The sequence below is a fragment of the Roseateles sp. genome (assembly GCF_019237615.1).
In the GTDB taxonomy this organism is placed as follows: Bacteria; Pseudomonadota; Gammaproteobacteria; order Burkholderiales; family Burkholderiaceae_C; genus Pelomonas.
The window spans coordinates 1-56797 of the sequence record NZ_JAFAGT010000033.1 but is presented as its reverse complement, the minus strand read 5'-3'; the positions used below and the strand labels follow the sequence as shown (position 1 = coordinate 56797).

Annotated in this window: 48 protein-coding genes and 2 tRNA genes (1 of these 50 cut by a window edge); 31 read left to right on the top strand and 19 right to left on the bottom strand. The window is 68.4% G+C overall.

Going from position 1 to position 56797, the window contains the following annotated elements; translation table 11 throughout:
* The 7 genes in view from JOY88_RS06065 to JOY88_RS06035 are tightly spaced (at most 23 nt apart) and all read left to right on the top strand, a layout consistent with a single transcriptional unit that may run on beyond the window.
* On the top strand, positions 1-1254 hold the 3' portion of the coding sequence (locus tag JOY88_RS06065; RefSeq protein WP_293501203.1) for a beta-galactosidase. It extends 2667 nt beyond the left edge of the window; the window shows 1254 of its 3921 coding nt (coding positions 2668-3921); its start codon lies beyond the left edge, outside the window; its stop codon occupies positions 1252-1254.
* A gap of 2 nt (positions 1255-1256) precedes the next feature.
* The gene (locus JOY88_RS06060; protein WP_293501248.1) at positions 1257-3659 is read left to right on the top strand and encodes a glycoside hydrolase family 2 TIM barrel-domain containing protein; all 2403 of its coding nucleotides are present in this window, start codon (positions 1257-1259) and stop codon (positions 3657-3659) included.
* 23 nt (positions 3660-3682) lie between these two features.
* A complete protein-coding gene (gene bglB, locus JOY88_RS06055) occupies positions 3683-4846 on the top strand; it encodes a beta-galactosidase BglB (protein WP_293501201.1) in 1164 nt (387 codons plus the stop codon).
* 7 nt (positions 4847-4853) lie between these two features.
* Positions 4854-6512 (top strand): MFS transporter, encoded by a 1659-nt coding sequence (locus JOY88_RS06050; protein ID WP_293501199.1) that lies wholly within the window; start codon positions 4854-4856, stop codon positions 6510-6512.
* Positions 6509-9247, top strand: a complete 2739-nt coding sequence (locus JOY88_RS06045) for an exo-rhamnogalacturonan lyase family protein (protein WP_293501198.1) — start codon at positions 6509-6511, stop codon at positions 9245-9247. Before JOY88_RS06050 ends, JOY88_RS06045 begins: the two co-directional genes overlap by 4 nt.
* A gap of 1 nt (position 9248) precedes the next feature.
* Positions 9249-10499, top strand: coding sequence for a rhamnogalacturonan acetylesterase (locus tag JOY88_RS06040; RefSeq protein WP_293501197.1), 1251 nt, complete (start codon positions 9249-9251; stop codon positions 10497-10499).
* A gap of 4 nt (positions 10500-10503) precedes the next feature.
* The gene (locus JOY88_RS06035) at positions 10504-11751 is read left to right on the top strand and encodes a serine hydrolase domain-containing protein (RefSeq protein ID WP_293501196.1); all 1248 of its coding nucleotides are present in this window, start codon (positions 10504-10506) and stop codon (positions 11749-11751) included.
* Between the two features lie 59 nt (positions 11752-11810).
* Here the strand turns inward: JOY88_RS06035 and JOY88_RS06030 are convergent, their stop codons facing one another.
* Positions 11811-13190 carry an FGGY-family carbohydrate kinase gene (locus JOY88_RS06030; protein WP_293501195.1) on the bottom strand — a complete coding sequence of 460 codons (1380 nt, stop codon included), beginning with the start codon at positions 13188-13190 and terminating at the stop codon, positions 11811-11813.
* Positions 13187-14068, bottom strand: coding sequence for a DeoR/GlpR family DNA-binding transcription regulator (locus JOY88_RS06025; RefSeq protein WP_293501246.1), 882 nt, complete (start codon positions 14066-14068; stop codon positions 13187-13189). Before JOY88_RS06025 ends, JOY88_RS06030 begins: the two co-directional genes overlap by 4 nt.
* A 452-nt stretch (positions 14069-14520) precedes the next feature.
* Here JOY88_RS06025 and JOY88_RS06020 point away from each other — a divergent pair, with 452 nt between their 5' ends.
* From JOY88_RS06020 to JOY88_RS05985, 8 genes are read left to right on the top strand one after another with little or no spacing between them, the layout of a single operon-like run.
* Positions 14521-16629: a bifunctional rhamnulose-1-phosphate aldolase/short-chain dehydrogenase gene (locus JOY88_RS06020; protein WP_293501194.1), complete on the top strand. Its 2109-nt coding sequence runs from the start codon at positions 14521-14523 to the stop codon at positions 16627-16629.
* Between the two features lie 21 nt (positions 16630-16650).
* Positions 16651-17949 (top strand): L-rhamnose catabolism isomerase, encoded by a 1299-nt coding sequence (gene rhaI / locus JOY88_RS06015; protein ID WP_293501193.1) that lies wholly within the window; start codon positions 16651-16653, stop codon positions 17947-17949.
* Complete coding sequence (locus JOY88_RS06010) at positions 17949-19331, top strand: glycoside hydrolase family 28 protein (protein WP_293501192.1); 1383 nt, start codon at positions 17949-17951, stop codon at positions 19329-19331. The genes rhaI and JOY88_RS06010 overlap by 1 nt, the downstream gene beginning before the upstream one ends.
* Positions 19332-19354: 23 nt before the next feature.
* On the top strand, positions 19355-19678 hold the full coding sequence (locus JOY88_RS06005) for an L-rhamnose mutarotase (RefSeq protein ID WP_293501191.1): 324 nt from the start codon (positions 19355-19357) through the stop codon (positions 19676-19678).
* Between the two features lie 17 nt (positions 19679-19695).
* Entirely contained in the window at positions 19696-20412 is a 717-nt protein-coding gene (locus tag JOY88_RS06000) for a DUF6250 domain-containing protein (protein ID WP_293501190.1), read from the top strand.
* Positions 20409-21950 carry an alpha-N-arabinofuranosidase gene (locus tag JOY88_RS05995; protein WP_293501189.1) on the top strand — a complete coding sequence of 514 codons (1542 nt, stop codon included), beginning with the start codon at positions 20409-20411 and terminating at the stop codon, positions 21948-21950. Before JOY88_RS06000 ends, JOY88_RS05995 begins: the two co-directional genes overlap by 4 nt.
* On the top strand, positions 21947-23791 hold the full coding sequence (locus tag JOY88_RS05990) for a glycoside hydrolase family 2 protein (RefSeq protein WP_293501188.1): 1845 nt from the start codon (positions 21947-21949) through the stop codon (positions 23789-23791). The genes JOY88_RS05995 and JOY88_RS05990 overlap by 4 nt, the downstream gene beginning before the upstream one ends.
* Complete coding sequence (locus JOY88_RS05985; protein ID WP_293501187.1) at positions 23788-24588, top strand: alpha/beta hydrolase; 801 nt, start codon at positions 23788-23790, stop codon at positions 24586-24588. Before JOY88_RS05990 ends, JOY88_RS05985 begins: the two co-directional genes overlap by 4 nt.
* 175 nt (positions 24589-24763) lie before the next feature.
* Here the strand turns inward: JOY88_RS05985 and JOY88_RS05980 are convergent, their stop codons facing one another.
* The 5 genes from JOY88_RS05980 to JOY88_RS05960 all read right to left on the bottom strand — a co-directional run bounded on the left by JOY88_RS05980 (position 24764) and on the right by JOY88_RS05960 (position 32948).
* Complete coding sequence (locus JOY88_RS05980) at positions 24764-25111, bottom strand: hypothetical protein (protein ID WP_293501186.1); 348 nt, start codon at positions 25109-25111, stop codon at positions 24764-24766.
* On the bottom strand, positions 25111-26100 hold the full coding sequence (locus tag JOY88_RS05975; RefSeq protein ID WP_293501185.1) for a glycoside hydrolase family protein: 990 nt from the start codon (positions 26098-26100) through the stop codon (positions 25111-25113). The genes JOY88_RS05980 and JOY88_RS05975 overlap by 1 nt, the downstream gene beginning before the upstream one ends.
* On the bottom strand, positions 26097-27935 hold the full coding sequence (locus JOY88_RS05970; protein WP_293501184.1) for a rhamnogalacturonan lyase: 1839 nt from the start codon (positions 27933-27935) through the stop codon (positions 26097-26099). Before JOY88_RS05970 ends, JOY88_RS05975 begins: the two co-directional genes overlap by 4 nt.
* 104 nt (positions 27936-28039) lie before the next feature.
* A complete protein-coding gene (locus tag JOY88_RS05965) occupies positions 28040-31207 on the bottom strand; it encodes a TonB-dependent receptor (protein ID WP_293501183.1) in 3168 nt (1055 codons plus the stop codon).
* A gap of 388 nt (positions 31208-31595) precedes the next feature.
* Positions 31596-32948, bottom strand: a complete 1353-nt coding sequence (locus JOY88_RS05960; RefSeq protein ID WP_293501182.1) for a TolB-like translocation protein — start codon at positions 32946-32948, stop codon at positions 31596-31598.
* A gap of 135 nt (positions 32949-33083) precedes the next feature.
* Here JOY88_RS05960 and JOY88_RS05955 point away from each other — a divergent pair, with 135 nt between their 5' ends.
* Positions 33084-34748: a rhamnogalacturonan acetylesterase gene (locus JOY88_RS05955; RefSeq protein WP_293501181.1), complete on the top strand. Its 1665-nt coding sequence runs from the start codon at positions 33084-33086 to the stop codon at positions 34746-34748.
* A 53-nt stretch (positions 34749-34801) separates the two neighbouring features.
* A tRNA-Met gene (locus JOY88_RS05950) sits at positions 34802-34878 on the top strand.
* 170 nt (positions 34879-35048) lie between these two features.
* Here the strand turns inward: JOY88_RS05950 and JOY88_RS05945 are convergent.
* From JOY88_RS05945 to JOY88_RS05935, 3 genes are all read right to left on the bottom strand, one after another.
* Positions 35049-35219 (bottom strand): hypothetical protein, encoded by a 171-nt coding sequence (locus tag JOY88_RS05945; RefSeq protein ID WP_293501180.1) that lies wholly within the window; start codon positions 35217-35219, stop codon positions 35049-35051.
* 208 nt (positions 35220-35427) lie between these two features.
* Positions 35428-36282, bottom strand: a complete 855-nt coding sequence (locus JOY88_RS05940; RefSeq protein WP_293501179.1) for a hypothetical protein — start codon at positions 36280-36282, stop codon at positions 35428-35430.
* Positions 36279-36953, bottom strand: a complete 675-nt coding sequence (locus JOY88_RS05935; RefSeq protein WP_293501178.1) for a nucleotidyl transferase AbiEii/AbiGii toxin family protein — start codon at positions 36951-36953, stop codon at positions 36279-36281. Before JOY88_RS05935 ends, JOY88_RS05940 begins: the two co-directional genes overlap by 4 nt.
* A gap of 19 nt (positions 36954-36972) precedes the next feature.
* On the opposite strand from JOY88_RS05935, the gene JOY88_RS05930 reads away from it, so the two are divergent.
* Positions 36973-37215, top strand: a complete 243-nt coding sequence (locus JOY88_RS05930; RefSeq protein WP_293501177.1) for a hypothetical protein — start codon at positions 36973-36975, stop codon at positions 37213-37215.
* A gap of 400 nt (positions 37216-37615) precedes the next feature.
* Here the strand turns inward: JOY88_RS05930 and JOY88_RS05925 are convergent, their stop codons facing one another.
* Positions 37616-38365, bottom strand: coding sequence for a substrate-binding periplasmic protein (locus JOY88_RS05925; protein ID WP_293501176.1), 750 nt, complete (start codon positions 38363-38365; stop codon positions 37616-37618).
* A 417-nt stretch (positions 38366-38782) separates the two neighbouring features.
* On the opposite strand from JOY88_RS05925, the gene JOY88_RS05920 reads away from it, so the two are divergent.
* Together JOY88_RS05920 and miaB are read left to right on the top strand one after the other, a co-directional pair.
* The gene (locus tag JOY88_RS05920) at positions 38783-39160 is read left to right on the top strand and encodes a hypothetical protein (RefSeq protein ID WP_293501175.1); all 378 of its coding nucleotides are present in this window, start codon (positions 38783-38785) and stop codon (positions 39158-39160) included.
* Positions 39157-40515, top strand: a complete 1359-nt coding sequence (miaB, locus tag JOY88_RS05915; RefSeq protein ID WP_293501174.1) for a tRNA (N6-isopentenyl adenosine(37)-C2)-methylthiotransferase MiaB — start codon at positions 39157-39159, stop codon at positions 40513-40515. The genes JOY88_RS05920 and miaB overlap by 4 nt, the downstream gene beginning before the upstream one ends.
* Here miaB and JOY88_RS05910 read toward each other — a convergent pair.
* A complete protein-coding gene (locus tag JOY88_RS05910) occupies positions 40505-40780 on the bottom strand; it encodes a hypothetical protein (protein ID WP_293501173.1) in 276 nt (91 codons plus the stop codon). The genes miaB and JOY88_RS05910 overlap by 11 nt on opposite strands.
* A gap of 55 nt (positions 40781-40835) precedes the next feature.
* Between JOY88_RS05910 and hemA the strand changes: the two genes are divergently transcribed.
* From hemA to JOY88_RS05870, 8 genes are all read left to right on the top strand, one after another.
* Positions 40836-42098, top strand: coding sequence for a glutamyl-tRNA reductase (gene hemA / locus JOY88_RS05905; protein ID WP_293501172.1), 1263 nt, complete (start codon positions 40836-40838; stop codon positions 42096-42098).
* Positions 42099-42163: 65 nt separating this feature from the next.
* Entirely contained in the window at positions 42164-43249 is a 1086-nt protein-coding gene (prfA, locus tag JOY88_RS05900; protein ID WP_293501171.1) for a peptide chain release factor 1, read from the top strand.
* Positions 43246-44049, top strand: coding sequence for a peptide chain release factor N(5)-glutamine methyltransferase (prmC, locus tag JOY88_RS05895; RefSeq protein WP_293501170.1), 804 nt, complete (start codon positions 43246-43248; stop codon positions 44047-44049). The genes prfA and prmC overlap by 4 nt, the downstream gene beginning before the upstream one ends.
* A 133-nt stretch (positions 44050-44182) precedes the next feature.
* A complete protein-coding gene (locus JOY88_RS05890; protein ID WP_293501169.1) occupies positions 44183-44758 on the top strand; it encodes a hypothetical protein in 576 nt (191 codons plus the stop codon).
* A 122-nt stretch (positions 44759-44880) separates the two neighbouring features.
* A complete protein-coding gene (gene grxD, locus JOY88_RS05885) occupies positions 44881-45195 on the top strand; it encodes a Grx4 family monothiol glutaredoxin (RefSeq protein ID WP_293501167.1) in 315 nt (104 codons plus the stop codon).
* On the top strand, positions 45192-45752 hold the full coding sequence (locus JOY88_RS05880; RefSeq protein WP_293501166.1) for a UbiX family flavin prenyltransferase: 561 nt from the start codon (positions 45192-45194) through the stop codon (positions 45750-45752). Before grxD ends, JOY88_RS05880 begins: the two co-directional genes overlap by 4 nt.
* A gap of 54 nt (positions 45753-45806) precedes the next feature.
* Positions 45807-46253: a GNAT family N-acetyltransferase gene (locus JOY88_RS05875; RefSeq protein ID WP_293501165.1), complete on the top strand. Its 447-nt coding sequence runs from the start codon at positions 45807-45809 to the stop codon at positions 46251-46253.
* Positions 46254-46261: 8 nt separating this feature from the next.
* A complete protein-coding gene (locus JOY88_RS05870) occupies positions 46262-46675 on the top strand; it encodes a GNAT family N-acetyltransferase (RefSeq protein WP_293501163.1) in 414 nt (137 codons plus the stop codon).
* Positions 46676-46823: 148 nt separating this feature from the next.
* Here JOY88_RS05870 and JOY88_RS05865 read toward each other — a convergent pair whose 3' ends face one another.
* From JOY88_RS05865 to JOY88_RS05855, 3 genes are all read right to left on the bottom strand, one after another.
* Positions 46824-48959: a M3 family metallopeptidase gene (locus JOY88_RS05865; protein ID WP_293501162.1), complete on the bottom strand. Its 2136-nt coding sequence runs from the start codon at positions 48957-48959 to the stop codon at positions 46824-46826.
* A 74-nt stretch (positions 48960-49033) separates the two neighbouring features.
* Positions 49034-49642, bottom strand: coding sequence for a lytic transglycosylase domain-containing protein (locus tag JOY88_RS05860; RefSeq protein WP_293501161.1), 609 nt, complete (start codon positions 49640-49642; stop codon positions 49034-49036).
* Positions 49639-51381: a proline--tRNA ligase gene (locus JOY88_RS05855; RefSeq protein WP_293501160.1), complete on the bottom strand. Its 1743-nt coding sequence runs from the start codon at positions 51379-51381 to the stop codon at positions 49639-49641. Before JOY88_RS05855 ends, JOY88_RS05860 begins: the two co-directional genes overlap by 4 nt.
* Positions 51382-51521: 140 nt before the next feature.
* Here JOY88_RS05855 and JOY88_RS05850 point away from each other — a divergent pair, with 140 nt between their 5' ends.
* A complete protein-coding gene (locus JOY88_RS05850) occupies positions 51522-52100 on the top strand; it encodes an RNA pyrophosphohydrolase (RefSeq protein WP_293501159.1) in 579 nt (192 codons plus the stop codon).
* Between the two features lie 22 nt (positions 52101-52122).
* On the opposite strand, the gene proB is transcribed toward JOY88_RS05850, so the two are convergent.
* The 4 genes from proB to rplU form a co-directional block, all read right to left on the bottom strand.
* Positions 52123-53238 carry a glutamate 5-kinase gene (gene proB, locus JOY88_RS05845; RefSeq protein ID WP_293501158.1) on the bottom strand — a complete coding sequence of 372 codons (1116 nt, stop codon included), beginning with the start codon at positions 53236-53238 and terminating at the stop codon, positions 52123-52125.
* Positions 53235-54293, bottom strand: a complete 1059-nt coding sequence (gene obgE, locus JOY88_RS05840; protein ID WP_293501157.1) for an Obg family GTPase CgtA — start codon at positions 54291-54293, stop codon at positions 53235-53237. The genes proB and obgE overlap by 4 nt, the downstream gene beginning before the upstream one ends.
* Before the next feature lie 134 nt (positions 54294-54427).
* Positions 54428-54691 (bottom strand): 50S ribosomal protein L27, encoded by a 264-nt coding sequence (gene rpmA, locus JOY88_RS05835; RefSeq protein WP_119043685.1) that lies wholly within the window; start codon positions 54689-54691, stop codon positions 54428-54430.
* 34 nt (positions 54692-54725) lie between these two features.
* Positions 54726-55037 (bottom strand): 50S ribosomal protein L21, encoded by a 312-nt coding sequence (rplU, locus tag JOY88_RS05830; RefSeq protein ID WP_025564359.1) that lies wholly within the window; start codon positions 55035-55037, stop codon positions 54726-54728.
* Between the two features lie 365 nt (positions 55038-55402).
* On the opposite strand from rplU, the gene ispB reads away from it, so the two are divergent.
* Positions 55403-56332 (top strand): octaprenyl diphosphate synthase, encoded by a 930-nt coding sequence (gene ispB / locus JOY88_RS05825; protein WP_524539189.1) that lies wholly within the window; start codon positions 55403-55405, stop codon positions 56330-56332.
* Between the two features lie 21 nt (positions 56333-56353).
* Positions 56354-56430: transfer RNA gene (locus tag JOY88_RS05820), tRNA-Pro, on the top strand.
* Positions 56431-56797 lie beyond the last annotated feature (367 nt).

Sequence of the window (56797 nt, the reverse complement as noted above, 5' to 3'; positions counted from 1 at the left end):
CGCAGCCCCGCCCTGGTGCGCACGGCGACCATCGAAGGCAGGACGCTGAAGCTGACCGGCGACACGACAGCGCCGAGCATGCTGCGCGCCTGGGTGCCCGAAGGCATCACCGGACTGAGCTTCAACGGCCAGGCCGTCGCCAGCAGCGCGCAGGATTTCAGCCTCACCGCCCGCGCCGCCCTGCCGGGCCCTGACGCCGTCCAGCTACCCGACCTGGCGCAGTTGGCCTGGACGCGCCGCTTCGACTCGCTGGAGGCCGCCCCCGACTTCGACGACAGCACCTGGCGCAATGCCGACGCGAGCGCCTCGGCCGCCAACGTCTACACGGCGCCGGACAAGGGCCAGCCCGTGCTGGCGATGAGCGACTACGGCTTCCACCACGGCGACGTCTGGTACCGCGGCCGATTCACGACGAGCACGTCCAAGCCCCTGCAACTGGAACTGTTCTTCGGTGGCGGCGGCGCCGGCCTGATCCAGGTCTGGGTGGATGGCAAGTTCATCGGCCAGCAGGACCACGACACCGGCCGGCCCTTCCCCGAGACCACCGACACCTTCAGGCATCTGCTGAAGGATCTGCCGCCGGGCGAGCACGTCATCGCCGTCGTCGTGCGCAACAACTCGCACAACTGGGACTTGTTCGCCGACGACGTGCACAAGGAGGCCCGCGGCCTGATCTCCGCGTCGCTCACCCCCAAAGGCGGCCAGCGCTTTGGTACGCCCATCGCGTGGAAGATCCAAGGCAACAAGGGCGGCGAGGACATCGCCGACCTCGTGCGCGGTCCGCTGAACAACGGCGGCCTGCAGGGCGAGCGCATGGGCTGGCACCTGCCCATCGACCCGGCCAAGCCGCAGGCTGGCTGGGTGGCAACCACGCCCGGCGCCGCGCCCCCGGCCGCCGGCACGTACTGGTTGCGCACGAGCTTCAAGCTGGACCTGCCGCAAGGCCACGACGTGCAGTTGGGCCTGGCCTTCGGCGACACGACGAAGCCTCGCTCCGAGGTGGATAACCGCGCGCTGATCTTCGTCAACGGCTGGAACCTGGGCCAGTTCATCGCCCACATCGGCCCGCAGCGCGTCTTCGTGCTGCCGCCCGGCATCCTCAACCCCAACGGCGACAACACGCTGACGCTGGCCGTCACGACCGACGGCGACGCAGCCAATGCGCTGGAGGCCGTGCGCCTGCTGCCGCTGGCCGTGGCTCGCGGTGGCGTGCCGCTGGAAGCCGTGGCGCAGCCACGCAGCCTGCAGCGGTGAGCATGCACCGTACCGGCCTTGCCATCACCCTGTTGGCGCTTGCCGGCTCTGCCCTGGCCCAGCGCCAGGAGCAGACGCTGGACAGCGGCTGGCGTTTCCACAAAAGCGATCCCGGCGCCGCCATGCAGCCGGCCTTCGACGACAGCGGCTGGCGGGCCGTGCGCGTGCCTCACGATTGGAGCCAGCACGAGCCCTTGCGCGCCGAGCACGGGAGCGGCAACGGCTATGCGGCCGGCGGCATCGCCTGGTACCGCCGCAGCTTCGCCGTGGGCGCCGAGCAGAAGGGCCGCCTCGCGCGCGTCACCTTCGATGGCGTCTACGACCATGCGCAGGTCTGGATCAACGGCAGCTACGTCGGCGGCCGACCGTACGGCTACAGCAGCTTCCAGTTCGAGCTGACGCCCTACCTGAAGTTCGACGGCAGCCCCAACGTGCTGGCCGTGCGCGTGGACCACTCGCGGCAGATGGATTCGCGCTACTTCACCGGCTCCGGCATCTACCGCGACGTGCGGCTGAGCTTCACGGATGCGCTGCACATCGCGCCGTGGGGCAGCCAAGTGATGACGGCCAAGGTCGGCGCTGCCAGAGCCGACGTGAAGGCAGAAACGGAACTCGTCAACGCCGCGGCCGACGCCCGCCGGTTCACGCTGCGCAGCGAGGTCGTCGCGCCGGACGGCCGCATCGTCGCCGCGCGCGAAACGCAGGCCCGACTCGCCGCTGGCGAGCGTCGCGCACTCTCGCAGTCGCTGTCGGTCGACCGCCCACATCGCTGGTCGCCCGCGACACCCACCCTCTACACCTTGCGCCAAAGCGTGCTGGTGCAGGGAAAGCAGGTGGATCAGACCGACACGCCCTTCGGCATCCGCAGCTTCCGCTTCGACCCCGACACCGGCTTCACGCTGAACGGCCAGCCACTCAAGCTCAAGGGCGTTTGCCTGCACCATGATGCCGGCAGCCTGGGCGCGGCCGTGCCGGTGGCTGTGCTGGAGCGCCGGCTGCAGCAGTTGAAGGACATCGGCGTCAACGCCGTCCGCACCAGCCACAACCCACCGGCGCCCGAACTGCTGGACCTGGCGGACCGAATGGGATTTCTGGTGCAGGTCGAGGCCTTCGACGAGTTCTCGCCCACCAAGAACAAGTGGATAGAGGGCTGGAACGTCGGCGTGCCGGGCCGCCAGGGCTATGGCGAGGAGTTCGCCGCCTGGGGCGTGCGCGATGTCGAGGACATGGTAAGGCGCGACCGCAACCATCCCAGCATCGTCATGTGGAGCGTCGGCAACGAAGTCGACTACCCCAACGACCCGTTTTCCCACCCGGTGCTGGGCGCCAGGTACCGCGCCTCCGCGCCGCCGGCCAGCGACCTGGTTCGCTGGGGCCGGCCGCTGGTGGATGCCGTGCGCCGCATGGACCCGACCCGCCCCGTCACCGCGGCACTGGCCTCGGTGGAGATGAGCGACGCGGTGGGGTTCGCCGCACTGTTCGACATGGCCGGCTACAACTACCAGGAAGCCCGCTACGCGGCCGACCATGCGAAGCACCCGCGGCGCATCATCTACGGCAGCGAGAACCGCCACGACTACCGTGCCTGGGCCGTCGTGCGCGACACGCCCTACATCAGCGCCCAGTTTCTCTGGACCGGCTTCGACTACCTCGGCGAGGCCGGCCGCTGGCCGCTGCGTGCGGCGGACTTCGGCCTCTTCGATCTGGCCGGCTTCATGAAGCCACGCGGCGCCTTCCGCGCCAGCCTGTGGGCGACCGGGCCGGTCGTCTACCTGGCCGCCGCCACCGCCTCGGCAACGCAAATCGCGTCTGCCTCCGGCCAGGGCACGCCGCTGCTGGACCAGCAAAAGCGTGCCAAGGTCGCCGAGCATTGGAACTGGCCCGAGGGAGAGTCCATGGTCGTTTCGGCCTATGCCAACACGCCCGAGGTGCAGCTGTGGCTGAACGGCCTGTTGGTCGGCACGCAGCGGGCCGCCGATGCCGTCGAAGGCATCCTGAGCTGGACGCTGCCCTTCGAAGCCGGCGAGCTGAAGGCCGTGGGCCTGCAGGACGGCAAGCCCGCCGCCGAGTTCAAGCTCCAGACGGCAGGCACCGCCGCACGCATCGAGCTGCAGCGCGTGGGCAGCGGCCGGGACGGCGTCGAGCAGATCCAGTTCTTCGTCGTCGATGCCCTGGGCCGGCGCGTACCCGACGCGACGCACAAGCTGCGCTTCGACACCATGGGCCCGCTCGAGATCCTCGGCATCGGCAATGGCAGCCTCGCGGATGTGGATGATCCGCGTGATGCCGAGCATGCAGCCTACGAAGGGCGCGGCCTCGCCGTCCTGCGCCGCACCGGCAACACATCACCCGCGCACCTGCGCGTCTCGGCCCCCGGCCTCGTGCCGGCCGAGCTGAACCTCTAAGCAGTACACAGAGAGACAAGACCATGTCCAAGCAAGTCCTCAAGCCCGTCGACTCCTCCAGGATCCACCCGCTGCTGGCCCATCACGCGGCCCACCTCGGCGCGGACCGCGACGACATCCGCGGCGCCATAGCCCGCCTCATCGACAACCTGATCCACATCGAGGACCAGGACGGCAAGTTCCTGCTGCGCCTGGACGATGGCCGCGTGCTGGACACCAAGGGCTGGAACGGCTTCGAGTGGACCCACGGCGTGGGCCTTTACGGCGTCTACAAGGTCTGGGAGCTGACCGGCGACCCCAAGGCCTGGGACATCATGACCGACTGGTTCGAGGCACGGTTCAAGGAGGGCATGCCCAGCCGCAACATCAACACGGTGGCGCCCTTCCTGACCCTGGCCTATCTGTTCGAGCGCAGTGGCGAGCGCCGCTTCCTGCCTTACATCGACCGCTGGGCGGAATGGGTCTACCACGAACTGCCGCGCACCGAGGAAGGCGGCTTCCAGCACATCGTCTACAACAGTGTCAACCACCAGCAGCTGTGGGACGACACGCTGATGATGTCGGTGCTGCCGCTGGCCAAGTTCGGCCTGCTGCTGAACCGCCCGCACTATGTCGAGGAGGCCAAGCGCCAGTTCCTCGTCCACATCAAGTACCTGGCCGACCGCAAGACCGGTCTTTGGTTCCATGGCTGGACCTTCGACGGCCGTCACAACTTCGCCAACGCGCTGTGGGCACGTGGCAACTCCTGGGTCACCATCGTCATCCCGGAGTTCATCGAGCTGCTGAACCTGCCCGAAGGTGATGCCTTCCGTCAGTTCCTCGTCTCCACGCTGGAGGCCCAGGTCAAGGCGCTGGCGGGCTGCCAGTCAGCGTCCGGCCTGTGGCCCACGCTGCTGGACGACCCGACGTCGTACGACGAAGCCGCCGCGTCGGCCGGCTTCGCCTACGGCATCCTGAAGGCTGTCCGCAAGGGCTACATCTCCAAGGACTACGAGGCCTTCGGCGTGAAGGCCGCGCTGGCCGTGCGCAGCAAGATCAGCGACGCGGGCGAGCTGACCCAGGTCAGCTTCGGCACGCCGGTCTTCAACACGCTGCAGGAATACAAGGACATCCCGCTGACCTCAATGCCCTTCGGCCAAGCGATGGCGCTGCTGGCCATGGGCGAACTGCTCGTCCGCTTCATCTGAGGCCGACATGCAGCAGAAGAACCTTCACCCCGCGGCCCGCGAGCCTAACTGGATCAACTACTGGGGCTGGGGCTCGGGCGACATGCTGGGCGCCGGCGCCCAGGCCGTCATCACCGGCTGGCTGTTCTATTTCTTCACGACCTTCTGCGGCCTCAGCGCCGTGGAGGCCGGGCTGATCCTCGGCCTGCCGCGACTGCTGGAAGCCATCACCTGCCCGCTGATCGGCTATGTGTCCGACAACCTGCGCCACACCTGGGTGGGCCGCAAGATAGGCCGGCGCAAGGTCTTCCTGCTCATCACCATCCCGCTGCTGCCCAGCTTTGCGCTGATCTTCCGCACCGGCCACAGCTTCACCTACTACCTGCTGGCCTTCATCTTCTTCGAGCTGCTCTACACGATGTTTCTCATCCCCTGGGAAACGTTGGCGGCCGAGATGACCAAGGACTACAAGGCCAAGGCCAGGTTCGCCGGCGCACGCATGATCGTCGCGCAGAGTTCGGCCATCCTGGCCTCCTATCTGCCCACGCTGCTGATCAGCAGCTTCGGCGGCAAGGACTCGCCCGACACATTCTTCTGGATGGCGGCCATCTTCGGCGTCATCTTCTCGGTGGTCGTGCTCATCGTCGTGCTGACGAGCTGGGAGCGGCCCTATGGCCCGCGCGAGCAGGCCGTGTTGTCGCAGACCTATGGTGGCTTCAGCCTCAAGGCCGCGCTCAACCTGCCGGTCAAAATGTTCGGCGACCTGTTCTCCACGCTGAAGATCCGCGCCTTCCGCCAGCACCTGTCCATCTACCTGGGCGGCTACCTGTCGCAGGACATCTTCAATACCGCCTTCCCCATCTTCGTGGCGACGGTGCTGATGGGCGCAACCCTGGTCATCTCGCAGCTGATGACGGTCATGTACGTGGCGCAGCTGATCTCCGTCATGGTGGCCATCCAGATCGTGATCCGCACCGGCCCGGTGCTTGCCTACCGCATCGCCATCGGCCTGTTCGGCGCCGCGCTGCTGCTCTACCTGGGCTTCTACCTGACGCAGCCCGAAGGCTTCACCGCGGGCTTCCAGGCCCTGGGCGCCAACCTGTTCGGCGCGCTGGATCCCACGCGCACCGGGTTCTCGCCCGCCCTGGTGTTCTGGCTATTCGTGCCCATCGTGCTCGCCGGCCTGGGCCGCGGCACGCTGAACTTCGTTCCCTGGTCGGTCTACAACTACCTGCCCGACATCGACGAGGCTGTCACCGGTCAGCGTCGTGAGGGCATCTTTGCCGGCGTGATGACCTTGGTGCGCAAGGTGGCACAAAGTGCCGCCATCATCGCCAGCGGCTGGATCATCGAGCTGGGCGGCTATGTGTCGCCCAAGACCCGCCCGGGCGAGCTCATCGCGCAAACGCCCGAGGCCGTACAGACCATCACCGCGCTGATGGTGGGCGGGCCGCTGCTGCTGATGCTGCTGGGCCTGCTGGCCTCGTGGCGATTCCGCCTGAACGCCGACACGCATGCCGTGCTGGTGCACGAGGTGGAGCGCCTGCGCCAGGGTGCCACCGCGGCCGAGAGCGCCACCAACCGCCAGATCGTCGAAGGCCTGACCGGCTGGCCCTATGACCGCCTCTGGGGTCGCGGTGCCGCCCCCCAGTCCCAGGCCTCCCCAGTCCAACACGCCCGCACATGACCGACTTCAGCCGCCGCCACTTCTTCAAGACCGCCACGCTGCCCGTCGGTGGCCTGGCCAGCCTCGCCACCACGGCCACCATGGCTTCCACCGCGGCACCTGCGCAGGCTGCGGCACCGGCCGCGGTCGATCCGTCGGCGCTGCGCTGGCTGGACGGTGCCGCGCCCGAGCTGATGCTGGGCGCCACGCTGGGCCTGCCCTGGCCGCGTGGCGAGCAGCCCAGGGGCCAGGACTTCCACGCCTTGGACGCCGACGGCAGACCGCTGCCGCTGCAGACCTGGCCGTTGGCCTACTGGCCCGACGGCTCGCTGAAGTGGACGGCCCACGCGCTGCCCGCCGGCGTCGCCACCGGCGCCGCGCCGCGCATCCGCCCCGGCAAGGGCACGGCCGCGGCTGGTGCCAGGCTCAGCGTCAAGGACCTGCCGGACGCCGTCGAGGTCGACACCGGCGTCATTCGCTGCCGGTTGCCACGCCAGGGAGCCCAGCTCATCCAGGGCATAGAACGCGATGGCCGGGCGGTGATGGGCGGCTGCACGCTGGTCGCGCAGACCGACGACAAGCCCGATGCCGGGCAGGGTCCCGTCACGCAGACCGCTTTCCAGAGCCGCATTGCCAAGCTTACCGTCGAGCAGGCCGGCCCGGTGCGCGCGGTCGTCAAGGTGGACGGCCAGCACCGCAGCGCCGCCGGTCGCGAGTGGCTGCCGTTCTCGGTGCGTTTCTATTTCTACGCCGGCGCCGAATCGCTGCGCGTCATGCACAGCTTCGTCTTCGACGGCGACGAGCACCGCGACTACCTCCGCGGCATAGGCCTGCGCTTCGACGTGCCGCTGCGCGACGCGCTGCACGACCGCCATGTGCGCTTCGCCGGCGAAGCCGGTGGGTTGTGGGCCGAGGGCGTGCGTAACCTCACCGGCCTGCGCCGCGACCCCGGCGCCGCCGTGCGCGAGGCCCAGCTGGCCGGCCGCGCTACGCCGCCGCTGGCGCAATGGGGCGCGCAGGTGCGCCAGCTGCACCACCGCATCCCCGCCTGGGGCGACTACACGCTGAGCCAGCTCAGCGCCGATGGCTTCCAGATCAAGAAGCGCACCCAGCCCGGCCATGGCTGGATTCCGGCGGCCTTTGGCAAGCGCGCGCCGGGCACGGGCTATGTCGGCGGCGCAACGGGAGGCGTGGCCTTCGGCCTGCGCGACTTCTGGCAACGCCACCCGACACAGCTGGACATCCGCAACGCCCACACCGATGCCGCGCAGGTGACTCTGTGGATGCACTCCCCCGAGGCGCCGGCCATGGACCTGCGCTTCTATCACGACGGCCTGGGCATGGAGACCCACGAGCAGGAGCTCGAAGGCCTGGAGATGACCTACGAAGACTACGAGAAGGGCTTCGGCACGCCCATGGGCATCGCGCGCAGCAGCGAGCTCACGCTGTGGGCACTGGCCGCCACGCCCAGCCGCGAGCGCCTGGTGCAGATGGCCGCCGCCGTGCAGACGCCGCCGCAACTGGCCGCCGCGCCGCAGCGCTATCTGCAGGCGGGCGTGTTCGGCCGGCTGTGGAGCCTGCCCGACCGCTCCACGCCCATGCGCCAGAAAATCGAGGACAGGCTGGACTTCCTCTTCGGCTTCTACGCCAAGGAGGTCGAGCAGCGCCACTGGTACGGCTTCTGGGACTATGGCGACATCCGCCACACCTACGACGCCGACCGCCATGAGTGGCGCTACGACGTGGGCGGCTTCGCCTGGGACAACTCGGAGCTGTCGCCCGACCTCTGGCTCTGGTACGCCTACCTGCGCAGCGGCCGCGCCGACATCTTCCGCTTCGCCGAGGCCATGGTGCGCCACACCAGCGACGTGGACATCTATCACGCCGGCCGCTTCCAGGGCCTGGGCACGCGCCACAACGTGCAGCACTGGGGCTGCAGCGCCAAGCAGGCGCGCATCTCCACGTCCGCCTACCGGCGCTTCTACTACTACCTGACGGCCGACGAACGCGTGGGCGACGTCATGCGCGAGGTGCTGAACGCCGACGCCAAGATGGACGAGGTGGACCCGGTACGCAAGATCGCCGGCCGCGTGGACAAGGGCCCCTGGCCCGCGCGCATCGGCTTCGGCACCGACTGGGGCTCCGTCGTCGCGAACGTGCTGACCGAATGGGAACGCAGCGGCGACGTCCGCTGGCGCAACAAGCTGCTGCGCGGCATGAAGGGCATCGCGGCCATGCCGCATGGCTTCTTCACCGGCAGCGGCGGCTACGAGCCGGGCGGGCCCAACGAAGGCGCCTTCCACAACGTCAGCGGCGACAAGGTCAGCGCCAGCCACCTGAGTGCGGTCTTCGGCGCCGTCGAGATGCTGGCCGAGCTGGTGGACTTGATCGACATGCCCGAGTTCAGGCAGGCCTGGCTGCAGTACTGCGCGCTCTACAACGCGCCGCGCGAGCAGCAGGTCAAGGCCCTGGGCATGCCGCACGGCGGCAGCCCGGTGCTCAGCGTGGGCCACTCACGCCTGACCGCCTACGCCGCCGCGCAGCTCAGGGACCCGGCGCTGGCGCAGCGGGCCTGGAAGGAATTCCTCGGCGACGGCCGCTTCGGCGCCAAGCCGCTGAAGACCACGCGCATCGCCGGCCCGCTGGCGCTGAACCCGGTGGACGAGGCGCCCTGGATCAGCACCAACGACACCGCGCAGTGGGGACTGGCCGCCATCCAGAACCTGGCACTGGTCGGCGAGCACCTGAAGGATTGACGTGAAGCGCCTGCTGCTCGTCGCCGGCCTGCTCGCCGCGCCCGCCTGGGCGCAGGTGCCGCTGCGCTTCGCCTTCGATGGCCAGCCCGCCGCCGGCGAGGTCGCGGTGCGGGCCGACACCTTGTACAGCCGCGAGCGCGGCTACGGCTTCGAGCCCGGCGCGCCGCGCAACGCGGCCGGCCTGCCCTTCTTCTTCTCGGTGGACCTGCCCGACGGCAACTATCGCGTGACCGCCACGCTGGGCGACCAGGACGCCAGCGACACGACGATCAAGGCCGAGCTGCGGCGCCTGATGCTGGACAGCGTCCAGTTGCCCGCCGGCAAGACCGAGACGCGCAGCTTCATCGTCAACGTGCGCACGGCCAGCATCGCCGCCGCGCCTGGCGTGGAGGCCGGCCGCGTGAAGCTCAAGGAGCGCGAGATCGTCGGCGAGGCCTGGGCCTGGGACCGCCGCCTGACGCTGGAGATCAACGGCAGCCGGCCGGCGCTGACGCGCCTGCGGCTCGAGCCGGTGAACATGCCCACCGTCTACCTGCTGGGCGATTCCACGGTGGCCGACCAGTCCGGCGAGCCCTATGCCAGCTGGGGCCAGATGCTCACGCTGCTGTTCAAGCCCACGGTGGCGGTGTCCAACCATGCCGAGTCCGGCGAGACCCTGCGCGACTCGCTGGCGCGCCGGCGCCTGGACAAGATCCTGTCCACGCTGCAGCCCGGCGACACGGTGCTGCTGCAGTTCGGCCACAACGACCAGAAGCAGCAGAAGGATGGCAGCGGCAGCGCCCGGAGCTACCAGGCCGAGCTGCGCGCCCATGCCGAGCGCATCCTCGCGCGCGGCGGCGTGCCGGTCGTCGTGTCGTCCATGGAGCGACGCAACTTCGACGAACAGGGGCGGCTGCGGCCCAGCCTGACCGAGTACGCCGACGCGGCGCGCGCCGTAGCCCGGGACATGAAGCTGGCCTTCATCGACCTCAACGCGATGAGCCAGCGGCTCTACGCGGCCCTGGGCGCCGAGCGCTCGCAGGCCATGCACCCGGTCAACAACGGCAAGCTGGACAACACCCACCACAACAGCTACGGCGCCATGCAGCTGGCGCGTTTGGTGGCGCTGGGCCTGAGGCAAGCCGGCGTGCCGGCGGCAGCTGAGCTGCGCGATGATCTCGGCCCCATCGACCCGGGCCGACCGCAGCCGCCGGAGCAGTTCCACGCCGCGGTGAGCCCCGGGTTCACACAACAACGACCGCTGGGCGACTGAACCCATGAGACTCCATGTCCTCGCCGTGGCGCTGGCCTGCGCCGCGCTGACCCATGCCCCCGCCGCGACGGCAGCGCCGCCCACGGCCGCGGAAGCGGTCACCGCGCAAGGCTTCTCGCCCGAACGGCTCAAGCGCCTGGACGCGGCGATTGACGAGCAGATCGCCAGCAAGCAGCTGGCCGGCGGCGTCATGGTCGTCATGCGCGACGGCAAGCCGGTCGTCTTCAAGGCCTATGGCCAGCGTGACGTCGAGAACGCCAGGCCCATGCGCACGGACACACTCTTCCGCATCGCGTCCATGAGCAAGGCACTCACGACCGTGGCGGCCATGATCCTCTACGAGGAAGGCCGTTTCCTGTTGAAGGACCCGGTGGCGCGCTACCTGCCCGCCTTCGCCAACCTGCAGGTGGCCCTGCCCGGCGGCGGCACCGAGAAGCCACGCCGCGCGCTGACTATCCACGACCTGCTGACCCACACGGCCGGCATGAGCTACGGCTCCGGCCCGGCCAAGGCCGCCTACGACGCGGCCGGCATGAAGGACTGGTACCTCGTCGGCAACGACGAGACGCTGGCCCAATGGACCGACCGCTTCGCCGCGCTGCCGCTGCAGGGCCAGCCGGGCGAGCAGTTCATCTACGGCTATGCGACCGACGTGCTGGGGCGCCTCGTCGAGGTGGTGTCCGGCCAGCCGCTGGACCAGTTCATCAAGACCCGCATCACCGACCCGCTGCGCATGCCCGACACCGGTTTCGCCGTGGCGCCCGCGAACGTGGAACGGCTGGCCCATGTCTACGGCCTTGAGGGCGGCCAGCTCAAGCTGATGGAGACAGCCGCGAAGAGCGACTTCGTCAACGGCCCGCACAAGCTGATGTCCGGCGGCGCCGGCATGCTGAGCACCGCCGGCGACTACGCGCGCTTCCTTCAGATGCTGCTGAACAAGGGCGAGCTGGACGGCGTGCGCATCCTCGCGCCCAAGACCGTGGAGCTGATGACGGCCGACCACCTCGGCGGCCGCTACCGCGGCGACGCCGACGGCTTCGGCCTGGGCTTCTGGGTCAACGTGCGACGCGGCGGCTTCACCGAGCTGGGCACCGAAGGCGCCTTCGGCTGGGGAAGCGCCTATTTCCCGCAGTACACGGTGGACCCAAAGGAGCGCCTCGTCATCCTGCTGATGACGCAGCTGCGGCCCGCCGGCAACTCAACGCTGCACCTGCGCGTGCGCACGCTGACCTACCAGGCCCTCATCCACTGAGCGCCGCCACGGCCGGGCCCAGGTGCTCGAACGCAACTGCCGGCGCGAGCCGGCTGTCTTCATCTGGACTGCAGAGCAGCCTGCCAGCCGTCGCGGTAGGCCCGCCAGCCCGGCGGGCTCCATGCGCGCACCGGCGCCGCGCCGCCCTCGGGCTCTCGCCCCCAGGCGTCCAGCATCCAGGCACCGCAGGTGGTGCCGCTGCTGTCGTCCGACACGGTCACGTCGCGCCCCGGCGCCAGCCCGGCCAGCAAGGGCCCGAACCAGGGATTGGCCGTGAACGCGCCCTCGACGACGACGCGGCCGCTGGCGCCCAACGCGTCCAGGCAATGGTCCGTCATCAGCACGACGTAGAGCGTCGCCAGCGCCGCGCGCTCGGCATCGGTCTGCGGCATGGCGCCGGTCACGCGGCCCACCCGGCCCGCGAACGGCCCGCCCGCCTCCGCGAAGCAGGGCAGCGCCATCGTGCCGCGCGCGATCAGCCGCTCGACGTCCTCGGCCGCGAACGCGGCGGGCTGTTCGCCAGCGATGGCACCGAACTCGCGGCCGCCCATGAAGCGCATGCAGGGCACGGCCTCGCCGAAGACGTTGCAATTGGCCAGCATGTCCAGGGCCTCGACCAGGGGCCGGGTCGCCGAGCCCAGCGCCGCCGCGATGACCCAGGTGCCGGTGGACAGCACCGTGCAGGGGCCACCCTGTTGCAGCGTCAGCAGATGGCGCAGCAGCGAGGCATTGCTGTCATGAATGCCACAGACGATCTCACAGTCGGCCGGCAGCCCGGTGTCGGCGGCGAGCTCGGGCCGCAGCCTGCCCAGCCGCGCCCAAGCCTCGCGTCGCGCCGGGAAGAGCGGCTCCCAGCCGTGGCGCTCGACCAAGCTGGACCAGCGACCCTGCGCCGGCCGCCACAGGTCGGTATGGCAGCCCAGCGACGTGACCTCGCTGGCCGCGACGCCGCACAGCCGCCAGGCCCAGTACTGCGGGTACAGCAGCACATGGCGGGCACGGGCGAACTCGGCGGGGAAGCGCCCCTGCAGCCAGTCGAGCTGGCGGCCCAGGTTGAGGCCGGCCGGCAGCAGCGGCGAGCCGCTCTCGCCGAAGGCCGGCCGCAGCGACTCATAACGCGCCTCATCGGCGGCATCTCCCGGCACATGCTCATAGTCCAGCACAGGCAGCACCAGGCCCGCCTCGTCGACCAACGCAGCCGTGGCGCCATGCGTGACCGGCACGATGGCGCGTATGCGCGCCAGCGCCGACAGCTCGCGCAGCTGACCCAGCATCCAGACCCACAGCCGCTCGGTGTCGTGATGCGGATAGGGCCCGACGCGGCGCACCGTGTTGGGCGTGCGCGCCTCGGCAAGGGTCTTGCCGGCCGCGTCGATCAGCGTGAGCTTGGCGTTGGTCTTGCCGATGTCGAGGACAACTGTGCCGGGGACGACGCTCAAGAGTTCAGCCCCGCATGGCGTCCATAGGCGCCGGCTTCCAGCACGGCCGCGTAGTCGTGCGAGCTCATGGCCGAAGCCTCCACGACCCTGGGGTCCACCGCTTCGGGCTCCACGGTGATGACGCGCACGCCGTAATGCTCCAGCAGTTGCACGGCGCTGTCGGACGCACCGGTGTCGGTGATGACGGTGGAGACGCGGTTCAGCCCGCACAGCACCAGGCCGGCCTTGCGCTGGAACTTGGAGCTGTCCACCAGCACGACCAGTTCCTCGGCCTGGCCGATGAGGCGCTTCTCGGCCTGGATCAGCAGCGGGTCGGCTTCCATCAGGCCCAGGATGGACAGGCCGTAGACGCCCATGAACATCTTGGCCGCGTAATGGTGCTGGGCGACGTCGTTCTCGAACGGGCTGAGGATGACGTTCTGCTCGCGGTAGACCCGCCCGCCCGGCAGGATGATTTCGTTGTCGCTGGTGACGAGCAGGCGCTCGGCCATCAGGAAGGAATTCGTGAGAATCTTCAGCTGTTTCTCGACGAGAAACTCCGCCATCATGAACGTGGTGGTTCCACCGTTGATGATGATGGTTTCTCCGTTATTGCACATCGAGGTGGCATAACGGGCGATGGCGCGCTTGGCCGCAGTATTCTGCTGGGCGTTGTTTTGAAATGTCTCGCTGGACAGCGTATAAGACTTTTTCTTCTGCTCCAGTCTTTGCGCGCCACCACGGGTACGCGTCAACTGGTTTTTCGCGGCCAGCCATGAAATATCCCGGCGTACGGTGGCGGCGGATGCCGACAACCACTCCATCAATTGCTGGACGCTGGCGTGCTCGCGCTCGTCCAGTAGTTTTAGCAGGCGTTTGTGGCGCTTGTGATTGATCATGAGGATCACCTTCTCGGGCGTCCCGGAGAACCGGCGGCGACCGTTGTCTCGTATTTATGGAACCCAGCCTCTGGAGGGCGGGCATCGTTTGGCTTGGCGGCCCGGCTGAGGCCGGGTCGGGGCGTGCGGCTGGAGGGCGTAGGCGACGGCCGCCGGAGGTACGTCCACTCACGCTGGGAATCAATCAAAGCCTGGGTGAAACGCCGTTCCAAGTGCAGATTACGTCAGGTGCGTGACAGCGTCAATCAGGAAACGCTCACGGCCGTGAGCGTTTCGTGAGCGGCGGCATGGCCGGCGGCGCTTTCGCTCATCCTTTTGATTTACTGCGCAGGCTCCGCGCATCGCGCAGTGTTTCGCTCCACACTGCGGCCCGCTAACCCGCCAGACGCGGGCCCCGGGGACCGCAGGCCGCGGCCATGGGGACAAGTGACGGACCTTATACAGGCAAGCTGATGACTGCAATTTCCCAAACCCCGACACAAACCCCGATCGTCTCGAAGTGGGACGACGACGTCGCGGCCAAACTGAGCGAACCCGAACTGCTGCTTTATCGCTCCAATCTGCTGGGGTCGGATCTGCGCGTCACGAATTTCGGTGGCGGCAATACCTCGGCCAAGGTCAGGATGAAGGATTACCTGACCGGCGCGGACGTCGAGGTGCTGTGGGTCAAGGGCTCGGGCGGGGACTTGGGATCCATCAAGCTCGATGGCTTCTCCACGCTCTACATGGACAAGCTGCTGGCGCTCAAGACGCGTTATCGCGGCCTGGAACATGAAGACGAGATGGTGGATTACCTGCCGCACTGCACGTACAACCTGAATCCGCGCGCCGCGAGTATCGACACACCGCTGCACGCCTATATCCCGAAGGCGCATGTGGACCACATGCACCCGGACGCCATCATCGCCATCGCCGCCTGCGCCGACAGCCGCCGCCTGACCGAGGTGATCTTCGGCGGCGAGTTGGGCTGGCTGCCCTGGCAGCGCCCCGGCTACGACCTGGGCCTGAAGCTCGAAGCCCTGGCCACGTCGCAGCCTCAGCTGAAAGGCATCATCCTGGAAGGCCACGGCCTCTTCACCTGGGGTGACACGGCCAAGAGCTGCTACGAGATCACGCTGCAGATGATCCGCCTGGCCGAGGAGTGGCTGGGCGAGAACGTCAAGCAGCCGGTGTTCGGCGGCGTCAAGACAAACACCCTGCCCGCCGAGCAGCGTGCCGCTCTGGCCGCCAAGCTGATGCCTGCGCTGCGCGGCCGCATCAGCGCTGGTGAGCGCAAGCTGGGCGACTTCAACGACAGCGCCGCGGTGCTGGAGTTCGTCGCCAGCCACGACTTGGTGCAACTGGCCGCCCTGGGCACCTCCTGCCCCGACCACTTCCTGCGCACCAAGATCCGCCCGCTGGTGCTGGACTTCGACCCGGCCAAGCCCGACATCGACGCGCTGCTGGCCGGCCTGGACAAGGCGCTGGAAGACTACCGCGCCGACTACACGGCCTACTACGAGCGCTGCAGGCGCCCGACCAGCCCGGCCGTGCGTGACGCCAACCCCGTCATCTACCTGATCCCCGGCGTGGGCATGCTGTCCTTCGCCAAGGACAAGGCCACCGCCCGCATCGCCGGCGAGTTCTACATCAACGCCATCAACGTGATGCGCGGCGCCAACGGCGTGGACACTTACGTCGGCCTGCCGGAGCAGGAAGCCTTCGACATCGAGTACTGGCTGCTCGAGGAGGCCAAGCTGCAGCGCATGCCCAAGCCCAAGAGCTTGGCCGGCCGCGTGGCCCTGGTCACCGGCGGCGCCGGTGGCATCGGCCAGGCCGTGGCCCGACAGCTGCTGCAGGAGGGCGCCTGCGTGATGCTGACCGACATCGACGGCGCCGCGCTGGCCGAAGCCCGGGCCAACCTGCTGAAGGTGGCCGGCAAGGACAACATCGCCACCGTGCAGGGCAACATCACCTCCGAAGCCGAGGTGGAGGCCGTGCTGTCCGCCACCGCGCTGCGCTTCGGCGGCCTGGACATCCTCGTCTCCAACGCCGGCATCGCCTCCGCCGCGCCGCTGGAGGACACGACGCTGGAGATCTGGCAGCGCAACCAGGACATCCTGGTCACCGGCTACTTCCTGGTCGGCCGCGGCGCCTTCCGCCTGATGAAGCAGCAGAAGATCGGTGGCTCCATGGTGTTCGTGGCCAGCAAGAACGGCCTGGTCGCCTCCGCCGGCGCGTCGGCCTACTGCACGGCCAAGGCTGCAGAGATCCACCTGGCCCGCTGCATCGCGCTGGAAGGCGCGGCCGTCGGCGTGCGCGTCAACGTCGTCAATCCCGACGCCGTCATCCGCGGCTCCCGCATCTGGGATGGCAAGTGGAAGGAAGAGCGCGCCGCATCGAACAAGATCGACTCGGACAACATCGAAGAGTTCTACCGCCAGCGCAGCATGCTCAAGCTCAGCGTGCTGCCCGAGGACATCGCGGAGGCGGTGTACTTCCTGGCCAGCGACAAGTCCGGCAAGAGCACCGGCAATGTGCTGAACGTGGACGCCGGCAACGCCGCCGCGTTCACCCGCTGAGAATCGGCGCAGGAGACAAGCATGAGCAAGACCATCATCGACGCGGCCCAGGTCGAGCAGCACAACGCCACGCAGCGCGCCGCGCTGCAGGCCGACTACGACGCGCTGGGCGGCATGCTGTCGCGCCGCGGCGTGGACATCGACGCGCTGACCGCCAAGGCCCAGGGCTTCGCCGTGGCCGTGCCCAGCTGGGGCGTGGGCACCGGTGGCACGCGCTTCGCGCGTTTCCCGGGCATGGGCGAGCCGCGCGACGTGACCGAGAAGCTGGAGGACTGCGCCGTCATCCACCAGCTCACCCGCGCCACGCCCACTGTGTCCCTGCACTTCCCGTGGGACAAGCCGGCCGACCCCAAGGCGCTGCGCCAGCAGGCCGACTCGCTGGGCCTGGGCTTTGACGCCGTCAACTCCAACACCTTCCAGGACCAGGCCGGCCAGGCCCACAGCTACAAGTACGGCAGCCTGACCGCGCAGAGCCAGGCCGCCCGCGAGCAGGCCGTGGCTCACAACATCGAGTGCATCGAGCTGGGCAAGACCTTGGGCTCCAAGGGCCTGACGGTGTGGGTGGGCGACGGCGCCAACTTCCCCGGCCAACACAACCTGCGCGGCGCGCTGGAGCGCTACCTGGACAGCGCCAAGGGCATCTACGCCGCGCTGCCGGCCGACTGGCTGATGTACATCGAGCACAAGCTCTTCGAGCCGGCCTTCTACTGCACCGTCATCGCCGACTGGGGCACCAGCTTCGCCGTCGCCCAGCAACTGGGCGAGAAGGCCAAGTGCCTGGTGGACCTGGGCCACCACGCGCCCAACACCAACATCGAGATGATCGTGGCGCGCCTGGCGCAGTTCGGCAAGCTGGGCGGCTTCCACTTCAACGACAGCAAGTACGGCGACGACGACCTGGACTCGGGCTCCATCGACCCCTTCCAGCTCTTCCTGGTCTTCAACGAGCTGGCCGATGCGGCCCAGCGCGACGGTGCGGCGTTCAACCCCGCCTACATGCTGGACCAGTCGCACAACGTGACCGATCCCATCGAGAGCCTGATGAGCAGCGCCGTCGAAGTTCAGCGCGCCTTCGTGCAGGCCGCGCTGGTGGACCGCGCCGCACTGGCCGGCTTCCAGGCCGACAACGACGCGCTGCAGTCCGCGCAGACGCTGAAGAAGGCCTTCCGCACCGACGTCAGTCCCATCCTCGCGATGGCCCGCCTGCGCGCCGGCGGCGCCATCGACCCGGTTGCGGCCTACCGCGCCAGCGGCTACCGCAATCAAGTGGCCGTCAAGCGTCCCCCGAAGGCTGGCGCCTCTGGCAGCGGCATCGTCTGATGACGCGGGCTTGCGTGGATGCGCAGGCCTTCGGCGCCCGCGGTGACGGGTGTGCGCTCGACACCCGCGCCCTGCAGGCTGCCATCGACTCGGCCGCCCTGCAGGGTTCGGAGTTGCGTCTGGGCCCCGGCGTCTACCTGACGGGCGCCCTCTTCCTGAAGAGCGGCATGACGCTGCGACTGGACCGCGGCGCCATGCTGCTGGGCTCGCACGACCTGGCCGACTACCCGCTGTTGCCCACGCGCGTGGCAGGCATCGAGATGCGCTGGCCGGCGGCCCTCGTCAACATCTACGGCGAGCACGACGTCAGCCTCGTCGGCGAGGGCTGCATTGACGGCGACGGCCAAGTGTTCTGGGACAGCTACTGGGCCTTGCGCGCGCTCTACGAGCCGCGCGGCCTGCGATGGGCGTCGGACTACGACGCACAACGCCCCCGCCTCGTGCAGGTCTTCGAGTCGGCCCGCGTCCGCATCGGCGAAGGCCTGCTGCTGCGCCGTTCGGGCTTCTGGACGCTGCACCTCTGCTACTCCGAGGACGTCGTCGTCGACGGCGTCACCATCCGCAACAACGAGGAAGCGCGCGGTCCGTCCACCGACGGCATCGACGTCGACTCCTCGCGCCGCGTGCAGATCCGCCGCGCCGACATAGCCGTCAACGACGACGCCCTGTGCCTGAAGGCCGGCCGCGACGCCGACGGCCTGCGTGTTGCGCGGCCCAGCGAGGACATCACGATCAGCGACTGCATCATCCGCGAAGGCGCCGCCGGCCTCACTTTTGGCAGCGAGACCTCCGGCGGCCTGCGCCGCATCCATGCCCAGCGCATCGAAGTGCTGGGCGGCGTGCCGGTAGGTGTGCTGTTCAAGTCCGCACCCACACGCGGCGGGCGCATCGAGGACCTGCAGCTCAGCCAGATCACGCTGCGCGACGTGCCCACGGCGCTGCGCGTGACGATGAACTGGAACCCCGGCTACAGCCGCGCCCACATCCCCGATGCCGAACTGCCCCACGCGCCGCGCCACTGGCGGGCCCTTACCGCGCCCGTGCCCCCTGGACTCGGCCGCACCGAGGTCGGCGGCGTGCGAATTGCCCAGCTGCACGCCCGCGGCGCCCAGGTCGCCTTCGAGGTGGACGCCTATGCCGAGGCGCCGCTGCGCGACTTCCATTTCAGCGGGCTGGACCTCCAGGCCAGGTGCGGCGGCCATGTGCAGGACGTGCGCGGCTGGCGCTTCGGCGCCGACTGCCGGCTGCAGACCGGCACGCCCATCGCGGTGGGCGCCGGCGTCGAGCTGGCCGGCCTGGACACCCGGCACTGGCACGAGGACCCGGCACTGCGCCGCCGCGACGTGTCGGCGCTGAGCATGGCCGAGCAGGACGTGCTTTGAAGAACCCACAAGGAGACAAGACGATGAGCGACGAGATCCTCGCCTTCAGGATGCAGCTCAAGCCCGGCGTGGTGCCGGAGTACAAGAAGCGCCACGACGAGCTGTGGCCAGAGCTGGCCCAGGCGCTGCGCGCCGCCGGCATCCACGACTACTCCATCTTCCTGGACGAGGGCACGCTGAGCTTGTTCGCCGTGCTCAAGCGCAAGCCGGGCAAGGCCTTCGACGAGCTACCGCTGCAGCCCGTCATGCGCCGCTGGTGGGACTACATGGCCCCGCTGATGGAAGTCGAAGCAGACAACAAGCCACGTCAATGGTCTCTGCCTTCCGTCTTCCACTTTGCGGGCTAGTCGGGCTGACGCTCGCGTTGCCGCTGACGACATCCGCTGCCGAATGGTGCGAAGCGCCGCGCCGGCTGGAGCAAGTCGCCGCTGACGACTTCCGCGCCGGCCTGACGCGCTGGCGGCTGGAAGCCGAGGACGCGCGCGCCGTCGTCACCGCCGACAGGGGCACGCTGGACATTGCCACGCCCGCCGGCCTGAGCCTGTGGTGGCGCGAGCCGCTGTCGGGCGACTACGCCATCCGCTTCAGCGCCACGGCCCTGCCGGCCCCGGTCAGCGCCGGGCCGCATGCCGGCCGCATCTCGGACCTGAACATGTTCTGGAATGCGCTCGAAGCGGATGGCGCCGAGCCCCATCCACGCAGCGGCAGGTTCGCCGGCTACGACGATCTGCCCACCTACTACGCCGGCTTCGGCGCCAATGCCAACACGACGACGCGGCTGCGCCTGTACGACGGCAGCCGGCGCCGCCTGCTGGCCGGCTTCGCCGACGCGTCAATCGCCGAGCCCGGCGAGCAGCCCATGACGCCTCAGACCCGGCTGCACCTGGCCAAGCCGCTGGCCATCGAGATCGTCTCGCGCCGGCCCACGGCCACCGACCCCGTCCACCTGCTCTGGTCGGCCGACGGCCGGGCTGTCTTCACCCGCACCGATCCCCAACCTCGCCTGCAAGGCTATTTCGCGCTGCGCACCACGGCCAGCCGCCTGCAGATCCGCGACTTCCAGATCCTCCAATGCCGATGAAACAGCTGCTGCTCTCCATCTGCCTCGCCGCGTCCCTTGCCGCCCGCGCGGCCGAGCCGGTCCGCATCGACATCCAAGCCGACCAGCCCGGCCCCGTCATCGCGCGCCAGATCTACGGCCAGTTCGCCGAGCACCTGGGCGCCGGCATCTACGGCGGCCTCTGGGTGGGGGCGGACTCCAGGATCCCCAATGTGCGCGGCTGGCGCAGCGACGTCGTCAACGCGCTCAAGGCCATCAAGGTGCCCGTGCTGCGCTGGCCCGGCGGCTGCTTCGCCGACGAATACCACTGGCGGGACGGCATCGGCCCGCAGGCCCGGCGTCCGCCACGCGTCAACACCAGCTGGGGAGGCGTCATCGAGCCCAACGCGGTGGGCACGCATGAGTTCATGGACCTCGCCGAGCAGCTCGGCAGCGAGGTGTACATCAACGCCAACCTCGGCTCCGGCACCGTGCAGGAGATGGCCGAATGGCTGGAATACCTGACGGCCGAAGGCGACACGGCGCTGGCCAGAGAGCGCCGCGCCAACGGCCGCGACAAGCCCTGGAAGATCCAGCACTGGGGAATAGGCAACGAAAGCTGGGGCTGCGGCGGCCACATGAAGCCCGGCTACTACGCCGACCTCTACAGGCACTGGTCCACCTTCGCCAAGGCGCCGCGAGGCAACCGGCCCAAGCTGGTCGCCAGTGGCGGCCAGGGCTTGGAGCTGAACTGGGTCGAGACGCTGAGCGCCGAGATCAAGCAGCGCATGGATGCCGTCACCCACCACCAGTACTCGCTGCCCACGCGAGACTGGGAGAAGAAGGGCTCGGCCATCGCCTTCCCCGAGGCCGAGTGGATCTCTACGCTGGCCGTGCCGCAGACCATTGACGGCTACCTCGCCAAGCACCGCGAAATCCTGGACCGCAACGATCCCGCGAGGAAGCTCGCCATCTACTTCGACGAATGGGGCAGCTGGTACGACCCCGAGCCCGGCACCGACGCCGGCTTCCTCGTCCAGCGCAATACGCTGCGCGATGCGGTGCTGGCCGCGCTGCACTTCCACGTCTTCCACCGCCATGCCGAGCGCGTGAAGATGGCCAACATCGCGCAGATGGTCAACGTGCTGCAGGCCATGGTCGTCACAGACCAGGAGCGCATGGTGCTGACGCCCAGCTACCACGCGTTCGCGATGCACCTGCCCTTCCAGGACGCGACTTCGCTGCCGGTGAAGCTGGCCGGCGTGCCGGCCTACACGCTGGGCCAGCACAGCATCCCGGCCTTGTCCGCCAGCGCCGCCAAGGGCGCCGACGGCCGGCTGCTGCTCAGCCTTGCCAACACCCATCCCGGCAACCCACTGCCGCTGCAGATCGCCGTGGGCGGCAAGAGCGTGCGCGCCGTGACCGGCCAACTGCTGACGGCCGCCACCATGGACGCCGAGAACCGCTTCGAGGCGCCAGACCGTGTCAGGCCGCAGTCGTTCAAGGCGCAGGCCACGGGCGGCCAGCTGGCCGTGACCCTGCCGGCCAAGTCGGTGCTCGTGCTGGAAGTGCAGCCGTGATCCGTCGCGCGCTTGCCCTGCTGGCGCTCATTGCCGCGCCCGCCTTCGCCGCTGACGCGCTGCGCCCGCCCCTGCTGCTGACTGGCCAGCGCGCCGAGGTGCAGGACCTCTCAGGCCGCTGGACCTATTCCAAGGACTACTACCGCACCGGCCTGAGCGACATCAACGGCTGGGTCGCCAAGTCACGCATGCAGCGCCACCGCGACGTGGACGTCGCCGCCGAGGAGGCCAAGCCCGGCACGGGCTTCTTCGAGTTCGACCTCGACCGTGGCCCGGCCATGGAGATCCCCGGCGCCTGGAACGCCGCCACACCCGAGCTGCGCTGGTACGACGGCTTGGTCTGGTTCCAGCGCCGCTTCGATGCTGCGCCGCCCAAGCCAGGCCAGCGCAGCTTCCTGCGCTTCGAGGCCGTCAACTACCGCGCCCATGTCTACCTGAACGGCAAGGAGGTCGGCCGACACGAAGGCGGCTTCACGCCCTTCGTGCTGGAGGTGGGCGATGTACTGCGCGCCAGCGGCAACCGACTCGTCGTGGGCGTGGACTCACGCCACGACGCGCAGAGCATCCCTGCCGAGATCACCGACTGGGACCTGTACGGCGGCATCACGCGGCCCGTGAAGCTCATCCAGACGCCCGCCACATTCATCGACGACGCCACGCTGCGCCTGACCGACGCCGGCCGCCTGGTGGGCAGCCTGCAGCTCAACGGCGCGCAGGCCGCCCACCAGCCCGTCAGCGTGCAGATCGAGGCCCTGGGGCTGAAGACGCAGGCGACGACCGACGCCCATGGCGAGGCCCGCTTCGACGTCGCCGCACCCGGCGCGCTGAAGCGTTGGTCGCCCGAGTCACCCCAGCTCTACGCGGTGCGCTTCGCCAGCGACGACGACGCCGTGACCGATCGCATGGGCTTCCGCACGCTTGCCGTGAGAGGCAGCGAGATCCTGCTGAACGGCAAGCCCATCACGCTGCGCGGCGTGTCGCTGCACGAGGAAGAACTGGGCGCCAACCCGGCCCGCCGTCTCAGCGACTCGGCGGCCCGCGCGCTGCTGGGCGAGGTCAAGGCAGGCCTCAATGGCAACTATGTGCGTCTGTCGCACTACCCGCATGCTGAGGCCATGCTGCGCGCAGCCGACGAGCTGGGACTGCTGGTGTGGAGCGAGATCCCCGTCTACTGGACAGTGGACTGGGACCATCCCGCCGTACTGTTGAAGGCCCGGCGCCAGCAGGCCGAGACCATTTACCGCGACCGCAACCGCGCGGCGCTGGCGCTGTGGAGCGTGGGCAACGAGACGCCAGTGGCCGAGAACCGCACCCGCTTCCACGCCGCGCTGGCCGCCACCGTGCGCGCGCTGGACTCCAGCCGCCTCATCAGCGCCGCACTGCTGGTGGAGCGCCGGGGCGACACGGTCAGGATCGCCGACCCGCTGCTGCCGCACTTGGACGTGATGGCCGTCAACACCTACGCGGGCTGGTACGGCGATGACATGCTGGAAGACCTCGACCGGCTCCAGTGGGCGCTGCCCACCGACAAGCCGCTGCTGGTGTCGGAATTCGGCGCCGACGCGCTGGCTGACCACCACGACCTGGGCGACCAACCCAAGAAATGGAGCGAGGAGTTCCAAGCCGCCTACTACCGCGCCACGCTGGGCATGCTGGCCCGCATCCCCAACCTGCGCGGCCTCTCGCCCTGGGTGCTGAAGGACTTCCGCTCGCCGCGCCGCGAGCACCCTGTCTTCCAGAACGGCTGGAACCGCAAGGGCCTGCTGTCCGAGACCGGCCAGCGCAAGCAGGCCTTCGACGTGCTGGCCCGGCATTACCGAGCACAAGCCGCCAAGCCATGAACCCCGTGATCCCGCTGTCCGAGGGCGCGCCCAACCTCTTCGACGGCGACGCGCCTGATCGCGTCTGCCGCCGTCCCACGCGAGCCGAACTGCACGCCTACCCCTCCCCCACAGCCGCGCGCGGCCGCGCCCTCGTCTACGCGGGCGGCGGCTACCTGCAGCTGATGCACGACAAGGAGGGCGTCGAGGTCGCGCAATGGCTGAACACGCTGGGGCTGGACGCCTACGTGCTGGTGCACCGCCTGCCTGGCCAGGACGACCATCCCTTCGACATCGCGCTGCAGGACGGCCGGCTCGCGCTGGCTCACCTGGCCACGCTACCGCCGCTGCCGCTGCTGCATGTGGGCATGTCCTCGGGTGGCCACCTGGCCGGCGTGATGGCCTGCCAGCGCACCGACATGGATGTGGCGGGCGCCGTCATCGGCTACGCGCCCCTCAACGCCAACCACCGCGACCACAAAGTCCCCGTCGGCAAGCCCGACTTCCCGCCACCCGAGAAGCAGGCCTTCTACGACGCCTGGCCCATAGGCATCGCGGGCCAGCCCCACGGCCTGCCGCCCTGCCCGGTCTTCCTGGCTTACGCGCTGCACGACCCCGTCGTGCCGGTGCAGCATGCGCTCAACCTCATCGTGGCAGCACAGCAGCGCCAGCTGGACGTCGAAGCGCATGTCTTTGCGCAGGCGGAACACGGCTTCGCGCTGCGCGGCCTGGCGGGCACGCACGACCAGTGGCCGGCGCTCGCGGCGCGCTGGATGGCGACCCAGTTGGACGACACACGCGCCAGGCAGCTTCCTTGACGACCCTCTCGCCGTGCTGAACAAAGCCAGACTCAGGCGAGTCGTCGACCGTCACGCCTGAGCGGCGCGACGTCGGACCACCAGTGCCAGGGTGACACGCCCAGCGCCTGGCTGAGCGTGTAGCCGCCTTAGGTCATGCGGCGGCCGGCGGCGCCGACGATGACCAGGGCCTGCTTCACGCCCGGCGCCGGGTTGCGCAGCAGTGCGATCTCGAAGCATTCCCAGCAGCCCTTGAGCTTGCCCAGGTCGAGACCCGAGGCGTCGATGGCGGGGTGATGGCCGGTGTGCCAACGCAGATCTGGACGGTACCCTTGCCACCGACGCTGGCGCGCAGGCCGAAGCGCCTCAGGTCATCGGCCAGGTCCCGGGCGACGAAGGCCTCAAGCGGATCGGCTTCGGCCGCAGCAACGATGACGGCGCCGTCCAACGGCACGCCGCCCGGCGTGGGCTTGGTATCGACGAGAAGGCCCGCGTGCGCTGCGCTGGCACGCGCGCAAAGCCAAGCCAGCAGCAGCGCGTGCATCAGCGGGCCCCGAACGCGGACCGCAGATCCGGCGGCGGCGCGTTGCGGTCCACGGTCAGCCAGCCGTCCTTCAGGGTCATCTCCGCCACCTGGATGACGGTGCGCTGGTGCCAGCGATCGTCCGTCCTGGCCTCGGGCTCGCCGCCCTGATGCGTGAAGTAGAAGAGGTAGGCCCGGCCGTCGACGACGGTCACGCCGGGATGCTGGCCCTTGGCGCGGTCGGTGGGGTGCTGGCCGATATCGGACAGCAGACGCGCGGGTTGCTCCTCCCAGGTCCGGGCGTCGTCGGAGCGCAGCACCAGCAAGCCCTTCCACAGGTCGGCCACCAGCCACCACTTGCCGGCGAACTGGAAGACGGTGGGGCCTTCGCCGGGCAGCGGGCTCACCGGGCCGCGCAAGGTCCAGGTCTTCAGGTCGGGGCTGTCGGCCGCCTTGAGCCTGCTGCCCCCCTGCTCGTCCTTGAACCACATGCGCCATCCGCCCTGCGGCGCGCGGATGACGGCCGCGTCGATGACCTTGGGCGAGCCCAGGTCCACGCGGCCGGCACAGGTCCAGTGGCGCAGGTCGGTGCTGGTCAGGTGCTCGATGCGGCGCTCGCCGGTCCAGCTCTTGTGCACGCCGGGCACGATGGTCAGCCACAGGTGGTAGACGCCGTCGAAGTCCTGGATCTCGGGCGCCCACAGCGTGGCGCCGGTGCACTCCGCCGGGAACGTTGCCTCGCCCGCCGCTCGCCAGTGGTTGCCGTCGTCCGTCGTCGCGATGCCTATGGGCGTGGCGTGCACCCAGCTCACGTCCTTGGGGTCGGGGAGCCGCAGCGTCGCGCGACGGTTCGTGTAGAACATCTCCCAGCGCTTGAGGCCGCGGTTGAAGACCAGGGACACGTCGGCCGCGCCGTCCAGCACCGGATCGCGGTACAGCGGCCGCGGCGCGGGTTCCACGCCGGCGCAGCCGGCCAGGGCCGCAAGCAGCAGCAGCGCAGCGATCTTCATGGCGTCGTGATCGGCAGGTAGCGCGGCGGCTTCATGCCATGGCCGAGGTGGAAGCTCGTGTGCGGCGGCTGGTTGTAGCCGGCGTTCTGGTTCGCGACCTGCACGCGGTACTGCGGGTCGTGCATCAGCGTGACGAGGCGGTGCTCGGTCGGCAGCGGCGTCGAGAAGATCAGCAGCGCCGTGCTGTCCTCGTTGCGCCAGACGACCTCCTCGCGCCAGTCACCGAACAGGTCGGCCGACAGCACCGGGTTGCCCTTGGTGCCGTTGTTGGACGCGGCGCCGAAGGTCTTGCCGTTCAGCAGGTTCTCGAACCTGAAGCGGGCGGGGTTCCACTTGTCGATGGAGACATGGTCGAGCGACTCGCGCAGCAGGTCGCCGTCCCACCAGAGGGCGAAGTTGTAGCGGTTGGGATGCTGCTCGCTGATGAGCTGGCCGCCCGCACTCATCAGGCCGCCGACGGAGCCCCAGCATTCGGCGCCGGGCCAGGCGGGGTCGATGTCGAAGCAGACGCCGCGGCCCACGTCGCTGTTCCTGCCGGACATGCTCCACAGGATCTTGCCCGTGGCGGCATCGTGCATCTCCAGGCCGTGCTCACCGTAGCAGCGCGGGCTCTCGTGCACCATGAAGACCTGCTGGCCCTCGCGCGCCGGGTCGAAGGCGCCGACATGCAGCGCGTCGCCGTGGCACAGGCCGGTGCTGTAGAGCAGCTTGCCGTTGCTCGCGATGGTGGCGGCGCCGTAGATGATGTCGTCGCGGCCGTCACCGTCCACGTCGGCCACCGAGAACCAGTGCGCGCCCTGGCCCGCGGCGGGCTTGCTCGCGGCGTCGGCGTCGCTGTCGAACACCCAGCGCTGCGTGAGCTTGCCGTCGCGCCAGTCCCAGGCCGCCAGCACGGCGCGGGTGTAGTAGCCGCGCGAGAACACGGCGCTCGGCCGCTGGCCATCCAGATAGGCCACGCCGGCCAGGAAACGGTCCACGCGGTTGCCGTAGGCATCGCCCCAGGCCGCCACGTCGCCGCGCGGCGGCGTGTAGTCCACGGTGGCCATCGCGGTGCCGGTCAGGCCGTTGAAGACGGTCAGGAACTCCGGGCCGGCGAGCACATAGCCGGCAGGGTTGCGGTGGTCGGCCCTGGCGTCGCCGATGACCTTGCCGGTACCGTCCACCGTGCCGTCGGCCGTCTTCATCATGAGCTCGGCTCGGCCGTCGCCGTCGAAGTCATAGGCGAGGAAGCTCGTGTAGTGGGCGCCGGCACGGATGTTGGGCCCCAGGTCGATGCGCCACAGCCGCGTGCCGTCCAGCTTGTAGGCGTCGATCAGCGTGTGGCCCGTGTAGCCCTTGTGCGCGTTGTCATGGGCATTGGTGGGCTGCCATTTCACGATCAGCTCGTACTGGCCGTCGCCATCGAGGTCGGCGGCGGTACCGTCGTTGACCTCGTAGCGGTAGGTCACGCCGTCGGGCGACACGCCGCCCTCGGGCCGCTGCAGCGGCACGCGCAGATAGGGCTGACCCCACGGCGCCGCGGCGCTGGACGCGGCCAGCTCCTTGCCGCCGACGACGGCGCGCACGCTGTAGAGGCTGTCGCTGCGCCCCTGCGCATCGACGAGGTTGGTCAGCGCCTGCGGTTCGCGGGTGATGCGCCGGCCGTCACGGTAGACGTTGAAGCGCACGCCGGTCGGCTCCGTGCCCAGCAGCCGCCAGCTGACGAAGACGCCCGACGACGTGGCCAGCGCGACGACGCCGCGATCCAGCCTCTCCATCTGCTTGGGTGGCTGTGCCTTGGCGAGGCCCGGCCCGGCCAGCAGCAGGCAGACGACGAAACGGTGCAGAAGACTCATGGTGATGAACCAAAAAAAACGGCCCCAGCGTGAGCGGGGGCCGGCGCGCTGTCAGCGCAACAGGGAGGCCATGCCGGCCCGATGAACCTGCCCGCAGGGCAGGATCAGAGCTTGTAGCCCAGCGTCAGGTAGTAGCGGCGGCCGGACCAGGCCAGCTCGTTCGGGCGGCTCAGGTCGCCGGCGTAGCTCAGCTCGGCCTGGTTGGTCAGGTTCTTCGCCTCGATCGCCAGCGTGAAGTTCTTCGTCGCCTTCCACTGGACCTTGGCGTCCAGGTAGCCGGTCTTGTCGCGGAAGTTCGGGTTGCCCGACACGTCATTGCCGCCCGTGTAGTACTTGTCGCGGTAGGCGTAGGCCAGGCGGGCGTTGAAGTTGCCGTCGTCGTACCACAGGCCCAGGTTGTAGGAGTTCTTCGACAGGCCCGGGTAGGGCAGCACGGAATTGTCCAGCGGGCTGATCAGCTCGTTGCCCTTGGCGTAGCTGAACGTCATGCGGGTGTAGTTGGCATCCACGCCGAAGCCGCTCAGCCAGCCCGGCAGGAAGGACAGCGCCGTGCGGCCCGCCAGTTCGATGCCCTGGGTCTTGGCGCCTTCGCCGTTGACCGCCTGCGTCACGTCGAAGATACGGCCGTCGCCGAAGAAGTTGACGCCGTAGTTCACGACATTGCTGCGGACATAGGTGCCGATGTCGGTACGGAAGGTGGCCAGGCTGACCTGCGTGTCGCGGCTCGGGTAGTACTCCACGCTCAGGTCGTACTTGTTGGCGCGATAGGGCTTGAGGTCGGGATTGCCGGCCGAGCAGGTGTCGGTACCGTTGCCACCGCGTGCCGGGTCACCGCTACCCGTCGTGCAAGTGACGTTGGGCGCCAGCAGGTTCAGTGCCGGACGCGCCATCACCTTGGCCAGGCCGCCACGAACCAGAAGCTTGCCGTTGATCAGCTGCAGCGTGCCGTTCAGGCTTGGCAGCACATCGTTGTAGCTGTTGCTGATGGCCACGATCTGGTTGCTGTTCACGATGACGGAGCAGCTCGACACGGTGGCCGGGTTGCAGGTGCGGTCCGTGCGCACGCCGGCCGAGGTCACGTCGGTGCGGGTGTAGCGCACGCCGACGTTGCCATCCAGCGGCATGCCCAGGATCTCGGTACCCCAGTCCAGTCGCACATAGCCCGACTTGATCTTCTCGGTGATGTCGAAGGCCGGGATCTGTGGGTAGGTCTTGCCGTCGTTGCCGGGCGTCGTGTACAGGTACTTGTGGCTGAAGTCGCTGGTGTCGAAGATGCCTGAGGCCGCGGCGGCCGCATAGCTGGGCGCCGTCCAGTTGCCCGGCATGCCGGAGGCGTTGCCGTAGCCACCCATGAAGGTGCCGGGCGACTTGGTGCGGATCGCGTTGACGATCTCCTGCATGCGCGCGCCGGTCACGTAGGAGGTCTTGTAGCCGCTGTTGATGTAGGTCTGCGAATCGTTGGGGCGTTGCGCCGTGCCGGTGTACAGCGGGTCGAAGATGATGGTCTGGTTGACGTTGGCTGTGCGGGCATTGATGTCCACCGCCTCGTCGGTGAGGTCCAGCCTGCCGTTGTTCTGCACCAGGTAGCCGCCGCCGTTGTACTGGCGCGAGCTGGACTCACGCGCCTGGCCGCCGAACCACACGCTGTGGAGGAAGTCGTGGTCCAGGTTGTACTGGAAGTCCAGCTTGCCCTGGCGCTCCTTGTTGTGCGTGGCCGAGGGACGGTACTGCAGCTGGGCCTGCACGTAGGAGCTGGCGTCGTCGGGGCTGTAGCCCTTCGGGAAGATGAACTGCGGCAGGCGGCTGCCGTCGAGCTTGACGACCAGGCCGGGCGCGTTCTGCGTCAGCACGATGTTGTTGCTCTCGCTCCTGTAGTCCGACTTCGAATCGCCCAGCAGGCCTTCGACGCGCCAGTCGTTGTTCTTGAACTTGAAGCCCGCCGTCGTGTACTTGGACTCGATGTTCAGCGCGAAGTCGCGCGCCGACGTGCTGAACGCTCCCTGGCCGCCCTGGCCGGCCACGTTCAGGCAGTTGCCCACCGTGTACTGCGTGACATGGTGGTTCTCCACCACCATGCCGGACGGTGTCGTATTGGCATTGATGCCCGTGCAGGTGCCGGCGGTCTGCACCGTGCCGTCGGCGCGGTAGACCGGCGCGTTGCCGGCGTTCGACAGACGCGACACCGAAGTGAAGTCGGTGCCGAAGTTCATGTCGTTGAGCTTCTGCGCCTGCTTGTTGACCTGATGGCTCACGTAGGCGTCCAGCTCGTTGCTGAACTTGTACTGCGCTGTCAGCTCAGCGGAGCTGCGCTTGTGGTCCCGTTCCCAGATGCCGTAGCGCGAGATGCGCGGCGAGTAGTCGAACCACTGGGCCAGGCAGGCATTCTTGTCGGTGGTGTTGGTCAGCGCATTGCAACCAGCCGAGGTCGTCACGGCGGCGGCGACGGGGTTCAGGCTGGTGACCGTCTTCTCGGGCGAGAAGTCCCAGTCGCGCAGGAAGCTCCACGACGTGTTGCGGGCGAAGTCGCCGCGCGTGTGGATCTTGTCGTAGACCAGGTTGGCCATCAGACCAAGCTTGCCGTCCAGGAACTTGTCGGCCAGCAGCAGCGTGCCGCGCGGCTGCGTGCCGCCGCGCAGGCTGCCCTGCTCGGCCGCCAGCGTGCCGGCGATGGTGCGCTTGCTGAAGTCCAGCGGCTTGCGCGTGTTGATGCGGACGGTGCCGCCCACGCCACCTTCGGTCAGGTCGGCCGTGGAGCCCTTGACGACGTCGATGGAGGCGATCAGCTCGGAGGCCAGCTCGCGCAGCTCGGCGCCGCGGCCGGCGCCGCCGTTGGTGCCCAGCACCGACATGCCATTGATCTCGACGCGGTTCAGGTCGGGCTCGACACCGCGGATGGACACCTGGGAGCCTTCGCCGAACTCGCGCGACAACTGTACGCCGGTGATGCGCGACAGCGCCTCGCCGACGTTCTTGTCCGGAAACTGGTCGATGTCCTCGGCGACGATGCTGTCGCTCACCGTGGACGCATGGCGCTTGCGGTCGATGGCGCTCTGGATGGAGCGGCGAATGCCGGTGACGGTGACGGTGTCAAGCTGCTGCGCGCCCTTGTCGGCAGCCTTGTCGGCGGCCTTGGCCTCGGCCTTCTCGGCGGGCTTCTCGGCCGGCGCCTGGGCTTGCTGGGCATGCGCCTGGCCGGCCAGTGCGGCCGAAATGGCCAGGGCCAACGGCGTCCAACGTGAAACTGGCATGCCGCCGTGAATCTTCTTCAGCATTTTGTTTGTCTCCAGAATATCAACCAGGATGGGCTCGATACGAACCCTCTTTACTGCCCCGAGGACAGTCTAGGCCGCGGGTTTTACGTCGTGTTCACATGCCAGCAAAGAATCACGACCGTGATTGCTTCACCCCCGAGAAAACCCTTGAGCCACCTGGATTTCGATCACGCTCGTGATTATCCGCGACCCACTGCACTCCCCTCGGCCGAGACGGGTCGGCACACTGGGCGCGGCGCCCGCGGCGGGCGCGGATCCGGGCCATCACCAGAGCCCGAACGAATATGGGCCGAACCCCTCTTGCAAGGGATTCAGCCCATGATCAGATGAATATCAAATATTCACGAACAAAATCCGCATACAAATATTCAGGACCGAAGCATGAATCTCAGTGATTACGTTCCAGCCAAGCATTGGGCACTGGCACGATGCAGATATTCATCTCGCGGCCGTCGGCGGCCAGCATGGCCGACTGGATCTGGATCTTGCGGCCGTCGGGGCTGAAGGTCGGGTGCGGATGGTCGCGCGCTGTCGTCTTGTGGCCCGTCGTCAGCAGCATCATTTCGCGGCTCTTGCGGTTGATCAGGTAGAGGCTGCGCCCGAAGTCGTCGCCGACCGCGAAGCGCCCGTCCGGTGAGCCATGGACGTGCCACAGGCCGCTGCCGGACGGCGTCTGGCCGACGAGGCTCACCTCGCGGGTGCGCAGGTTGACGATGGCCAGGCCCGTCGGCTTCTCGCGCGTGCCGGCGTCGCCCCAGGCGGCGTCCTGCCCCGGGTTGGCGCCGCCCACGTCGGTACCCGGCGCGCGGCCCGGGTCGAAGACACCCGGGATGGCACGGTGGCCCATGATGGCCAGTGCCACCTCGTCCTTGCCGATGAAGGCCTCGTGCGTGACCCACTCATAGGGCGCCTCGGGATAGAGCGGGCGCAGACCGCTGCCGTCGCCCTTGACCGTCCAGGTGCGCTGCGGCGCCTTGCCGCCGGTCTCCCAGCTGAACACCAGCTCGCCCGGGCTCCACAGGTTGGCCTGGATATGGCCGATCTGGAAGGGCACGGAGACCACATGCTGGATCTCGCCGGTCTTCACGTTGATCTTGCCGATGGCATGCGGGCCGGCACCCATGCCGCGCGGGCCGAAGGGCGGCTCGATCTTGGTGCCGGCCGGCAGCCTGGCACCCGCGTAGGCCTTGCCCTGGATGCGGAAGTAGAACCACTGGCCGTCGGAGTCCAGCGCGTTGTCGCCAAAGGCCTCCAGCTCGGCCGGCAGCGTGCCGATGACACGCTGATAGCTGCTCGCAGGCTTGATGCTGCCGGCCCTGCTGTCAGCGAAGACGCGGTCCAGGTCCACCTCGATGGCCTGCATGACCTTGGGCGCCCCGCCCGGGTCCTTGCGCAGGAAGTAGAGCCTGTTGCCGCCCGACTGCGCGAGGTTGAGCATCCCCTCGTAGCCGCCCTCGGTGACCTGCACCATCTCGCCGCTGGCTTCGTTGACGGCAATGGCCTCGCCCTTCACGCGCGCCGAGCGGAACACCAGCCATTGGCCGTCGGCCGTCCACTGCGGGTGGCTGGGGTAGATCTTGGAGTCGCCGCGTGGCTGCGTCGTCAGGAAGGTCAGCGGCGTGCCGGTGACGGGGTCAGGCACGACGCGCTTCTCGGAAGGAAAGCGCTGGCCGATCTGGGCCCAGGCGGGGGCGAGCACCAGCAGCAGGGACAGCAGCAGGGAGGTCTTGCGAAGCGACATGATGGGTGCCGGTAAGAAAGGTGGCCGCGACTCTAGGACCGGCTACGTTGCGCGATGTTGCTGGGCGCCAATCGCTCAAGAACTTGCGCCATCCCGGCCCGCCGCACGGGCCGGGCTGCTCCTAGCATCCGCGCCATGACCCCCGCCCTCACCCGCCGCTGCGCCGCGACCCTGCTCTCGCTGCTGGCCCTGCCGGCCGCAGTCCATGCGCAGGCCTTCACCGCCAGCACCGATCCCGCCCGCGCCCAGGTCACGCTGCCCGATCCGGCCCGGCCCGAGCTGCCGTCCATCCTCCTCATCGGCGACTCGACGGTGCGCAACGGCCACGACGACGGCCAGGGCAAGGGTGCCGAGGGGCAGTGGGGCTGGGGCCATCCCATCGCCGGCTTTTTCGACCCGAATCAGGTCAACCTCGTCAACCGCGCCGTGGGCGGGCTGTCCAGCCGCACCTACCGCAGCAGCGGCCACTGGGAGCGCAGCAAGGCGCTCATCAGGAAGGGTGACTGGGTGCTGATGCAGTTCGGCCATAACGACGCCAGCCCCGTCAACGACAACAGCCGCGCCCGCGGCGTGCTGCGCGGCGCGGGGCCCGAGACCGAGGACATCGACAACCTGCTGACGGGCAAGCGCGAGACCGTCGCCACCTACGGCGCCTATCTGCGCGGCTACATCGCCGAGATCCGCGCGGCCGGCGCCACGCCGGTGGTCTGCTCGCCGGTGATCCGCAAGCGCTGGGAGGCCGACGGCCAGAAGGTCACGCGCGCCGGCGGCAACTTCGCAGCCTGGGCCGCCGAGGTGGCCAGGCAGGAGAACGTGGCCTTCATCGACCTGAACGAATGGGGCGCGCTGCGCTACGAGGCGCTGGGCAGGGCCGCGGTGGAGAAGCTCTTCCCCGCCGCGACACCCGAGGAGACCGTGCACACCAACCTGGCCGGCGCGACGCTGAACGCCCAACTCGTCATCGCCGGACTGATCCAGAACAAGGTGCTGCCGGACGCCTTCTACACCCGCCGCTTCGCGCCCGACGGTAGTGACGAGCAGCCCGTCGTCGATGCCCGCAAGGTCAAGGTCGAGGCGCCGCGCGACCCCAGGCTGCCCAGCCTCGTGCTGATTGGCGACTCCACGGTGCGCAGTGGCGGCCAGAACGGCGCCTACGGCTGGGGCGAGCGACTGGCCACCTTCTTCGACACGCAGCGCATCAACGTCGTCAACAACGCCATCGGCGGCCGTAGCAGCCGCACCTTCTTCACCGAAGGCCGCTGGGCCTCGGTGCTGGAGCAGTTGAAGGCCGGCGACACGCTGCTGATCCAGTTCGGCCACAACGACGGTGCACGCATCGGCGACCCGGCCGGCAAGAACCGCGGCTCCGTCCCCGGCATCGGCCCCGAGACGCAGGAGGACACCCGGCCCGACGGCAGCAAGGAGAAGGTGCAGAGCTTCGGCTGGTATCTCGCGCGCTACATCGACGACGCCAGAGCCAGGGGCGTCCATGTCGTCGTACTGTCGCCCATCCCGCACAAGGACCGCTGGCAGCCCGAGCAGCCGCGCGACTTCGAGAACTACGCCGCCTGGGGCGAGCAGGTCGCGCGCGAACGCGGCGCGCAGTTCGTCGACCTGACCCTGCTCGTGACGCAGGCCTACCGCGCTGCGGGCGCCGAGCGCGTCGACGGCTTCTTCTCCGACGCCCGCACGCACACCAACGACGCTGGCGCCGTCTTCAACGCCAGCCAGGTCGTCGAAGGGCTCAAGCGCTTGCCGGGGCGGCCGCTGAATGGCTTTCTGCGCCCCGCGACACCCTGATTCGCGACAACACTTGCGGACCTCGAAAAATATCGCTTAGAATAGCGGGCTTAGGCGCTTTAGCTCAGTTGGTTAGAGCGATGGAATCATAATCCACAGGTCCGGGGTTCGAGTCCCTGAAGCGCCACCAAACAAAGTCCTTGTGCCTCAGGCGCCTGGAAAGAAGAGCCACCCTAGCGGTGGCTTTTTGCTTCCCGGCTGAGCGGAGTGGTCGTCATTGATCTCGTCGTAGCTCGTGGCGAGCGGCGAGCGGCGATCTTCAGGCCCAGCGCCGAGACTGGCGCGTGAATCGCTGGCTCTTCATGGTGTGGGTGTAGACGCGCGCGCCTTGGCGAGGGCCTTCAACGGCTGCCGGACATCGGCGTCGACGGTTCCCGCAAAACGGGCCGGATCCCGGCTGCTGCACACCGCGATGCTGTTGCTGTCCTCGTGCGCGCCCAGACCCACGAAGAAATTGATACGCTCGCCCATAGCTCGTCCCCTACAGCTGCGCCTGGCTCGTCCAGCCGCATGTGGCTCGGCACACTTCGGCGTGCAATCCACGGAACCGGGGACGAGCCCTTGACGCGCTCATGGAGCGGCCATCATGCCCAGCCGGACGCGATGCTGGGGCCATTCCCCCTCGAATTCGAGGCACGCCCGCAGTGCCTATCGAAGCATTTGCGAGAGCGCTCGAACTTCAACGGCTTTTCCCCAAGCGAGCAAGCAGCCGTTCGCGCGCAGCCGCCCCATCGGCATCCGCTGCCGCTTGAGGCTTCTCACTGACAGCCGCGTGGGATCCGTGCCGCTCTTCGCCAAAGCCAACAGACTTCGCGTAGTCGTGCCATGTCGTCAACTCGGTTTGAAGCCTCCATCGCTGCGCGAGCAGGCACAGGTGCTCTTCATCGAGCTGCCCCATGTCCACATCAGCGGGCGGCGGCGTGACCGTGCTGCGCTTCATCCCGGCAAGGTGCAGCCATTGCAGCAGGGCGGCCTCAGGCCGGAACATGTCGCAAAGCCGACCTGGTTGATACAGCGTCCAGCGATCTTCTTCCGTGGCAGGAAAGAAGCGCTCGGCCAAGCCGAAGAACCTGAAGACATCGCCGCCCGATGTCTTCACTTCACCCAGGTTCGGCCGTTTGCCTGCCGAGGTGGGCACCACGGCCATCACGATTGATGACGGGTTGTTCAAGAATCCGCACTCGCCGAGCACCGACTGCAGGGAGATCACGGCGCCGGTTCGGATACGAGTGGCCATCTCGGTCAGCTCGGCCGGCGGCAGGCAGCGCCGGTTCAAATACGCGCCCGACGCAACGCGTCGCAGCGCGCCGGCCTGCACCAACGAATTGGCGAGCAGCCGGGCCGTACTCGCAGACGCACCGGGGCGGTATCGCAGCACGAGGTTATGGAACTCGGCGGCGGTGAAGACCCTCAGCGCACCTGAGTCGGCAAGGCTTCCCAGCAATCTGAACTTCCAGTCGCCGACAGGTTGATCCGTTTGATCCGTCCGGCGGTCGGGTCGCTTCAGGTGGCCGGACAGCAGACCAGCGCTCATGATCCGGCCTCCGGCGATGCAGCGACAGCAGTCTGCAGCCACCCCTCAACGGCCACACCGACGTCCACGCGCATGGCGTCGAACGCCTCACTGTCGATGGCCTGGCCAACTTTGGCCGGCAGGTAGGGCACGACGTCGGTGCGGAACTGCTCGTAGCTCATCGCCTCGATCTTCGGCCACAGCTCGGCCATGATCAGCGGCAGACGCTGCTTGGCGTCAGGCATCTGCGCGAGCAGCGGACCCGGATCCTCGACCCCCGCCTCAAGCAGGACGCTCAGGTCGAACAGGTCGCGTGGCGCCATCCGCGTCGGATCGGTCAAGGCCAGGACCTTGGTCACGGCAATGTGCTGCGAGTCAAGCACCTGAACCCGCACATCGCGCCCGGTCTGGTTGAACGACTTGTCCAGGGGCACCTCGACCACATGGCCTTCGATCAATTTGGGCCTACGGGAAACTTCGACCGTCAGGTGCATCGGCGCCGTGCTGTTGGGCTGAGTGCCGGTGATCTTCCAGCGCAAGGTGGTGTCAGTCTGCTTCGGGGCGGTGACCAGCGCGTTCGCGATCAAGCCGGATGACAACGCCCGCTCGATGGAGCGCCGCACAACGCCCTGGATTCGCTCCTTGGACGCGCGCTCATCGGCGTCAAGGTCGATATCCTTGGTGTATCGCACGCTGCCATGGACAGCCCGCATGGCCATGCCCCCCCTTCAACACCAGCTCCTTGTGCATGGCGTTGCTCATCAGCTCGACGAGCAGACGGGTCTGAAGCGCTTCGCGCACCAGAGCGAGTTCCAGTTCGGCTCCCATCGCTTTGCCTCACGCTTATTTGAAGTACACATCGCCGGCCATACCGGCGAATTGTGCTTCAAATATAGAAACCATTTGCACCATCAGACAATTGAAGTACAGGACGATGACGTGGCAATTGATTGATGCTTCAAATTGACGGGCGCAAGCGCCGCGCCCCAGTTGTTACGGTCCTAGACGCAGTGGAATCAGCTCGCTGCGGGAAGGATGTGCTTGCTGCCCGCGCGAGGGCCTTGAAGCCAGGTTCCCAGTGTCGATCTGGCCGCTCACGCAACCGCGAAACCTGGCCTGCATGACAGCGGCATCAGGTCCGAGCCACCCACAGACCGAGGTCACATTTCGGGGGTGAAGCGTTTTGAACGCTCTGGCCGAGCATCATCGCTGCCGCAAGTTGCCTCCAAAGAAGCCGCGAACCTTGAGTTCTTGGTGGCCGCTCCCTGCAGCGCCACCAACAACCGGCCCCCAGTAGATCAGCGATCCACCGGGGCACTCCCTCTTCGGCACAACGCGCGCCGTCGAGCTGGGTTCAGTGCACCGTGCCCCGGCACGCCGCCAGCGTGATCCGATAGGCCGCGGCGACGCCGCGCCACTGGCGGTCGCAGGGCATCTGCTCGACGGCCTCGCTGATGCGCGCGGCCAACTCGGGCAAGGCCCGGCCCACCATGATGCGGCGGCCGAAGGGCGTGCTGTGCGGCACGGGCTGCAGCGCCAGATGATCGGCACAGCCCGACTCGGCCACCATCGCGTCGAACATCACGCGGCTCATCTGGGTGAAGTCGACGCGGCCCAGGCACACCTGGCGCAGCGAGGCCTGCGCGCTGCTGGCGTTCTCCTTGACCAGCAGGCCGGTCGCCGCCATCTCGTCCAGGCCCTCGTAGCGATAGCCGAGCACGCCGCCGAAGCGCAAGCCCTTCAGGTCCTCCAGGCGCGGCAGCCTGCCGCGCTGCGGCCCCAGGAAGATCAGCATGTTCTGGTCCTCGAACAAGGGCGGGCTCCAGAGGAACTGCTGCTGGGCCATGTCGTCGACGAACTGCGGCGCCATGAACAGCGAGAGCCCGGCGAACTGCTGCGGCGGACTCAGATGTCGCTTGAGCAGCCGCTCGCGCGGCAGCACCGAAAGCTTCAGGTGGTAGGCCCCCTGCAGCCTGCGGTTCAGGTAGTCCACCACTTCCATGTCCAGGCCACGCCCGGTGCTGGTGAAGAACGGCGGCACGCTGTAGGTGTTGAACGCATCGACCTCGATCTCGGCCGCATGGGCGCCGAGCATCGGCGCCATGACCCCATGGGCCAGCGCGAGCAGGCACCGCCAGCTTCCTACCCTCATGGTCTGCGTCGATTGTTGGCAAGGCCGCGGTCAGCGCCGCGTCGATTCACTATAGGCGGCGTCCATGCGAGGACCGCTTGCTCCAGATCAAGACAGGGGGCCCGCACTCATTCCAAGAGAGGACTGCCGAGCGCCCCGGCCAAGACGCGAAAAGCGAATGCTGGCAGAATCCCCCTCCCAATCGCCCCCCGCGCCGTCCATGGCGCCTGTTCGGGCTCAAGCCGTTGATTTTGTTGGCCGTATTCGGGGCGCAGCCGCCCGGGAGCGGCACCGGAATCCGAGCGGCCCGGGCAGGTCTCGGGCCGTTTTTCTTTGTCGCCCGGCAGCCTCCCCCGAAGTGGCTGCCTTCGCAGCCACTGGACAAATACCATGTACCGCTGTGCCCTTGCGCTGGCCCTCGCCGCCAGCAGCGTCGTCGCCCACGCGCAGACGCACCGCTTCTTCCCCGCCAGCGCGCTGCGTGGCGAGCTCGTCATCACGCAGTTCCCCGACGTGCTGCTGAATGGCAAGCCTGCCCGCCTCGCGCCGGGCAGCCGCATCAAGGGCGACACCAATCTCTGGGTGCCGCCCGCAGGCCTCACGGGCCAGAAGCTCGTCGTGCACTACACGGTCGAGAGCAGCGGCCTGGTCATGGACGTCTGGGTGCTGAACCCCGCCGAACTCGCCAACAAGCCCTGGCCCGCGACGCCGGCCGAATCGGCCACCTGGCAGTTCAACCCCGGCAACCAGACCTGGATCAAGCCATGAGCGAATCGACGACCTCCAAGAAGGTCTACATCAAGACCTTCGGCTGCCAGATGAACGAGTACGACTCGGACAAGATGGCCGATGTGCTGGAAGCAGCCAAGGGCTACACGCCCACCGACGACCCCGAGCAGGCCGACCTCATCCTGTTCAACACCTGCTCGGTACGCGAGAAGGCGCAGGAGAAGGTGTTCAGCGACCTGGGCCGCGTGAAGCACCTGAAAGCCAAGGGCGTCATGATCGGCGTGGGCGGCTGCGTTGCCAGCCAGGAAGGCGCGGCCATCATCGAGCGCGCGCCCTACGTGGACGTGGTCTTCGGCCCGCAGACGCTGCACCGCCTGCCGCAGATGCTGGAGGCGCGCCGCGAGCAGCGCCGTCCACAGGTGGACATCTCCTTCCCCGAGATCGAGAAGTTCGACCACCTGCCGCCCGCCAAGGTCGAGGGCGCGTCGGCCTTCGTGTCCATCATGGAAGGCTGCTCCAAGTACTGCTCGTACTGCGTCGTGCCCTATACCCGTGGCGAGGAGGTCTCGCGCCCCTTCGACGACGTGCTGACCGAGATCGCCGGCCTGGCCGACCAGGGCGTCATGGAGATCAATCTGCTGGGCCAGAACGTCAATGCCTACCGCGGCAGGATGGGCGACACGGCCGAGCACGCCGACCTGGCCCTGCTGCTGGAGTACGCGGCCGAGATCCCCGGCATCCAGCGCCTGCGCTTCACGACCAGTCATCCCAACGAGTTCAGCCCCCGCCTCATCGAGGCCTACGGCAAGATTCCGCAGCTCGTGAACCACCTGCACCTGCCTGTGCAGCACGGCAGCGACCGCGTGCTGATGGCCATGAAGCGCGGCTACACCGCGCTGGAGTTCAAGAGCATCGTGCGCAAACTGCGCGCCATCCGCCCGGACCTGCGCCTGGCCAGCGATTTCATCGTCGGCTTCCCCGGCGAGACCGACGAGGACCACGCCAAGCTGATGAAACTGGTCCACGACGTCGGCTTCGACGCGTCGTTCAGCTTCATCTTCAGCCCCCGCCCCGGCACGCCGGCCGCGGCCTTGGAGGACACGACGCCCTACGAGGTCAAGGTCAAGCGCCTGCAGGAGCTGCAGGCCGCCATCGAGGCGCATGCGCTGACGATCTCGCAGGGCATGGTGGGCAAGGTCGAGAAGGTGCTGGTCACCGGCAATGCCCGCAAGGACGCCTCCGAGCTGATGGGCCGCACCGAATGCAACCGCATCGTCAACTTTGCCGGCTCGCCGCGCCTGATGAACCGGCTCGTGGACGTGCGCATCACGACCGCCTTCGCGCATTCGCTGCGCGGCGAGGTCGTGACGACGGAAGAAGTCCTCAGCGCCTGAAGCTGAGCAACCACCACTGCGGCAGGGCCACGCCGAGCACCAGCAAGGCATAGCCCGCCATGCGACCGTCGCGGCCCAGCAGGGCCAGCGAGACGACCACCGCAGCACTGCCGCCCGCCGCCCCCCAGCCCCACAGCCGCCGCCACGCCACGGGCTTGGCCTCCCGCCGCCACAACCCCTTGATCGCCGCCGCCAGCAGCGCCGCCAGCCCCCAGGCCGGAGCGAACAGGTTGGCGATATGCCAGAAGGCGTCGAGCGGGCTCATGCGGAATTGATCGGTGTCAGTGGCGGAAAAGCCGCGAATCCTACAATTCACACCCATGTCGGTCTTCGCTCTCGGCCTGAACCACCACACCGCCCCGCTGGACCTGCGCGGGCGGTTTGCGTTCACGCTCGAGCAACTGGCGCCTTCGCTGACCGGCCTGCGCCAGAAGCTGCCGGGCGCGCCGGAGGCGGCCATCCTGTCGACCTGCAACCGCACCGAGGTCTATGTCGCCGCGCCGCCCGCCCAGGTGCAGCCCGCCATCGCCTGGCTGGCACAGGCCGGTGGTGTAGACAGCGGCGCGCTGCGCGAGCACGCCTATGTGATGCAGGGCAGCGCCGCCGCCCGCCATGCCTTCCGCGTCGCCAGCGGGCTGGACTCCATGGTGCTGGGCGAGCCGCAGATCCTCGGCCAGATGAAGCAGGCCGTGAAGGAGGCGGAGGCCGCCGGCGCCCTGGGCACGACGCTGCACCAGCTGTTCCAGCGCAGCTTCTCGGTCGCCAAGGAGGTGCGCAGCTCCACGGAGATCGGCGCCCATTCCATCAGCATGGCCGCCGCCGCCGTTCGCCTGGCCGGCCAGCTGTTCGAGGACCTGGCCAAGACCCGCGTGCTGTTCGTCGGTGCCGGCGAGATGATCGAGCTGACCGCGACTCACTTCGCGGCCCGCACGCCGGCCCACATGACCGTGGCCAACCGGACCCTTGAGCGCGGCGAGAAGCTGGCCACCCGCTTCGGCGCCGAGGCCTTGCGCCTGTCGGACCTGCCCGAGCGCCTGCACGAGTTCGACATCGTCGTCTCCTGCACCGCATCCAGCCTGCCGCTGATCGGCCTGGGCGCCGTCGAGCGGGCGCTGAAGAAACGCAAGCACCGCCCGATGTTCATGGTCGACCTCGCCGTGCCGCGCGACATCGAGCCCGAGGTCGCGCAGCTGGACGACGTCTACCTCTACACCGTCGACGAGCTGGCCCAGCAGGTGCAGACCGCCGGCGAGAAGCGCCAGGCCGCCGTCGAGCAGGCCGAGGCGATCGTCGAGACCGGCGTGCAGAGCTTCATGCACTGGCTGGACCAGCGCCACACGGTCCCGCTGATCCAGGCCCTGCACGCGCAGACCGACGACTGGCGCGCGGTAGAGATTGCCCGCGCGCGCAAGCAGCTGGCCAAGGGCGCGGACGTGGGCGAGGTGCTGGACGCCCTGTCCCGGGGTCTCACGCAGAAGCTGCTTCATGGCACGCTGGCCGAGCTGCACGCCTGCGACGGCGAGCAGCGCCTGCAGCTGGCGCAGACCGTCTCGCGCCTGTTCCTGCGCGGCAAACAGTCTTAGCGGCGCTCACTGCCGCCGCCCGGCGCATCGCCCGCGCCGCCCCTGACTGCCTCCTGTTACCCGCCATGAAAGACTCTCTGCGCCAGCAGTTCGACCGCCTCGCCTTCCGCCTCGCCGAGCTGGACGCCCTCCTCGCCGACGGTGGCATCGCCGCCGACATGAAGCGCTACCGCGCACTGACCAAGGAGCAATCCGAGGTCTCCGGCCTAGTGGAGCGCTACCGCCGCTACCAGCAGCACGAGGTCGACCTCGCCGCCGCGCGCGAGCTGCTGGCCGACCCGGAGATGGCCGAGATGGCGCGCGACGAGATCGCGTCCAACGAGGCCGCCTTGACCGCGCTGGACCAGGAGCTGCAGCTCGCGCTCATCCCCAAGGATCCGGATGACGAGCGCAACGCCTTCCTCGAGATCCGCGCCGGCACGGGCGGCGACGAGTCGGCGCTGTTCGCCGGCGACCTGGCGCGCATGTACCTGCGCTTCGCCGAGAGCCAGGGCTGGCGCACCGAGATCCTGTCCGAGAACGAATCCGACCTCGGCGGCTACAAGGAGCTGGTCGTGCGCGTGGAGGGCGACAACGTCTACGGCCGCCTGAAGTTCGAGAGCGGCGGCCACCGCGTGCAGCGCGTACCGGCGACCGAATCGCAGGGCCGCATCCACACCAGCGCCTGCACCGTGGCCGTGCTGCCCGAGCCCGACGAGGCCGAGGAGATCACGCTGAACCCGGCCGACCTGCGCATCGACACCTTCCGGGCCAGCGGCGCCGGCGGCCAGCACGTCAACAAGACCGACTCGGCCATCCGCGTCACCCACATCCCGACCGGGCTGGTCGCCGAATGCCAAGACGACCGCAGCCAGCACCGCAACAAGGCCAAGGCCCTGGCCGTGCTGCAGGCCCGGCTGCGCGACAAGGAGCGCATCGAGCGTGAGGCCAAGGAGGCGGCCACGCGCAAAGGGCTGGTCGGCAGCGGCGACCGCAGCGACCGCATCCGCACCTACAACTTTCCGCAGGGCCGGTTGACCGACCACCGCATCAACCTGACGCTCTACAAGCTGGGCCAGATCATGGACGGCGACCTCGACGACGTCATCAAGGGCCTGCTGGCCGCGCAGGCGGCAGAGCAGCTCGCCCAGCTTGAGGAAGGCCGCGTGTGACCGTCGATGAGGCACTTGCCCTCGCCCGGCAGCTCGGCGTGGAGCGAGGCGATGCGCAGGCGCTGATCAGCCACCTGACCGGGCGGGACCGCGCCTGGCTCATCACTCACGGCGACACCCCCGTCCCGGCTGTCGAAGCCGCGCTGCGCCGCCTGGCCGACGGCGAGCCGCTGGCCCATCTGACCGGCTGGCAGCCCTTCCACGGCCTGATGCTCAGCGTGACGCCGGCCACGCTGATCCCGCGGCCGGACACGGAGACCCTGGTCGAATGGGCGTTGGAGCTGCTCGCGGGGATGCCCGGCGAGCCGGCCGTGGTCGACCTCGGCACCGGCAGCGGCGCCATCGCGCTGGCCCTCAAGGCCGCCTGCCCCCGCGCCCGCGTCACGGCCGTCGACCTCAGCGCCGACGCACTGGCCGTCGCTCGCGGTAACGGCGAACGCCTGGGCCTGCCGGTGGACTGGCGCCACGGCAGCTGGTTCGAGCCGCTGGCCGGCCGGCGCTTCGATCTGATCGTCAGCAATCCACCCTATATCGCTGGCAACGACCCGCATCTGCCCCCATTGCGCCACGAACCCCTTGCCGCGCTGACGCCAGGCGGCGACGGGCTGGCCGACCTGTGGACGCTGATCGATGCCGCTCCGCAACATCTGGCCCCCGGCGGCTGGCTGCTGCTGGAACATGGCTGGGACCAGGCCGATGCGGTGGCGCAACAGCTGGCCGGGCGCGGCTTTGCCGAGGCCAGCCTGCGCCACGACCTCGGCGGCCGGGCGCGCGCCAGCGGCGGCCGCCTGCCGGGCTGAGGCCAGGCCTGCCGGGCCGCGACGCCCGCGGCATTTGCGTGAACTTTTGCCCCAAGTTCTTCGTGTACCCGGCGCGCCGGCCGGCGTAGTATGGAATCCCGGTGCCAATCGTTGCACCGCGCAGGAGACGATCATGGTCCGCCTTGCCCGCCGCGCTGCAGTTCTGAGCCTCGTCACCCTGGTCGCCGCCTCGGCCTGGGGCGACGGTGACGCCGATCCGCGCTGGCAGGCCCGGCTGCAGCTGAGCGCCACCGACATCGGCTCCGACGCCACGCCACGCCTGGGTGGCTCCCACATCCTCAGCGCCAACCTGCTCGGCGACTACTATTTGACCGGTTCCGGCTTCAGCGGTCTGCGCGGCGGCCTTCGAGCCACGGGCGGACTGCTGCTGGGCACGCCGTCCATGTCGCAGAGCAGCAGCGGGCTGGCCCTGGGCAGCGGCCCCATCTCCGCCGGCCGGCGCAGCCTGTCGCTGAGCGGCATGGACGCCTATGCGCTGGAGCCCAGCGCCAACCTGTCCTATGTCGGCATCGGCTATACCGGCCGCGTGCACGGCAGCGGCCTCGCCTTCAGCGCCGACTTCGGCCTGATGTCGGGTACCTACGGCGGCCTGCGCCTGGGCCGCAGCAACGCGCAGGGCTTCGAGGACGCGATGCGCGACCTGCGCTTCAAGCCCCTGCTGCAGCTGGGTCTTGCCTACAGCTACTAGGTCCGGACCGAAGGCGGCGCCCGCGCACGCCTGAAGCCGACGAAGGCCGCCGCGCATTCCAGCTTGGCGGCAGGGGCGTGCCGACTTTCGGATAATCGGGCTTTGCCTTCCCGAGAACTGCAATGAGCGACGTTCAGCAACGCATAGACGATCTGGTCAAGTCCAACCGCGTCATGCTCTTCATGAAGGGCACGGCCCAGTTCCCGATGTGCGGTTTCTCCGGCCGCGCCATCCAGATCCTGAAGGCGGCCGGCGCCACCGACATCAAGACCTTCAACGTGCTGGAGGACGAGGGCGTGCGCCAGGGCATCAAGGACTACGCCAACTGGCCCACCATCCCCCAGCTCTACATCGGCGGCGAGTTCGTCGGCGGCTCGGACATCATGATGGAGATGTACGAGTCGGGTGAGCTGCAACAGGCGCTGGCCACCGCGTGACACGCCTGGTCGTCGGCCTGACCGGCGCAACCGGCGCGGCCTATGCGCTGCAGCTGCTGCGCCGCGCGCGCGCGCTGGGCGTCGAGACCCACCTCATCGCCACGCCCGCCGGCGTGCTGAACGCACACCACGAGCTGGGCCTGGATCGCTCGTCACTGGAAGCCGAGGCCGACCATGCCTATGCGCCCGGCGACATCGGCGCCTGCATCGCCAGTGGCAGCTTCGCGACGGCGGCCATGGTGGTGGCGCCCTGCTCGATGAAGTCGCTGGCCGCGATCGCGCATGGCCTGGGCGACAACCTGCTGACCCGAGCCGCCGACGTGACGCTGAAGGAGCGCCGCCGGCTCATCCTGATGGTGCGCGAGACACCGCTGAACCTCGCCCACCTGCGCAACATGGTCGCGGTGACGGAGATGGGCGGCATCTGCTTCCCGCCGCTGCCGGCCTTCTACCATCACCCCCAGAGCATCGACGAGATGGTGGGCGAGACCGTCGAACGCGTGCTGGAGCTGGCGGGCATCGCACAGGCACATCCGCGAGCGTGGACGGGGTTGTAGAACGCAGGGCATGCCAGCCAGTGACGTTGCGCTGATCCCCCGCTTCCCGGCGAGTTGCCCCTGATCCGCGGCTACCTCGAGCAACTGGCCCGGCACGAAGGGGTGGCACGGGCCCGGGCGAGCGACGAATTCCTGCGGCATACGCTGTTCGGCGCGACGCCCATGGCCGTGGCGCACTTGGTGCATGTGCGCCGGACGGCGGGCGAGGGGCCAGGCGATGTCTGCGGCCTGACCGTCCATTCATGGAAGTGGGGGGCCTTCAGCGGCGCGATGGACATGTACCTCCATGTGCTCTTCGTCGACTCCGCGTTTCGCGGGCAGGGCGTCGGCCGGGCGGTCGTGCATCGGCTGCTCGACATTGCAGGCGCCCATGGCGCCTCCCGCCTGGAGCTGCTGACCACGGCGGGCAACGCTTCGGCTTCGGCCTTCTACGACCGGCTCGGCCTGGCAACGGCCTCGCACATGGTGGTCCGACGCAAGTCCTGCACTACGGGCAAGTGACGCCCGTGATGGCGCTCCGCACGGCTCGTCTGCTGCTGCGCCCGCTGACGCCGGCCGACGCAGACTGCGTCCACCGGCTGATGAACAACGAGGCTTGGCTGACTCATATCGGCGATCGCGGCATTCGCACGCGCCGGGACGCCATCCGCCATCTCGAGGACGGCCCCTGGACACGCGACGACCAGCAGGGCTTCGGCTTCTACGCCGTCGAGCGTCACGGCGTGCCGGAGCCGATGGGCATCTGCGGACTGGCCCGGCGCCCTCACCTGGATGCGCCAGACCTCGGCTTCGCGTTCCTGCCCGGGTACCGGGGAACCGGATATGCCGTCGAGGCGGCCGGCGCCGCGCTCGACTTCGCGGCCTCGCTCGGCCTGCCGCGCATCATCGGCACGACGCCTCCCGGCGCGTCCAGCAACAGGTGAGGATGACTGCGGCATCCAGCCGCATTTCGCCGTCGAGCGGGCAGCCCCTCCTGCTCCATGCCACGGTCAGCGGCACCGCGGACGACGGGGCGACGGGCTCGCCGCTCCCGCCTCACCGTGATCGAAGCTGACCTGCAGCACCCTTCGCTCAGGGCTTCTGCACCACCAGGCCGCGCCGCTCCAGCAGCGGCTTGATGTCGGGCTCGTGGCCCACGAGGTTGCGGAACAGCTGCATCGCGTCCTCGCTGCCGCCGCGCGACAGCATCTTGGCGCGCAGCTGGTCGCCGTTGGCGCGCTTGAGGCCGCCCTCGGCCTTCAGCCATTCCACCGTGTCGGCGTCCAGCACCTCGCTCCAGATGTAGGCGTAGTAGCCGGCCGAGTAGCCGCCCATGATGTGGCTGAAGTACGGGAGCTTGTAGCGCGGCGGCACGGGGCCGAAGTCGACGCCCTCCTCCTTCAACACCTTGGCCTCGAAGTCAACGATGCCGTCGGCCGTCGGGATCTCGCCCGCCTTGAGCTGGTGCAGGCGCTGGTCGACGATGGCGGCGGACAGGTAGGACAGCGTCGTGTAGCCCTGGTTGAAGCGCTTGGCGCGCGAGACCTTGTCGAGCAGTTCGCGCGGCATGGCCTCGCCGGTCTTGTAGTGGCGGGCGTAGCTGGCCAGCACGCTGGGCCAGTCGGCCCAGACTTCGTTGACCTGCGAGGGGTACTCGACGAAGTCGCGCGGCACGCGGGACAGGCCCGGGTAGCGGCTCTTGTTGAACATGCCGTGCAGTGCATGGCCGAACTCGTGGAACATCGTGTTGACCTCGTCCCAGGTCAGCAGCGTCGGCTCGCCGGGCGGCGGCTTGGGGATGTTGAGGTGGTTGGCGACGACCGGCTGCGTCCCCTCCAGTGCGTTCTGGCCGACGTAGGCGTTCATCCACGCACCGCCGCGCTTGCTCGGACGGGCGTAGAGGTCGGCGATGAAGATGGCGAGTTGCTTGCCGTTGGTGTCGAAGACGTCGTAGACGCGCACGTCGTCGCGGTAGACCGGCAGGTCCATGCGGCGCTTGAAAGTGATGCCGTAGAGCTGCTGGGCCGCGAAGAACACGCCGCGCTCCAGCACGCTGCCGATCTCCAGATAGGGCTTGAGCTGGCTGGCGTCGAAGCCGTACTTGGCGGCGCGCAGCTTCTCGGCGTAGTAGCTCCAGTCCCAGGCCTGCAGCGCGAAGCTGGGCTGGTTCTTGGCGGCCTGCTCGCCGTCGATGAGCTTCTGCAGCTCCGCCGCCTCCTGGCGGGCCGAAGCCGCGGCGGCAGGTGCGAGCTGGCGCAGCAGCGCGTTGACGGTCTCGGGCGTCTTGGCGGTCTCCTCCTCCAGCACATAGGCTGCGGGCGTCGCGTAGCCCAGCAGCGCCGCGCGCTCCTGGCGCAGCGTCATCACGCGGGACACGATGGCACGCGTGTCGAATTCATTGCCGCGTGCGCCGCGCGCCACCGAGGCGCGATGCAGGCGCTCGCGCAGCGCACGGTTCTGCAGGTCGGTCTCGAAGGGCTGGATGGTGGTGTTCAGCAGCGCGATCAGGTATTTGCCTTCCAGCCCGCGCTTCCTGGCCGCATCGGCGGCGGCGGCGATCTGCGCCGCGCTCAGGCCGGCCAGCTCCTCGGCGCTGTCGACGACGATGGCCGAGTCGTTGACCTCGGCCAGCACCTGCTTGTTGAAGCGTGCCGTCAGCGTCGCCAACTCGGCGTTGATGGCCCTCATGCGCGTCTTCTGCTCATCGCTCAGCTGCGCACCGGCACGCAGCATGTCGCGGCGGTAGCGCTCGATGAGGCGCTTGGCCTCGGCATTGGGTGCGGCGGTGTCGCGCTGGGCGTACAGCGCCTCGACGCGGGCGAACAGCTTGGGGTTGAGCAGCACGGCGTCGCGCTGGGCGGCAAGCTTGGCGGCGTAGTCGGTCTGCAGTTGCTGGCGGGCCGGGTTGGCATCGGCGCCCAGCAGGCTGAACAGCAGCGTCGTCGCACGGTTCAACAGCCGGCCGCTCCGCTCCCAGGCGACGATGGTGTTGTCGAACGTGGGCGCGGCGGGGTTGTCGGCGATGGCCTGGATCTCGGCGAGCTGCTCGGCCATGCCCTTGTCCAGCGCCGGGCCGAAGTGCTCGTCGCGCAGCTTGTCGAACTGCGGGTACTGCAGCGGCAGCGGGCTGACGCCCAGCAGCGGGTTGTCGCCGGGCTGTGCCTGGGCGAGGCCGGCGGCAAGCAGGGCGGAAAGTATCAAAGGCGCGAATCGGCGGGTGACGGACATGGGAGCTGTCTTGTGGACGAAAGCGTCTAGCCTACCTCGCCCGCGGCCCGCTGCCGAAAGCAACTCGGGGGCTCTCAGGCCTCGCCAGGCAGCAGCCACTGGCGCCGCGCGCCGAAGACCGCGCTCGGATACTCCGGTCGGCCGCGGCTGCCGTTGTAGCGGCCAAGCGCCAGCGAAAGGTTGCCGCGCTCGACGTCCAGGTAGTGACGCAGGATCACGCAGCCGAAGCGCAGATTGGTCTGCATGTGGAACAGCCGTGACGCGTCGCCGTCGCCGATGGCGCGCGTCCAGAACGGCATCACCTGCATATAGCCACGCGCACCGGCGACGCTGATCGCGTATTTGCGGAAGCCGCTCTCCACCTGGATGAGGCCCAGCACCAGGCTGGGCTCCAGACCCGCACGCTTGGACTCGTACCAGACCGCCTCAAGGAACTCGATGCGGATCTGTGTCTCGGTCTTGCGCTTCTTCAGGCGCTCGCTCATCGCGCCCAGCCAGCGCAGATAGGCCATGCGCGCCTCGACCTGATCGGACTCGAAGCGCGGGCGAGGCGGGGCGCTCTGCGCGATGGCGGCGCCCAGCGCCGAGCGGATCGAGTCCGCCAGCGGTTCCTCGACCTGGGCCCCCGCCCGCGCCGCCAGCGGCGCCCCGAGCAGGCTCAGCAGCAGAAGCCGGCGCTTCAAAGCTTGAGCAGGCCTTTCAGGTGTCCCACCACGTCGCCGACGGCCAGCTTGGTCGCGGCCTCGTCGCGGCGGCCCTGGTATTCGACCTGGCCTTCCTTCAACCCGCGGTCGCCCAGCACCACACGGTGCGGCACGCCGATCAGCTCCCAGTCCGCGAACATCGCGCCGGGGCGCTCGCCGCGGTCGTCCAGCAGCACGTCCACGCCCAGCGCCTTCAGCTCCTCGTAGAGCTGGTGGGCGGCGGCCTTGACCTCGTCGCTGCGATCCATGCCGATGGGGCAGATGACCACGGTGAAGGGCGCAATCGCATCCGGCCAGATGATGCCGCGCGCGTCGCTGTTCTGCTCGATGGCGGCGCCCAGGATGCGGGTCACGCCGATGCCGTAGCAGCCCATCTCCATCAACGCGGGCTTGCCGTTCTCGTCCAGGAAGGTGGCGTTCATCGCGGCTGAATACTTGGTGCCGAGATAGAACACATGGCCCACCTCGATACCACGCTGGATGGCCAGAATGCCCTTGCCGTCGGGCGAGGGGTCGCCGGCGACGACGTCGCGGATGTCGGCGACGACATCGGGCTCGGGCAGGTCGCGGCCCCAGTTCACGCCGGTCAGGTGGAAGTCCGGCTCGTTGGCGCCACAGACGAAATCGGCCATGTTGGCCACGGTGCGGTCGGCGACGATCCTGACGCCCTTGGCGCCGATGGGCCCCAGATAGCCGGGCTTGCAGCCGAAGTGGGTCTCGATCTCGCCGACGGTCGCGAAGCGGAAGCCGCCCTTGAGGCCCTCGACCTTGCCGGCCTTGACCTCGTTCAGGTCATGGTCGCCGCGCACCAGCAGCAGCCAGACCTGGGTCTTGGCGACGTTGCCGTCCTTGTCCAGCTCGTCGGTGGCCAGCACCAGCGACTTGACCGTCTGCGCCAGCGGCAGCTTCAGCAGCTCGGCGACGTCTGCGCAGGTGCTCTTGCCCGGCGTGGGTGTCTTCGTCAGCGCCTGCGTCGCCGCGCCGCGCGTGGCGGTCAGCGCGACGGCCTCGGCCAGCTCGATGTTGGCCGCGTAGTCGCTGGTGGGGCAGTAGACGATGGCGTCTTCGCCGGTGTCGGCGATGACCTGGAACTCGTGCGAGCGGTCGCCGCCAATGGCGCCGGTGTCGGCCGCGACGGCGCGGTACTGCAGGCCGAAGCGGTCGAAGATCTTGCAGTACGCCGCGTACATGTTGTCGTAGCTGCGGCCCGCGGCCTCGACGTCGCGGTCGAAGGAGTAGGCGTCCTTCATCGTGAACTCACGGCCGCGCATCAGGCCGAAGCGGGGCCGGCGCTCGTCGCGGAACTTGGTCTGGATGTGATAGAAGTTCTTCGGCAGCTGGCGGTAGCTGCGCAGCTCCTGACGGGCGATGTCGGTGATGACCTCCTCGCTGGTGGGCTGCACGACGAAATCGCGGCCATGGCGGTCCTTCAGGCGCAGCAGCTCCGGGCCCATCTTGTCGAAGCGGCCGGTTTCCTGCCACAGCTCGGCGGGCTGGATGACGGGCATCAGGCACTCGACGGCACCGGCCGCGTCCATCTCCTCGCGGATGATCTTCTCGACCTTGCGGATGACCCGCAAACCCATGGGCATGTAGTTGTAAATACCCGCACCCAGGCGCTTGATCATGCCGGCGCGCATCATCAGCTTATGACTCACGACCTCCGCATCGGCGGGTGCTTCCTTGAGGGTGGAGATGAAAAACTGTGAGGCTTTCATGGGCGGCTGGAATGCGAAGGCCGGGTGAAAACCCGGCCGGAGTCACGACAAAACAGGGAGAAATCTTCGGGTTAGCGAGGGCGCCAACGCCATCGTGGCCCGATGCAATAATCGAACCAACTAGAGATTTGAGGTTGATTATGCTCGACCGTGAAGGCTTCCGCCCCAACGTCGGCATCATCCTGCTCAACCAGCGCAACGAGGTGTTCTGGGGCAAACGCATCCGGACGCACTCATGGCAGTTCCCGCAAGGGGGCATCAAGCACGGTGAAACGCCTGAGCAGGCGATGTTCCGAGAGCTCCACGAAGAGGTGGGGCTCATACCAGAGCATGTGCGCATCATCGCGAGGACCCGCGACTGGCTGCGCTACGAGGTGCCCGAGCACTTCATCCGGCGCGACGCGCGCGGCCATTACCGGGGCCAGAAGCAGATCTGGTTCCTGCTGCAACTGGTCGGGCGTGACTGCGACATGAACCTGCGCGCCACCGACCACCCCGAGTTCGACGCCTGGCGCTGGAACGAGTACTGGGTGCCGCTCGATGCCGTCATCGAGTTCAAGCGCGGCGTCTACGAGATGGCGTTGACGGAGTTGGCACGCTACCTGCCGCGCATCAACCACCACAACCGCTATCTGCGCGCCGGCATGCGGCCGGCGCACCGCGAGCGCAACAGCGGGCCCATGCCGCTGGAGACGACGGACGGGGAGCCGCCGAGCTGAGCGCCGCCGCGGCCTGGCGCTCCTAGCGGAGCACCAGGTTGTCGCGATGGATGAGTTCGGGCTCGGCCGCATAGCCGAGCAGCGCCTCGAACTCGCTCGACGGCTTGCGCGCGATCAGCCGCGACTCGGCACCCGAGTAGTTGGCCAGGCCGCGCGCCAGTTCGGTGCCGTCCGGCGCCATCACGGCGATGACGTCGCCGCGATGGAAATCGCCCTGAACCTCGGTGACGCCGATGGGCAGCAGGCTCTTGCCCTCGCCACGCAGCTTGGTGACGGCGCCCGCATCGATCTTGACTGCCCCGCGCATCTGCAGGTGGTCGACCATCCACTGCTTGCGTGCCGCCAGCTTGGGCGTCGCCGCGTGCAAGGCGGTGCCGATCGCCTCGCCGGCCACCAGGCGCAGCAGCACGTCGGGCTCGCGCCCCCAGGCGATGATGGTGCCGGCACCGCTGCCCGCCGCGCGCTTGGCGGCGAGGATCTTCGTGATCATGCCGCCGCGGCCGAGGCTGGAGCCCGCGCCGCCCGCCATGCGCTCCAGCTCCGCGTCGCCGGCCTGGGCGTTGTCTATGAAGCGGGCGTTCGGGTCCTTGCGCGGGTCCGCCGAGTACAGGCCACGCTGGTCGGTCAGGATGACGAGGGCGTCAGCCTCGACAAGGTTGGCCACCAGCGCGCCCAGCGTGTCGTTGTCGCCGAACTTGATCTCGTCGTTGACGACGGTGTCGTTCTCGTTGATGACCGGCAGCACGCGGTGGGCCATCAGCGTCAGCAGCGTCGAGCGCGCATTCAGATAGCGCTCGCGGTCGGCCAGGTCGGCGTGGGTCAGCAGCACCTGGGCGCTGTGCAGGCCATGGGCGCTGAGCTGGCTTTCGTACATCTGCGCCAGCCCCATCTGGCCGACGGCCGCCGCGGCCTGCAGCTCGTGCAGCTCCTTGGGGCGCGACGTCCAGCCCAGGCGCTTCATGCCCTCGGCGATGGCGCCGCTGGACACCATGACCAGCTCGCGCCCCTCGGCGGCCAGCGCCGCCAGCTGGCGGCTCCAGTTCGCGATCGCCTCGGCGTCAACGCCCCTGCCCTCGTTGGTGACGAGGCTGGAGCCGACCTTGACGACGATGCGGCGCGCGCTGGACAGCAGACTCATTCGGCGGGGGACTCGAAGCGGATGTCCCGCTCCTCGAGCACACGCTGCTCGGCGGCGACATGGTCGTAGATGGCGTGGATCAGCGGCTGGCAGCCCTCGCGGGTCAGCGCCGAGATCTCGAAGACCGGCCCCTTCCAGCGATAGCGCTTGACGAAGTCCTTCACGCGCGCGGCGCGCTCTTCCTCGGGGATCATGTCCAGCTTGTTCAGCACCAGCCAGCGCGGCTTGGCGTGCAGCTCCGGGTCGTACTTCTTCAGCTCGGCGACGATGGCCTTGGCCTCCTTGACCGGATCGACCTCGGGGTCGAAGGGCGCCAGGTCGACGACGTGCAGCAGCAGCCGCGTGCGCTGCAGGTGGCGCAGGAACTGGTGTCCGAGGCCGGCACCCTCGGCCGCACCCTCGATGAGGCCGGGGATGTCGGCGACGACGAAGCTCTTCTCCGGCGCGACGCGCACGACGCCCAGGTTGGGATGCAGCGTCGTGAACGGGTAGTCCGCGATCTTGGGCTTGGCGTTGGAGACGGCCGTGATCAGCGTGGACTTGCCGGCATTGGGCTGGCCCAGCAGCCCCACGTCGGCCAGCACGCGCAGCTCCAGCCGCACCTTCTTGATCTCGCCGGGCCAGCCGGGCGTCTTCTGGCGCGGGGCTCGGTTGGTCGAGGTCTTGAAGTGCAGGTTGCCGAAGCCGCCGTCACCGCCCTTGCAGATCAGGATGCGCTGGCCCGGCTCCAGCAGTTCGCCGACGACGGACTCGGTCTCGAGGTCGGTGATGATGGTGCCGACGGGCATGCGCAGCACGATGTCGTCGGCCGCCGCGCCGAAGCAGTCCGAGCCACGGCCGGCCTCGCCGTTGCGCGCTTCGTGACGACGTGCGTAGCGGTAGTCGATCAGCGTGTTGAGGTTGCGGTCGGCCTCGGCCCAGACGCTGCCGCCCTTGCCGCCGTCGCCGCCGTCGGGCCCGCCGAAGGGGATGAATTTCTCGCGGCGAAAGCTCGCGCAGCCGGCGCCACCGTTACCGGCGGCGACATCGATGGTGGCTTCGTCAACGAATTTCATGGCGGGCTGCCATCGTAATGGCTGGGGTTGGGCCCGGCGCACCGTCGTGCGGCGCGCCAGACTTCAGAAATGACAAAGCCCCGGGTGGGCCGGGGCTTGGATGTCAGGCGATTTGCTCGCCTGCAACGGCTGGCTTAGGCGGCCAGCGGCGTGACGACGACCGTCGAACGGTTGTTCGCACCCTTGACGGTGAAGCTGACGTGGCCATCGACCAGCGCGAACAGCGTGTGGTCCTTGCCGATGCCAACGTTCACACCGGGGTGGAACTTGGTGCCGCGCTGGCGCACGATGATGGAACCTGCGGAGATCAGTTCGCCGCCGTAAGCCTTGACGCCCAGCATCTTGGGCTTGGAGTCGCGGCCGTTCCGTGTGGAACCGCCGCCTTTTTTCTGTGCCATGAGTTAGCTCCTAGAAATTAGCGAGAAGAGGGGATCAGCCGTTGACCGCGCTGATTTCCAGCTCGGTGTAGTTCTGGCGATGGCCTTGGCTCTTCTTGTAGTGCTTGCGACGGCGCATCTTGAAGATGCGAACCTTGTCGTGCTTGCCGTGGCTGACGACCTTGGCGCTGACGGTAGCGCCAGCGACCAGCGGAGCGCCGACCGTCAGGCCGTCGCCGCTGCCAACTGCCAGCACCTGGTCGAGGGTGACCTCGGCGCCAACTTCCGCGTCGAGCAACTCGACCTTGATCTTTTCGCCAGCAGCAACCTTGTACTGCTTGCCGCCGGTTTTGATGACCGCGTACATGTTCTTCCTTTCGCACCTGGAGGTGCATCCACCCGGCTCCAGCGGCCCGGCGTCCGGTTTGCACCTCGCGCCGCCGCCCTCGTCGGGCCTTTTTGTCGATTTGATCTCTCTGCCGCGCATGCGCCAAAGGCGCACGAACTGCAAAGAGCCCGCGAGTATACCCTGATGTTCTGCGAACAGGCAATGCCCGCCGCCACGAACCCGCCGCAAGCCTCGCGACAACCGCCGACGCCCGCCTTGCCCCGGGAGGGGTGGATGCCCTTCCTATAATCCCGCGATTCCTAGCTTGAGAGTCCAGAGTGCGCGTCGAGATTGCCTCGCCCCCATCCCAAGTTGCCGAGGCCCTCTCCCTGCTGGCCGCCGAAATGGCGCAGGTGGACGCCGTCATCGCCCAGCGCCTCAGCTCAGATGTGGCGCTGATCGACCAGATCGCCCACTACATCGTCCACGCGGGCGGCAAGCGCATGCGGCCCAAGCTCGTGCTGCTGTTCGCGAATGCACTGGGCTTCGACCATGCCGCGCGCTTCGAGCTGGCGGCCGTCGTCGAATTCATCCACACGGCCACGCTGCTGCATGACGACGTCGTCGACGAGTCGTCGCTGCGCCGCGGCAAGCCGACCGCGAATGCGCTGTTCGGCAACGCGGCCAGCGTGCTGGTCGGCGACTTCCTCTATTCGCGCGCCTTCCAGATGATGGTGTCGGTCGACCGCATGCGCGTGCTGGAGGTGCTGGCCGAGGCGACCAACGTCATCGCCGAGGGCGAGGTCCTGCAGCTGATGAACATGCATGACCCGGACATCACCGTGGAGAGCTATCTGCGCGTGATCCGCTTCAAGACCGCAAAGCTCTTCGAGGCCAGCGCCCGGCTCGGCGCCGTACTGGCAAACGCCACGCCCGAGGTCGAGGAGGCCTGCGCCGCCTACGGCCGCGCACTGGGAACGGCGTTCCAGCTCATCGACGACGTGCTCGACTACGAGGGCGACGCCCACGAACTCGGCAAGAACATCGGCGACGACCTGCGCGAGGGCAAGACGACCCTGCCCCTGCTGATCGCGATGGAGCGCGGCACGCCCGAGCAGCGCGCGCTGCTGCGCCATGCCATCGAAGAGGGCGAGCAGGAAAAGCTGCAGGAGATCGTCGCCATCGTGCGCTCCACCGGCGCCCTGGAATCGACGCGCGAAGCGGCGCGCACCGAGGCCCGGCATGCAGCCGACTGCCTCAAGCTGCTACCTTCCAACAAGTGGACAGAATCTCTGCTAGAATTCGCAATTCAGTCGGTTGAGCGGCATTCCTGAAGCCACTCAGCAAAACGACATCGGGGTGTAGCTTAGCCTGGTAGAGCGCTACGTTCGGGACGTAGAGGCCGGAGGTTCGAATCCTCTCACCCCGACCAGGATTTTCCTTCTAGATCAAGCATTGACGCTGAGCGACTCTAAACAGGCATTGATGACTGTTTAGAACAAATTCAAGATCTGGTTGTCCCAAAGATGTCCCAAGACCTTCGCGGTGCTTGGGACATTTTTTTGCCTGCGCGCGCCTACTTCCGGGCTGCAGCGCATAACCCGGGACCAAGCATCCAGGCGGGATGTCTCGCATGGACGAACTGGACACCAAGCGAATACGAAGGGACTTCCCACCTTCTGGCCCACGGCGTCGAAGCGCCAAGATTGATGGTGCGAAACGTCAATCTGCAAGCCTGTGAAAGGGGAAGCCCATGAACGAGATTACCCGAGTCGGGGTCGATCTGGCCAAGCGCGTGA

Bases quoted from the DNA above. Each gene is read 5' to 3' on its own strand.
- JOY88_RS05945 (WP_293501180.1), bottom strand. From the start codon at position 35,219: ATGGGCGAGCGTATCAATTTCTTCGTGGGTCTGGGCGCGCACGAGGAC.
- JOY88_RS05980 (WP_293501186.1), bottom strand. From the start codon at position 25,111: ATGCACGCGCTGCTGCTGGCTTGGCTTTGCGCGCGTGCCAGCGCAGCG.
- bglB (WP_293501201.1), top strand. From the start codon at position 3,683: ATGTCCAAGCAAGTCCTCAAGCCCGTCGACTCCTCCAGGATCCACCCG.
- JOY88_RS05995 (WP_293501189.1), top strand. From the start codon at position 20,409: ATGAAACAGCTGCTGCTCTCCATCTGCCTCGCCGCGTCCCTTGCCGCC.
- JOY88_RS05925 (WP_293501176.1), bottom strand. From the start codon at position 38,365: ATGGCGCCGATGCTCGGCGCCCATGCGGCCGAGATCGAGGTCGATGCG.
- JOY88_RS05920 (WP_293501175.1), top strand. From the start codon at position 38,783: ATGTACCGCTGTGCCCTTGCGCTGGCCCTCGCCGCCAGCAGCGTCGTC.
- JOY88_RS05890 (WP_293501169.1), top strand. From the start codon at position 44,183: ATGGTCCGCCTTGCCCGCCGCGCTGCAGTTCTGAGCCTCGTCACCCTG.
- JOY88_RS06010 (WP_293501192.1), top strand. From the start codon at position 17,949: ATGACGCGGGCTTGCGTGGATGCGCAGGCCTTCGGCGCCCGCGGTGAC.
- JOY88_RS06025 (WP_293501246.1), bottom strand. From the start codon at position 14,068: ATGATCAATCACAAGCGCCACAAACGCCTGCTAAAACTACTGGACGAG.
- JOY88_RS05975 (WP_293501185.1), bottom strand. From the start codon at position 26,100: ATGAAGATCGCTGCGCTGCTGCTGCTTGCGGCCCTGGCCGGCTGCGCC.
- JOY88_RS06045 (WP_293501198.1), top strand. From the start codon at position 6,509: ATGACCGACTTCAGCCGCCGCCACTTCTTCAAGACCGCCACGCTGCCC.
- JOY88_RS05910 (WP_293501173.1), bottom strand. From the start codon at position 40,780: ATGAGCCCGCTCGACGCCTTCTGGCATATCGCCAACCTGTTCGCTCCG.
- rhaI (WP_293501193.1), top strand. From the start codon at position 16,651: ATGAGCAAGACCATCATCGACGCGGCCCAGGTCGAGCAGCACAACGCC.
- JOY88_RS06050 (WP_293501199.1), top strand. From the start codon at position 4,854: ATGCAGCAGAAGAACCTTCACCCCGCGGCCCGCGAGCCTAACTGGATC.
- JOY88_RS05865 (WP_293501162.1), bottom strand. From the start codon at position 48,959: ATGTCCGTCACCCGCCGATTCGCGCCTTTGATACTTTCCGCCCTGCTT.
- prfA (WP_293501171.1), top strand. From the start codon at position 42,164: ATGAAAGACTCTCTGCGCCAGCAGTTCGACCGCCTCGCCTTCCGCCTC.
- JOY88_RS05985 (WP_293501187.1), top strand. From the start codon at position 23,788: ATGAACCCCGTGATCCCGCTGTCCGAGGGCGCGCCCAACCTCTTCGAC.
- ispB (WP_524539189.1), top strand. From the start codon at position 55,403: ATGGCGCAGGTGGACGCCGTCATCGCCCAGCGCCTCAGCTCAGATGTG.
- JOY88_RS05965 (WP_293501183.1), bottom strand. From the start codon at position 31,207: ATGCTGAAGAAGATTCACGGCGGCATGCCAGTTTCACGTTGGACGCCG.
- hemA (WP_293501172.1), top strand. From the start codon at position 40,836: ATGTCGGTCTTCGCTCTCGGCCTGAACCACCACACCGCCCCGCTGGAC.
- JOY88_RS05970 (WP_293501184.1), bottom strand. From the start codon at position 27,935: ATGAGTCTTCTGCACCGTTTCGTCGTCTGCCTGCTGCTGGCCGGGCCG.
- JOY88_RS06035 (WP_293501196.1), top strand. From the start codon at position 10,504: ATGAGACTCCATGTCCTCGCCGTGGCGCTGGCCTGCGCCGCGCTGACC.
- JOY88_RS05855 (WP_293501160.1), bottom strand. From the start codon at position 51,381: ATGAAAGCCTCACAGTTTTTCATCTCCACCCTCAAGGAAGCACCCGCC.
- JOY88_RS06060 (WP_293501248.1), top strand. From the start codon at position 1,257: ATGCACCGTACCGGCCTTGCCATCACCCTGTTGGCGCTTGCCGGCTCT.
- JOY88_RS05955 (WP_293501181.1), top strand. From the start codon at position 33,084: ATGACCCCCGCCCTCACCCGCCGCTGCGCCGCGACCCTGCTCTCGCTG.
- JOY88_RS05850 (WP_293501159.1), top strand. From the start codon at position 51,522: ATGCTCGACCGTGAAGGCTTCCGCCCCAACGTCGGCATCATCCTGCTC.
- proB (WP_293501158.1), bottom strand. From the start codon at position 53,238: ATGAGTCTGCTGTCCAGCGCGCGCCGCATCGTCGTCAAGGTCGGCTCC.
- JOY88_RS05930 (WP_293501177.1), top strand. From the start codon at position 36,973: ATGGCCATGCCCCCCCTTCAACACCAGCTCCTTGTGCATGGCGTTGCT.
- obgE (WP_293501157.1), bottom strand. From the start codon at position 54,293: ATGAAATTCGTTGACGAAGCCACCATCGATGTCGCCGCCGGTAACGGT.
- JOY88_RS05870 (WP_293501163.1), top strand. From the start codon at position 46,262: ATGGCGCTCCGCACGGCTCGTCTGCTGCTGCGCCCGCTGACGCCGGCC.
- JOY88_RS06005 (WP_293501191.1), top strand. From the start codon at position 19,355: ATGAGCGACGAGATCCTCGCCTTCAGGATGCAGCTCAAGCCCGGCGTG.
- rplU (WP_025564359.1), bottom strand. From the start codon at position 55,037: ATGTACGCGGTCATCAAAACCGGCGGCAAGCAGTACAAGGTTGCTGCT.
- JOY88_RS05940 (WP_293501179.1), bottom strand. From the start codon at position 36,282: ATGAGCGCTGGTCTGCTGTCCGGCCACCTGAAGCGACCCGACCGCCGG.
- JOY88_RS06020 (WP_293501194.1), top strand. From the start codon at position 14,521: ATGACTGCAATTTCCCAAACCCCGACACAAACCCCGATCGTCTCGAAG.
- JOY88_RS05960 (WP_293501182.1), bottom strand. From the start codon at position 32,948: ATGTCGCTTCGCAAGACCTCCCTGCTGCTGTCCCTGCTGCTGGTGCTC.
- rpmA (WP_119043685.1), bottom strand. From the start codon at position 54,691: ATGGCACAGAAAAAAGGCGGCGGTTCCACACGGAACGGCCGCGACTCC.
- grxD (WP_293501167.1), top strand. From the start codon at position 44,881: ATGAGCGACGTTCAGCAACGCATAGACGATCTGGTCAAGTCCAACCGC.
- miaB (WP_293501174.1), top strand. From the start codon at position 39,157: ATGAGCGAATCGACGACCTCCAAGAAGGTCTACATCAAGACCTTCGGC.